Below are 57,671 nucleotides of genomic sequence, written 5' to 3' on the forward strand. Positions count from 1 at the left end.
AGAGCTTTACAACTGGTATGATGTTACATTCAACCAAGATGCCTTTGAATTGAGTACCTATAAGTATGACAAAGGTGACATAACAAAGGTTTCTAATATTTTAGAAAAATTTGAAGCCAATGTAAAAACTGCACAAGAAGCTATTGAGAAATCGGATGAATCTCAATATATGAATGTGTGGTCTATGACAATGAATAAAGAAAAAACTGCTTTTCCATCAATGCCAAAAATTCAAGTTATCAGAAGCCTTTTATATAATCATTTGTATCATCATAGAGGCGAACTTATCTCACATTTAAGAGCCACCGGAAATATAGTACCTTCTTTGTACGGGCCAAATTTTGAAGAGTCACAACAAATACCAGGATAAAAATAATTCCAATAACAAATAATTTAAACAATTTAAAAAGTAGAATAATGAAAGAATTTATGATGATTTTCAGAAGCGAAATCAACGAATCGTTTGGACCTTCACCAGAACAAATGCAATCAAGCATTCAACATTGGATGGATTGGATGGGTGGTATTGCTGCACAAGGAAAAATGGCAAGTGGAAACCGTTTGAGTTTTGAAGGAAAAACTTTGAAGCCTAATAATGTAATTGCTGATGGTCCTTATGCAGAAGTAAAAGAAATTATTGGAGGTTACGTAGTTGTAAAAGCTACTAACATTGATGAAGCCATGAAATTGGCAGAAGGTTGTCCTATTCTTAACCATGGAGGACACGTTGAAGTCAGAAGTGTAATCTCAATTAACAGCTAATTTGAACGAGAAAGAATTAATTCCACAACTTTTTAAGACAGAGTACAGAAAAATAATTTCAGTACTCTGTAAGTTGTTTGGCATTGTTCATATTGAAATTGCAGAGGATATTACAAACGATACTTTTTTATTGGCTTCTGAAACTTGGGGATTAAAAGGGATTCCCGAAAATCCAACGGCTTGGCTTTATACTGTTGCTAAAAACAGAACCAAAGACTATTTCAAACGACATAAAATAGTTGAAGAAAAAATTATCCCTTCCCTTAAACTGAATCAAAACCAAAGTGAAGAAATAGAAGTTGATTTATCTCTTAAAAATATAACTGACAGCCAATTGCAAATGATTTTCACAATTTGCAATCCAATAATTCCAGCAGAAGCACAAATTGGTTTAGCATTAAGAATCCTTTGTGGTTTTGGCATTGACGAAATTGCAGAGGCATTTTTGACCAATAAAGAAACCATCAACAAACGATTATTTAGAGCCAAAGAAAAATTACGAACAGAAAATATTAAAATTGAATTACCCACTGAAAACGATATTAATACAAGATTAGAAACTGTACTAACAACATTATACTTGCTTTTTAATGAAGGTTATCATTCAAGCACACAGAAAACTCATTTGCGAAAAGAATTGTGTTTGGAAGCAATGCGTTTAAATTATTTTTTGATAGAAAATGAAACTACAAACAAACCCATCGTAAACGCTTTAATGGCGCTAATGTGCTTTCACTCTTCACGTTTTGAAGCAAGAACCAATCAAATAGGCGAACCAATTTTGTATGACCAACAAGACAAAAATTTATGGAACGAAGAACTCATAGCAAAAGGAAATTTTTATTTAATACAAAGTGCCCAAGGTAATGAGTTAAGCAAATATCATTTAGAGGCAAACATTGCCTATTGGCATAGTAGCAAAATTGAAAACACAAAAAAGTGGGACAATATTTTACAAGCCTATAATCAACTTTTGTTAATTGAATATTCACCAATAACAGCACTAAACAGAACTTATGCGTTGGCACAAGTAAAGGGTAAAGAAACTGCAATTATAGAGGCAGAAAAATTAAATCTAGCAGACAATCATTTTTATTTCTCATTATTAGGAAATTTATACACAGACATTGACAATATGAAAGCAATTAAAAATTTTGAAATTGCATTAAATTTGGCAATGACAAATGCAGACAAATCAACAATCACTAAAAATTTGTACGACTTGAAAGCGAAAAAAAACAACAGCTAACACGCGTCAAAAGCAATCGCTGGTTTTCGGTTCATTGTTCGTTTTATTTTCCTATTTTCGTTTTATCCTAGTGGAGAAAACTCGGTCGCCATGCCGCGACTGCTTCTGGCGCGGGAACGTTATGTGTGATTCCAAAAAACCGTGTCTAAAATTTGGAGAATTACCAATTTTTGGTAACTTAGCAGAAAATTAAAATTATGGGACGCAATACTTCAATATCGTTAGGCAATCATTTTGAAAGTTTTATTGAACATACAATTAGTGATGGAAGATTCACTAATGCTAGTGAAGTTATAAGAGCTGGGCTTCGCTTATTAGAAGAAGAAGAAAATCGAGTTATAGCATTAAGAAAAGCCATAAAAGAAGGGATTGATAGCGGAATTGCTAAAGATTTTGAACCCAAAAAGTTTTTGGAATCTTTAAAAGCTAGAAAAAAATAATGGCAAAATTTCATTTTACAAATAGAGCTCTTGAAGATTTAATGGAAATCTGGGATTATACTATCGAGGAATGGTCAGAAAACCAAGCGGAAAAATATTATAATCTAATTATGGCATCATGCATGGATTTGGCAAGCAATCCGCAACTTGGAAAGTCATATGATATTCTTTCGCTAAATGTCCTAGGTTATAAATGTGGTGAGCATATAATTTTCTATCGTGAAATTTTTAAAAATGAAATTGAGATTGAAAGAGTATTGCATGGAATGATGGACTTGAAGAATAAAATCTAGAGGAACCACACATAACAGCGTTCAAAACTCATTGCTGGTTTTCGCTTAGTTATGCGCCTTTTTTACTATTTTCGTTTTCGTTAGTGGAGAAAACTTGGTTGCCAAGCCGTAACGAGCTCTGCTCGCAAAACGTTGTGAGCAATTTTAAACCAAGTATAAACTTAAAACCAAAATATCATGAAAAATTTATTAAAAACCACATTGTATGTTTCCGTTTTTGCATTAGCTGGAATTTTTTTTCAAATTAGCTGCTCAAATGACAGTAATGATAGAAGTTCTTTAGTTACTGTAAAATTGATTTATACAAGACAAACCTCTGGAAATCAACCTCAAATTTGGACTTCAAATTATGATGGTACAAACCAAGTACAAATCCCAATTAATTTTCCTGCTGATGTCGCACCAAGCACGATGAATGATAATAGATCATCTGTAAAGGTTTCTCCAGATGGACAAAAAATCTTTTTTGTAGGATTCAACAGCACCACTCAATTAACATGTATTTGCAGTTGTAATATTGATGGGAGTAATTTTCAACAAATTATTACACCTCCAGCTTTTGAAACAATGGAGTTGGGGGGCTTAAATTAGAAAAACTGCTCACAACATGCCTCAAAAGCAATCGCTGGTTTTCGGTTCATTGTTCATTTCTTTTTCCTATTTTCGTTTTCTGCTAATGCAGAAAACTCGGTCAACAAGCCGCGACTGTTTCTGGCGCGGGAACGTTGGTAGTAATTTTAAAGAAAAAAACAGACACTAAAATATGAGAAAAACGGAATGCAATAATTGTAATGATAAAAATAAACCCATAAATGAAACAGTTAATGTTGATGAAAAAGTTTATTGCTCAACGTGTTTTGAAACAAGTTTTCCAGAGCAAAAAGGTTTAGAAGGAAAAAAAATAGAAAAGAAATTTGATCCAACAATTTGTGCTTCTTGCCAAAAAGACTTTGAAAATCAAGAATTGAAATTAATTGGAGTTTATCCTCATTGTAATGAATGTGAGATTAAAATTAAAAATAAAATTTTCCCGATTTGGGTAAAAGGTTTTTTTGCGGGTGTAATTTTTATTGTAATTTTTTCTTTTTTTTGGAATTGGAAGTATTTTGATGCTTTTAACAAAATTAAAAAATCAAATGAGTTATTTCAGAAAGGTGATTATTCCAATGCTACAAATCTAATGAATAGTGCTAGTATCGAAGTTCCCGAAGTGGAAGATTTAAAAACTTTGAAAACATATTATAAAGGAGTAGAATATTTAACTAAAGATAAAAATGATGAAGCATTAAAAGAATTTAATATTTGTAAGAACAAAGTTCCTCAAGATTATAATATTAACGTTTTGATTCTTCAAGCAAAAATTGGTTCTTGTTTCAATAAAAAAGATTACAATGGTTTTTTATTGGCTTCAAAAGAAAATTTTAAAATTGACTCAACATCTTCGATGTCATTTTCATCTGTTGCATCCGCTTACGCCTGTATTTACGCAGACAAAGGTGATTTGAATGCAAAAAAACTTGCTTTAGAAAATATTGAAAAAGCAAAATTAATTGATAACAAAAGTACGGAATCTAAATTTTATTACAATTTTTTAGATTACCGAATTACTACACGTCAAATTATAACTAGAGAAGAATTTATTAAAAAATATCCAAACGGTTGGACTAAAAATTAAAATTATGTTTTTTATACCTGGCGAATTAATTTCAATCCTAACATTTCCTGGCATTATTGTACATGAATTTGCACATATGCTTTTTTGTCGAATTAGAAAAGTTGCAGTATTTGATGCTTGCTATTTTAGAGTTGGAAATCCCGCAGGTTTTGTAGTTCATGAAAATACAAGTAATTTCACTTCAACTTTTTTAATTTCAATGGGACCATTTTTTGTAAATACAATTTTGTGTTTACTTATTTGTCTTCCTGCATATATGCCTATAAAGTTTTTCAATATTGAACATCCATTATCATATTTTCTAATTTGGCTTGGAGTTTCGATTGGTATGCATGCCATTCCATCAAATCAAGATGCTAAAAATGTATTTAACCAAGCAAAGGAAAAAATAAAAGATAAAAATATTTTAGCAATAGTTTCATTTCCAATAGTTGGATTAATTTATGTTTTTAACATATTGCGCTTTATTTGGGCAGATGTGATTTATGGAGTTGCAATAGGAATTGGAATACCATCATTAATTTTTGGTTAAAAAAAACTACTGCCAACACATGCTAAAACTCATGGCTAGGTTTTCGGTAAATTGTTCGTTTCTTTTTCCTATTTTCGTTTTTTCTAATGGAGAAAACTCGGTCGCCAAACCGCGACTGCGTCTGACACAGAAACCTTGGGTGAGATGCTGTGAGAACACATAAACATAAGAATCGAAATTAAATGTTGGAAGTTTTAAAAAAGCATATCATTAATAGACTTGGAAATGACATTGACAATTTAGATCTAGTCCTTTCTAAATTTATTCCTATTGAAACCAAACGCAATGAACAGCTTTTACTACAAGGAGAATATTGCAAGTATGTTTATTTTATTGCAAAAGGAAGTTTGCAAGTATACATTTATGATAAAGAATCAAACGAAACTACAAGAGATATTGTCTTAGAAAATAATTGGTGTTCAGAACTTATAAGTTTTGGAAATGGAAAACCTGCAAACGAAAATATCAGAACTATCGAGCCATGTTTCCTTTTAGCAATTGATCGACAAAACTTTCAATTAATGTTAACAACAGTTCCGCAATTTGACAAAGTATATAAACAACTTCTTGAAACTTCATACGCAAACTCAGTTTATAGAATAAATACTTTTGTTTCTTTAACTGCTCTAGAAAGAATAAAATGGCTAATGGAGAATCGACCGAATCTCATGACACGATTTTCGAGCAAATTAATTGCTTCCTATCTAGGGATCAATAAAGATGTATTTAGTCGCCTTAAAAGCAAGTTATAAATAATAGACTTTTGTCATCGTTCACCAAAATTTGATTGTAGAAATTTGTCTCATTACTAACAATCAAAATTTAAAACATGAAAGAGTATCTATTATTATTTAGAAATGCTAGTGCTGAAAATGGTTATTTATCAACTTCTCAAGATATGGTTGAAGACATGCCTAAATGGCAATCTTGGGTTGGCAGCATTGCAATGCAAGGCAAATTAATCCATACAGCACCAATGGAGTATGAAGGAATTGTTATAGACAATTCGAACAAACTACAAAACCCTTATAAAGAAACAAACAGTGTTTTAGTTTCTGGATTTCTAATTTGCAAATCTGAACTTTTGGAAGAAGTTGAAGAATGGAGCAAGACTTGTCCAATTCTCAAATATCCAAACAGTTCTGTAGAAATTAGACCACTTATACCCTTTCCAACTAATTAAAACATACAGTTATGGACAAAATTTTAAATCTTGGAAGATATATTTTTCCAGTTTCGTTTTTACTTTACGTTGGTTTACATTTAGGCAAACCAGATGTTGGAGCTTCTTTCGTGCCTGACTATATTCCGTTTCCTTACTTTTGGAATTACTTTACTTTGGTCTGTATTCTACTTTTTATTGTAAGTACCGTAATTGGTAAATATGATAAATTAGCCTATTCATTAATGGCTTTGTATGTAATTCTAATGGCTTTTCTGGTTCACCTACCAAGAGCAATGGGACAAGAATTAGGTGCAGAAAATATGACAGCAAATTTGGCAAGGGAAAAAGAATTAGAAATGGTAAATTTTTTCAGAAACATAATGGTAACTGGTGCATTGTTAGCGTTTGCAAAATTTATTGCCAAAGACAACAGAATAATTGGTTAAGGAAAACAATCGAGTATAATTAAGCTGGAATAGTAATGTTCCAGCTTTTCTATTTTAAATACTAAAGCACCATCACCCAACAGCCAACAAGCACACTTGCTGAATTTTCGGTTTCGGGAACGCTTATTTCCTTAACTTCGTTTTTCAGTAAATTGTTCGTTTCTTTTTCCTATTTTCGTTTTTTCTAATGGAGAAAACTCGGTTCCGAAGCCGCGACTGCTTCTGGCAGCGAAACGTTATGTGTTATCCTATTTGACAGCACTTTAGAAATGAAGAATTAAAATGACAATAGAAGAGCTTTTAATTGACAAAACAAAAAAGGTAAAAGAGAAAACCGAAACAATCAGCAATTGGTTATTGGATGGTTCAATGCCAACTGATGAACTTATTGCTTTTGCCGAAAAATCTAAAGATTCCGAAAAGGCAACTTGTATTGAAGCAATCGAATATGCAACAAAGATAAACTCAAAAATAGCTGATGAAAATGTATTTTCTTTTGTCATAAAAATGCTAACTGAAAAAGCGCCAAGAATAAAATGGGAAAGTGCAAAAGTAATTGGAAATATTGCTCACTTATTTCCTGAAAAACTTAGTAAAGCAATAGACAACTTAATTATAAATTCTGAATATGATGGAACTGTTGTTCGTTGGGCTACTGCTTTTGCGCTTGGAGAAATATTAAAATTAAAAACAAAACATAATAAAGATTTATTGACGACGATTGAAGCGATATGTAATCGAGAGCAAGAAAATGGAGTAAAGAAAAAATATCTTGATGCAATTAAAAAAGCGAACAAATAATTAAGTCAAGAAAATAAGGCAACACATAACAGCGTGCAAAACTCATTGCTAGGTTTCGGTAAGTTGTTCGTTTCTTTTTCCTATTTTCGTTTTCTCCATGTGGAAAAAAATCGGAGAATTAAAAAAATAAATAAAACATTAATATTTAGCAATATGAATTTCTTTAAAAAATTATTTTCATCAAAAAACGTAGAAAAGTTAAGTGAAACCGATTCTCAAATAAATAACGAGGAAAAAATTCAAGTAGAAAATACTTTAAAAAAAGAGAATGAGGTGAATGAAATTTACACCGAAGAATATTTTGCGAAAAGATATACAGAAAACAATCTAAAGGAAAATTCGATGCTTGATGGGAGTTTAAAAATGATTGAAAGCTATTTTTTAGACAACAATATTGAACCTAAAATTAAAAACCAAATAAATCACCCCAATAATTTAGACCAAACTATAAGCGAAGGGCTAGGATTTCATATGTATTGTAATTCATTTCAGTTTGATGATAATGCTACGATAATGGTTTTAGCTATGGCAATGAGCGATTTTTATGTGAGCAACTTAGAATTCAAATTATATAATGATAATGAACCCGAATTTCCTTTGAGAACAATGACTTTAAAGTATAATAAAGATGGTGCCGTTTTATCATTATATCCTTATGAATATTCATTAAAAGTTCTTGAAAATAATGCAACATTTACCGAACTTTTTGATAAAATTAAAAACCATTTAGACTCTATGCCAAATGTTGAAACTATTCTAAAAAATTATGGTGAAAATTTGAAAGAATAATAAAATGAAAGAGCAACTAGATAAGGTTTTAAACAATCCAAAAAATTTCACTTTAATAAAATTTTTGAAACTTAACGAAGATCAAAATTTAGTTCAATCTTTTAGAACTTGGGCAGATTCGTATTACGGATATAATGAAGGTGGTTGTATTTTATTTGAAAATTATGGAGAATTTATTCCCGAAGAAAATAAATTTTCATTAAGTAGTCATAGTGTAATGTTAAACACTAATACAGGAGAAATTTTCGCATTTAATACAGGACGGTTTTCAATTTTTTTTAAATGCAATTTTATTAAATCGGGGACAGAAGACACAAACGATTTAAAGCAAGGATATACTTTTGATTGTATAACAGATATAACTGAACTAGGTGACAATTGGTGCTTTATGGATGAATTTGACAATCAAAAAGATGAGTTGAAATGGAGTTTTGAACTAACTAAAGAATAACAACGAACAGCTAACAGGCCTCAAAAGCAATCGCTCCTACCCTGTTCATTGTCAGCTTTTTTCCTGTTTTCGTTTCGCTAAAGTGGAAAGAATTCTTTCCATTAGTTGCAACAGCGCCTATTCGAAAAAAGTTATGGGCAAGTCTTAGGAGTGCATCGTCCTAAAATAGGTTGACAAAAAATCAACAACTATTTACAAGATAACATGAAAGAAAAGATGCATCGATTTTTGTTGCAATCATGCTCCTAAAACGAATATAAATGAAAGAATTGTAATACTCGCTAAGGAAGGTATTTGAAAACCACTACACAATTATATCTGCATTTGAAATCACTTCAATAACATCTCTCACTACTATAGCACTGGCTTCAGAACGCCCTGCGTGAATAAAATCTTTTATGGATAGCTGAATTAAATGTTTATAAATTAAATCTGAAAAAGGCGTATTTTGTGCGGTTACAAAACTAACAGACCTCATTTCTTCAACAACAGCAATATATGCTTTGCCAACATTCATTTTGTCAGTTTCATTCAAAAGTTGTGTAAGCAATGCTATTAGTTTTAATGGCTTTTCGGTTTTCATGATTGGAAGTTTATGACAAACGTATGAAAAAAGTGTAAGCTGACAAAAGGTTGGATGCTTTCATAACATTTACTGTGCTACAAGAATGGTTTTGTCAAGCGATTTTTATAAGAAAACAGTACCAAACCCACTTTGGTTTTAATGCCAAATCGTTCGAATAATGAACTGCGATAAGTTTCGATTGTTTTGACAGAAATACCCATAATTTGACTCATTTTATCATACGTATATTCCTTTTCATCACAAACTAAAGTCAAAAACTCTAGTTCCCGATCGGAAAGAACCACTGTACTTCTTACCTCTTCTACTGTCGGTTGATGATTTTTGATTCTTCGCAATATCTCGGAAATATTGCTATAACCTTGCGCAACAATAGTATCAACAGCGTATTTCAATTCTTGAGCGGTGCAGTTTTTATTCAAAAAACCTCTAGCTCCAAGACGGTATGCTTCATTAATAATATTTTCATCAAAGTGTTGGGTAAGCAGTAAAACTTTGTATTCATCCGGTAATTTTTCTAACAATGCCAATACTTCTAACCCATTCTTATTGGGCATCGAATAGTCTAAAACATACAATTGTGGTGGAGACGACAAAGGCAGCGTATTCAAGAATTCCTCGCCATCCTCAAATTCATGAGTTACCTCGTAATTTCCCATGCGATGTAATAATTCTCTTAACCCTTGTCGAACAATTTTGTGATCGTCAATAATCGCAATAGTAGTAGTTCCCATAATTTATGCTGTTCTTTTTTCGGTTAAAATCAAAGTTGTTCCTTCTCCAATATTTGAAATAATTTCTAAATTATAGCCTATCAAAGAAGCGCGATCAACCATACTGATTAATCCCAATGTATTTTTGGAGTTTGAATTTCTATCAAATCCTTTTCCATCATCGGTGACGGTCATCTTAAAGAAAGGAGCAATTTCAATCGCTATATCAACGTGTGTTGCTTTGGCATGCTTGAGAATATTATTCATCATTTCTTGAAATATTCTGTATACGACTATTTGCTCCTGTGAACTGAATACTTTTTTCTCGATGTTATTGCACGTATAATTAATTTGCAACGCTTTCGTTTTCTTCATTCGCTCCAACTCAGACTCGATGGTTAGCAACAAATCATGATGCAATAGCAATTGATTGTTCAGCGAATGGCTGATCCCTCGTATAGAATTTGATAATTGAGATACTGATTCTGAAATCGGTAGTAAAGTTGTTGCCAATTCAGGCACGTCCAATTTCAAATGCTCTAATTGAAAATTGATAAATGTCAATTGTTGTCCCGCGTCATCATGCAAATCTTGCGAGATATTTTTTAGAACCTGCTCTTGGGTTTCAATAATCGTCGTATTTAATATTTTTTGAAAATCTATATCTTTCTGATAGATAAGGCTCGTATATTTTTTTACTTTATGAATGTAGAGTTTGATCAATAATCCACAAAAAAGGATGATTAAGCTGACCAATAGAAAAACGACGATGATTCCAAAAGCAATCTCAAAATTCATACAACCTATTTTTTTCTCTATAAATATAGATATTTAATAATGAATAGTAAACCACATTCACAACTATAATAATGATTCTATACAATTCTATGGTTCCAAAAAAAACAGTCGAAATTACCGCCCTACTTCTAAATCCAAACATAAATGTCAATCCAATAAAAAATAATACTGGGCTCATTAACAATATAAATTGATTGGAAAAGAAAAAAGGAAAATTCTCTTGTTTCAATTGATAAAAACTCTCTATGAGAAATAAAATTAAATACATAAAGGCTCCTAAAATAAAACTGTAACAATTGAAAAGCGTTAATCCTTCTATAAAAAACAAATCACAAAAACTAAAAGTGATAAATACAATCAACAATCCTGTGACTATTTTTGGAAACCTAACAGATTTTTTCAAAATTAACAACCATAAAGTAGAATGAATAATTGTAGTAATTGTAATATTTAATTTGCTTGTCAAAAAATAAACTTCACAAAGAAAACAAATCGTTTCATTAAGCACGAAAGCACTTAGAATAAGTAATACATACCTATGTGTTTCTTGTTTCCATTTGAGGGCAAAAAAAGCATGCAAAAAAGTAGAAAAAAGAAGTATATAAATAACACTCAACTGAAGTAAATATTCTCTTATCATCTAAATATTTATGAATGAGATTATAGAGGCTTAGCACCCATATCATAATAAACAAACATGCCACTTTGGTCCTTAAATCGAATAACAACTTTTGATTCGTCTTTCACCGTTGCTGTTACAAACTCAAGGTTTGTTGTTTCGCTAAACTGATACTTTATTCCGACACTTCTGAACAGAGGAACGGAATAAGTAGTAACTGTTTCACTGTATTTGGGAACCATAAGCACCTTTGTTACATTATTTATAGAATCCAATTCAAAACCGACATACTTTTCGTAAACCGTAGTTCCTATTAAAGTTTGAAAAGCTCTCCAACTCATAGTGTAAGGATTTGCACTCGTAGGTACACTAACATCAGTGGCTAATACTTCATGCTCTGTTTCCCGAGGATATAATATTGAATCGCAAACCAAACTTCCCTGTTTTACTAGCCAATCTGCTTTCTCTTGGTTGGTTTTCAATTTATCGTAATCCAAGAGCGTAATGCAATCAGTAGCTTTCAATAACGGCAATGGAGCTGTTGTTTCTTGATTCTTCTTACATCCTTGCAAAGCTAAAATAACAACTAATAATCCAATAATTCTTTTCATAAAAATAGTTTTAAAATGATTCGTTAATGATTGCATAAAGATTATAAAAAAAAATAGAATAACCCTTAGGGTTTCCCCTAGGGAAAACCCTAGGGGAAAAATTTCAATTACCTAGGGTTTCCCCTAGCTGTCAAACCACAATGACTTGCTAATTTTAACAAAAGTTTTAATCCTTTACCAATGGAACTCTTCTGCAATAATTGTGATGTTGTTTTTTCCTTACTCATTAGTGGTATTTTGGGTGCTATTGGACAGGCACTTCGCATTTGGATTGGATTGTATAAACTTAACTTAAACAAAAACCCCTTGGTAGACACTGTGGATTTATCCAATCCCAGTAACAAACTAGGGGGTATTTTTATCGGATTGCTTGTTGGTATCATACTCACATTGCTCACGGACAGTCTTTTTAATTCTTTCTCTCTCGAACGAATTATTGCACTAATTGCTTCTGGCTACGCAATAACAGATTTAATAGAAAACGTAAGTACCATTATTGTTAGAAAACAAAAATCACAGCCAAAACATATCAACCAACAACTTTCTTCTGCGCCTATTCAACGCCATTCACTTACTTCATAGAAGAATACCTCTCCGCCTAAAATGTAATACTACTGAAAAGACATGAGTCTTTTACGAAGGTTAAATCGCTTTGCCCCCCACGAATTGTAACTTAAAAACGTTTAAAAAAGACAATGCCACACCAACTTACAATCCAAGCAACTGATTTACAAAAGATGATCAAGCAATTACAATTAGTCGAAGAAAAACAAAACTTATTCACCATCGAAGGTTTACTTCCTTCTCAATTCTTACGCTACGCCGTCCAACCCAATAATGAAAAAGAAAACCCTAAAAAAAGAGTCAAAACGATTCTATTGCATCTAACGGGCGATTACCAAACCCTCGGAGAGCAGTTATCGGACAAACTCGATCTTAAGACGCATTTACTATTCACAGAATCACAATACACGCTACTTTATTTAAAATTAAACGCCTTACTCAAACACTATCAGCCTGAAAAAAAAATCAGCATCGAAGAAATCAAAGATTGCCAATCAGTGGCTGATTGCGTGATATTGTTCGAAAAAAAAATATAAAAGCAAAAGGCGAAAAGCCCTAAATTTCCTCTTGCTCTCAGATAATTGATCCTATTGTTCACTTAAAAGCAACATTATCATGTCAAGACAAGACGTTCTCAACAAAGCACAAACACAAGAAGGCACGGCCGAATCTCCACCAAACAGCAACAAAACACCATACGGATTGTGGTACGAACCATCTTTAAACGGACAAAAATGGTGTGCTATGTTTGTCAGTTGGGTATTTCATCACGCTGGACATCCGCTAGGAAACATTCAGACCAAAAATGGTATTCACCATTGCCAATCCGCTCACAATTATTACAAAGAAAAAGGAAGGCTCACCGCTAATCCAGAACCCGGAGATATCGTTATTTACGATTGGGAAGGCAACGGACATGCCGATCATATTGGAATTTTTATTCGCTGGACAACTCCAGACAAAACAGCTATTGAAGCCTATGAAGGAAACACTTCTACAATCAATGATAGTGATGGTGGTCGGGTGATGAAACGAACACGTTCTCGCAACCTCATCAAATCGTTTATCAATCCTGGCGTATATCCAGAATTGGCTGTTACACCGGTAGCGCTTGTTTTAAGCAAAGGCGCTAGAGGATCTGAGGTTACACAAATTCAAAAATACCTTTACGAGATTGGGTATACCATCGAAATTGACGGCTGGTTCGGCAACCAAACCGAAACCTTACTCAAAGAATATCAATCCCAAAATGCTATGTCTGTTACAGGAATTGCCGACGCAATGACCATCGGTGCTTTGCAAGAAGATGCCAATCAAATGGCATTTGCCAAATCTAAGTTTGTCACCGGCAGCTATCTTCGTCGAGGTAACGCAGGCTTTATGGTAACAGAAGTACAACGAGCGTTGGTCGCCAAAATACCATTTCTAAAACTTACGGTAACCGGCAGTTTTGATGCCGAAACTTTACGAGCAGTAAAAACCTTTCAACTACAAAACAGCTTGGATCCGGATGGAATTGTAGGTCCCAAAACTTTTGGGAAGTTGCTTGTTATTTAGAACCTGATTTATTGCAACTATAACAATTACTTTTTAGAAACATTTCAATGCTATCAAACAACTAAACGATGAAAAATCAATTTATAAAATTCCCAGTAAAAGAAGTACATTTTGATTCCGAAAAAGCTGTAACAACTTATTTCATAGGATCTGATGTTAGAGATGTAAGCAATTATGAAAAAATTGCTCTTGATAATTCTAATGAATATTATCAATTTGTTTACGACGATAACACCAATTGGTTTGCAGATGCGGAAACAATCCATGAATTATTTCCTAGTATCAAAAAAGAGCATCGAGATAGTGAAACCCCTTTTGAAATTCCAATTTATTTAGAAACTTCAGCCGAGAACAGAGGATTAATTGGGAAGATTATATTGAAGGTTATTCGGGTATTTACGAAATCTGCAGAAGATCGTTTGGTAAAAGACATTGCTATTGATTTAGAAAATAAACATTTAAATTCAAGAGAAGGGCTTAATCAATTGAATAGTCAATTTGAATTGGTTGATTTCAATCCAGATACACATCCCATCGATAAACCGTATTTGCTTTTTATTCACGGAACCAATTCCGATACGGTGGGTGCTTTTAGTGCTTTGCAAACCAATGACACTTTCGCAAAAATGGTGGCCATTTACGGACCCAATATACTTGCCTTCCAACATCGTACTCTTACTCAAAGCCCTTTATCGAATGCCGTTGCCTTAGTTAAGAGTATGCCTGATGGCGCTACGTTACATGTGATCAGTCATTCTCGTGGTGGCTTGGTTGGAGACATCCTTAACAAATATGTATCTAATAATGGTAATCCTCAAAAAGGTTTTTTAAAAGAAGAACTAGAGCTCTTAAAAAAGGAAAACCGGACGGATGATTTACAACAAATACAGCAATTGGATGCCTTGTTTAGCAACAAAAAAATCTACCTAGAGAAATTCGTTCGAGTAGCTTCGCCTTCTGCAGGAACGCTACTCGCATCAGAACGCATTGATCATCTTATCAATATCTTGTTTAATATGCTGGGCGATAAAGTAAATGTAATTGCCGATTTGACACACGAATTGATTAGTTCCGTATTAAATGAAAAAAACAACATCACTGTCTTACCTGGTTTGGAGGCAATGAACCCACAATCGCCTTTTATAAAAGTTCTTAATAATAGAAATGAGCAATCGGCTGTTGACGGAAAATCTTTGATGGTCATCTCAGGCAATGGCAAACTTAGTGTCAATTTTCATGGGCTATTGGTGATTCTTGGGAAATTATTCTATATGCAACGAAATGATTTGGTGGTCAATACCGATTCGATGTATTTAGGCGTAAGAAGAAAAAGCGACATTCAATACTTTTTTGACGAAGCTAGCTCTGTTGACCACATTCATTACTTTGTTAATAGTAGTACACAAATAGCTTTATTGAATGCTTTAAAAACACCAACTGGTGAAATTATTCCCGGCTATAAAAGCGTCCCTCAATTAGAAGTTCCTTCTAGCGATCGTGGTGTTTTCGGATTGGATAGCGGCGAGCTATTCCCCGACCCAGTACTGCCTTCCGGCAAAAAACCAATTGTCATCTTACTGCCAGGCATCATGGGATCTAATATTTATAGCGATGAAGACAATCGCTTATGGTTGAATTATTGGAAAATTATTGGCGGTGGTTTGCATAAAATGCCCGATTTAAATCTCCAAAAATCAAAAGCAAAATCCGTAATAAAAACATCCTATGCCAAATTATACCACCAACTATCATTTACTTATGATGTCATTGTGTTCCCATTTGATTGGAGACAACCGATGGATGTTTGTGCCAGTCAACTCAATGACAAAATTATAGCACTACAAAAATTCAATAAACCCATCAAAATTATCGGACATTCGATGGGCGGTGTTTTGGTGCGAGATTTTATAGCCTATCATCCGCAAACTTGGCAAAGCTTGAATGCGAGTCCGAGTTTTAAACTTATCTTTTTAGGGACACCACTAAAAGGTTCCCATCGAATATTGGCTGTGTTGTTTGGCAAAGACAGTATCATCAATAAATTAGGCACTTTAGATATCACACATACCAAAAAAGAATTGATTGAGTTCTTTACCCAATTGCCCGGTATCTTGGCATTATTACCATTGACAGAAACCGCGAATGAAGATTATTCCGATATCGCCATTTGGAAAAAAATGCGAGCCGCCTTAGGAGATTTGACTTGGCCACTGCCTGATAAAAAAGATGCAAATGCGGTAAGTTTTTTAGATGGATTTAAAAAATACCGTACTAAAATAAATCAATTGGTGCAGCAGAATGGCATCGATTATACGAACATGATTTATATCGCAGGTCAAGATGCGGCAACACCTTGTGCCTATACCATAGAGAATGGAAACCTATTCTTTGAATACACCAAAGAAGGCGATCATAGCGTCACTTGGGAATTAGGAATTCCGAAAACACTGCAAGAAAAAAACCAAGTCTATTACACCAACATCACCCATGGAGATTTGGCTAATGCTCCAACTTTGTTTGCGGGCATCGAAGAATTGCTTTCAAAAGGAACTACTTCCAAGTTATCACAAATAAAACCAGCGTTTAGAGAAAGTGCTGCAACATTTCGAATGACGGAACATTTTGATTTTGATTTTTCCGAAAACGGATTGCAAAATACCATTTTAGGTGTGGGCTCGGTTAAAGAAATTACAACAAACGAAAACCCAATTGCGGTCACAATCAGCCATGGTGATTTATCCTACGCAACCTTCCCTGTCTTGGCTGGGCATTTTAAAAACGATGCCATTCTTTTAGCGGAAAAAGTTATTGATGCTAATCTAAATTTTATCCTCAGAAACAAACAAAGAATCGGCTCCTATCCTGGCGATATTGGTACGAATGAAATTGTCAACCACAATACGCCGTTTTTTAAAGGCGCTATCATTGTAGGTTTAGGAGAACCCGGCAAATTGACATCCCATTTATTAGCGAAAACAGTCGAAATAGGCGTTTCCGATTACTTACTGAGTCTTTGCAATGCTGATAATTGTCCTGACAGTGTTGGTATTTCTACGCTATTAATAGGCAGTGGTTATGGTGGATTATCGATTCAAAATTCGACCAATGCTATTATTGAAGGCATTAATAAGGCCAATAAAAATATCGCTTCTTTAAATGGGAAGCGCCCGTGCAGGATAGCCAACCTTGAATTTATAGAGCAAGACGAATCTAGCGCCATCAACTGCCTTTTTGCAGCTAGAAAAATTGAAATCTCAAAAAACGAAAGCTACAATATTGTTTTACAGAAAAGAACCATCAAAAAATTATTTGGTGCTAAGAAAAAATTGCGTTTAGAAAACACAGAAGATTGGTGGAATAGAATTACCATTAAAACGCAAGAAACCATAATCAATGGAAAAAAACTAAAACGCTTAAACTTCAATGCCAGCACTAAAGACGCTCGTGCTGAAGAGAACGAATTGTTTTCAAGTACCGCATTGATTGATGCTTTTATCAAAGAAATTTCGGTCGGAAATAATTGGTCCGAGCAACATGCCAAAACCCTTTTTGAACTAATGATTCCAAATGATTTTAAAGATCAATTAAAACGAAAAGGTTCTATATCGTGGGTTTTAGACAAAGAAAGTGCTGCTTATCCTTGGGAATTATTGCAAGATAATTCAATGAATGCGAAACCACTTTGCATTGATGCCGGCATGATCCGACAGCTTGTTACCAAAAATTACCGACAACAAATAAATAGCGTTACGATTGAAAAAGCATTAATCATTGCAGACCCATTATTAAATTCAAATAAAATTAATCAATTGGCTGGTGCAGCACGCGAAGGAACTGCAGTTGAAAGCCTCATGGATTTTAGAAATTATGCTTTTAAATCCTTAATTAATAGTTCGGCTAATGAGATAGTCGCTGCTTTATTTTCGGAGTCATATAAAATAATTCATTTGGCAGGTCACGGCATATATGATGCTGAAAATCCCGAAAGAACGGGAATGGTTATCGGAGACGAAATATTTCTAACGCCTTCACAAATCAAGCAAATGACCAACGTTCCTGAATTGGTTTTTGTGAATTGTTGTCACCTAGGCAAAATAGATGCTGCTGACGATCAGTTATACGAACAACGTTATCAATTGGCAGCGAACATCGGCACACAATTGATAGAAATTGGTGTAAAAGCGGTCATTGTGGCGGGTTGGCAAGTAGATGACTTGGCGGCAGAGAAATTTGCAAAAATATTTTATGACCAAATGTTCGATGGTGTATCGTTCGGAAATGCGGTTAAGAAAGCGCGTTTAGAAATTTTTGATGCCACGGATGCTAAAAACAATACTTGGGGAGCATATCAATGCTACGGAGATCCGTATTACAGACTAGACCAACGTCAATCTAAAATTACAAAAGAAGAAAAGACGTATATCATTGAAGAAGAAGTCGCTATCGATTTAGAGAATTTACTCAACAGCTTAGATGTTAGAGGCTGTAAAGAAGACGATGTGCTAGAGCGATTGAAAATGATTACCGATGGTAGGATTAAAGCGGGAATTTCGAGTCCAAGATTGACCGAATTAGAAGCTTTTATCTATTATGAATTGGGATTGTATAAACAAGCGCACGATAAGTTTGTAGCGCTCAAAAACAATGAAGATGCTCAATTTTCGGTAGTTGCTTTAGAAAAGTATTGCAGCAACAAAGCGTATTTGTGTTATGAAACGTATTTGACCAATCATGATGCTGTAACAGCTCTTAAAGGATTTAAAGAAATTGTAAATTACTTCGACCTTTTATGTCAAATCAATGACACTTCTGAGCGAAAATGCCTTTTGGGCAGCACTTACAAAAGAATTGGATTTGTTTCTAAAACTAGCTCCAAAAAAACAGAAGCTTATCAAGAAGCAGTTGATCTTTACAAAAAAGCATTTGACAGTAGTCATAAATCATATCCACTGAATAATTACTTGATTTTTCAAACGATTCTTGATTTAGACAAACCCACGAAACAATGGCATATCACTGCTTATGAAAAAGCAACGCACAGCACTTTCTTACTCAATAAAATTCGGGAATTAAACGATTCCGAAATCAATATGGATTATTGGGAAAAAGCCGATTATACTTATGGTGAACTAGCACTCTTATTTTTAGATTCTAAACGAGCGAAAGATGAGATGGTTTGGGAGAAACTGTTTCAATCTTATAGAGAAACACGTGAAAAATACGGGTCGATTGGAAAGAAAAAAGCAGAAATATCTAATTTGGTTTTGATACTGGACGCTTTGGATATACTGAAAAAAGATGCTTCAGGAGCTATAGCTAACAAGCACGGACAGCAGATTAAAACTAAAATTGAACAGTTGTTATTGTACATCAATATTTAATTGCTCTAGTATAAAAAGTTTCAAAAAACATAGTCAACTAAAAACAATTAAAACACACCAATATGACCGTAGATATTGAAAATGCCTATAAGACTATTGCCAGACAAATCAACTCACCTGTTGGGCAATGTGTTTTAATTTTAGGTCCAGAATTAATCATCAATAAAGAAGGTATCGGATACAAAACCTTCTTTAGAGATATCATACCTAAAGACAGCAAATATTTTGACTCAGAAAACCTATTCTATTTTAATGGCTCTGATAATTATACTATAATCGATGAAGTAATCAACTATTATAAAGAAGTTGGAGATCCAGCATTGATGGAGATGATTTCTAGAATAAAATTTCCATTAATTATCAACGTAAATCCAGATAAAGCAATCAATAAAATTTACGCCAATAAAGGCATCCCGTTTTCAGAAGGCTATTTCACAAAAGACTCTAAAACGGAATTTAATACTAAAATTCCAATTCCCTCCAAAGACATGCCCGTGATTTATAATATTTTCGGGTCTTTAGATGTAGAACAATCCTTGATACTGACACACAAAAGACTCTATCAAACCATCGAATATTTATTACCTAAGAAATCCTTACCTGATAATATCGAATTGTTTCTCAACGAAACTGCCAATAGTTTTATTTTTTTAGGATTTAAATTCGATTCTTGGCAATACCAACTGTTATGTCATAAGCTGATTATCAATACATCAGACGATTCAAAAACCAACATCAGTTCTCCAAATATTATTGAAAATGAAAATGTTTCAATTATTATGAACAACTCTTTTAAAATGAAATTCACATCGGAAAATCCGATGCAGTGCATACACAATATTATTGAATACTGTGAAGAAAAAAACTCTGAGAGTTTGCGACCTAAAAACCCAAATGGTACTTACAGCACTTTTATTTCCTATGCTCGAAAAGATGAGACCAATCCGGATCGAGAGAATGTGGTAGATCTCATTGAAAAAAAGTTTAACGAATACAATCAAAACGATTTGTTTCAACTATTTAGAGATAGAAATGATTTAAAATATGGAGATAGCATTAGTTCTTTTATGACGCATATTGGAATCGGGAAATCAGTGATTAGAATCATTAGCCATAAATATTTGACTTCTATTTATTGCATGATTGAAGCCTATCGAATGCATATTTATAACGATAAGGATCGAAGAATTTTCACCATTATCATGAATGATGCAGAAATTCACGCAGAAGATAGCATCCAAAAATATAAAGCCTATTGGCTTGATAAATGCCAAACAATCCTAAAAGATCCTACCAAGTTGGCAAGTGGTAATTACGATGATTATGTGAGTATCTATCGTTTTATAGACACTTTTATTGACGAGTTGAAAGATCAAATCTATCTTGATCTAGCGTATGTCGACATCTACAAAAAGGAAGAGGCTACTGAACCCGTCGAATGGAGCATCAATGAAACTAAAAAAGACGATTTCGAAAAATTTATAAACGGGGTGTTTACTAAAATGCAAGAGCAATAATCATGGGAACAACAGCTAATTATCGGTATCCAGGAATCAATTATTTCACCAAAAAAGACAAGGCTATTTTTTGTGGAAGACAAGAAGATACGAATACGCTTTATACCCAAGTCATGCTCAGTAGAACATTAGTTCTACATGCCGATTCTGGAGCAGGAAAGAGTTCGCTCATTCAAGCGGGGTTTTTACCACTTTTAGACGAAAGACAAAACGAATCTTTCAAACTAGATACAAACCTTGTTAAATATTTTCCCATAACCATACGGTTTGATTTTTTAAAAAAAACAACGGAAAATGAAAACAAACAAAGTACGATCAATAAGGAAGCTTTAATCGAAGATACTCTTGCCAAAATTAAACTCGAATTCCCACAGCTAAATACCATTCATTTACCTTATACCGATGCAATCAATACCGATTCTTTGTGGTGCATTGGAAAAAAAATGGCTACAGAAAAATTAAAGCCACTATTGATTTTCGATCAATTTGAAGAGCTACAAGCCTATCCAATAGAAACCATTACACATTTTAAAAAAGAACTAGCAGAGTTTTTGGGTTCCGAAATGCCAAAGTCCATTTATGATGCCATCAAGCAAACAGCTACTGAAATGAGTAGCCGAGGGAACACAACGGATGATGAAAAAAAGAAATTAAATGACAACATTGCATTTTTTGAAAAACCATTAGATGCCAAAGTAATCTTTGTGTTAAGGGAAGATCGATTAGGCACGATGAGTTTGTTGTCTGATTATTTTCCGAACATCCTTAAAAATGATTTTCTACTAAATCCTTTATCCTTCGAGAATGCCTGCGTTGCTCTGACAGAACCTGCCATGGCAATTGGTGATTTCGAATCGCCACAATTTATCTTCGAATCTAAGGAATTGGTGACGAAATTAGTGACCGAAATTGCCGACAATCAAACCAGGTTGGTCGATCCTATACAAATTCAAATTGTGGCTACAAAAATTGAACGGAATTGTATGACGAAAGCTGCCTTACATCCGAACACAGATGGCAAACCATATGTAGTAACGCAAGAAGATATTCCGAATTTGAGTGATATTATTAATGAATTTTACAACAATTGTTGGACTACATTAAAAGATAAATTAGAGCTTTCTGATGCAGAATTCGAAAGTAAAAGAAACAAAATCACTAGTACTTTGGTGATTAATGACCGGAGAGATTTGGTGAATTCCGGTTGGATTATCGACAACCAAACCAGCAATATCGACCAAAAAATAGTCGACGAGCTTCTGGCTACTGGCTTGCTAAGAGTGGTGCCATATGGCAAAGTAAAATATTACCAACTCTGTCACGATCGCTTTATAAAACCCGTTGTGGAAGACCAGCAAAAGTATGAGTTGATTAAGAAAGACAAAGAAACAGAAAAGCTCAAAAAGGACTTGGAAAGTGAGCGAAAAAGAGCCGATAAAATGAAAGAGCTCTATAGAAAAATAAAGATAAAAAATAAAATTACCATAGCCGTTGTATGTATTTTTTTAATAATCAGTTATTATTATTCTAAGACTATATTAGATGCTAAAGCAGAATTGATAATCCTAAAAAAGAAAGAGGTTACAATATCAAAATCGTTAGCACTAGATTATATTGCAAAAGCGGATAATCTTATTGAAGAAAAAAGATATCCCATTGCCAAAAGTTACTTACTTGAAGCTAAAAAATTTCTAACTGTTTACAAAAATGATTCTTTAAATAAATCAATTAATAGCAAATTAAGAGAGATTGAAAATCAAAAAAAATAAATCATGAAAAATATAGTATACTTCATTTTACTACTCAGTATAACAGCTTTTTCTCAAACAAACAAAGTCAATATTAAAAACTTTAATGACTTAATTGATGAAGGGAATTTTAATTATAATAAAAAACTTTATAGCGAAGCGAATAAAATCTATAAGTATGCGAAAACTTTTGCTATTGATATGCACTTAGGGCAAAAAAAAATTGATGAAGCTGAAAAAAAAAGAGTAGAATCTCAAAATAAAATTGATGAACCTAAAAACAAACCAGAACTTGAAAGAAAAAAGCCAATTCCTACGACGCAGGTTATCAAGCCAATTCCTATTAAAAATCTTTCATCTTCAAAAAAATATTCAAATCTTTTAGAAGAAGCTAAAATAGTCTATAATGATTACGCTCAAGAGCTTATTGAAAAAAATAAATTCGATGAAGCTAAAGAATTATATGAAAAAATTCTTAAGTACGACCCAAATAATGCAGTGACAACACTTAATCTTTTTAGTTTAAATAGTACCTTGGATCAATTAAAACAAAAACAAACAAAACTTGATCAAAAGAAAATAGAACAAAAACAATTTGAGGAGCTCTATGAAAAAGTAAATGATATTTCTCAGTTACTTACTTATTTAAATTTTAGTTTGGAAAACAAAGAGGAAGAGACTTCGAAAACAATTGCTCAAAAAATACTTAAGATTGAAGATTCTCCAAAAATGAGAGATAGTATTTCAAGTTCGTATTTCAATATTACAGGTAATAGTCATTTTAAAGAATTTTTCCTATCTAATACTGCTAAAATAAAAGAATATCGTGACTTCTATTTATATGAAAAGATTGTTTCAAAAACTAACTATCTTAAAAGTTTTGAATACTACTCTAATCTAGTTGAATTAGATTTAGAATATTTAAAAACAAACCCTGAAAATTTATTGGTAATACAATTCCAAACATCTCAACATTATAATAATAAAGGTTGGTATAGTATGTTGTGCAAAAAGTTTGATAATTTATTGGATTATTTTAATGCAAGCCTCAAATATAGAAGTGCCAACATAGTAGCTGAAGGCAACATACCACACGCCTATTTGTTTACCAATCAGATCGAAAAAGCCAAAGAACTCTATTTAAGCCTGAAAGACCAAGGTTTCGAAAAATTTAGTCAATATAAAACTTTTAAGGAAGCCTTTCTAGCCGATTTCAATACTTTTAGAGAAGCAGGCATTAAAAATAATGATATGGATAAAATACAAAAGTTATTAGAGCAATAATCATAGTGTGAAATTTTAAAACTAAAAATCATGAAACTAACATTCATCCTTTGGCTCACATTTGCAATCTTTGCTACCGCAATGGGTCAAGTAACTGAGGTAGTTCCAGCTGTAGCGACTGACACAGTCAAAACAGTCCAAAATACTGTAAGCCCTTTAACTAAAAAAAACAGAGCAGCACCTAGCGAGGCAAAATATACATTCCTCAATGGGCTCAATTTTGACTTCAACAGCAATGATAAAACGAGCTATGTTGGGCATTTCAATATTTATGTACCAGCAACAGAAACTAACAATTGGGCTATCAATACGGGCATTATGAAAATTACCTATATGCCAAAAGACAGTCTGGTTGAGACCAAAATTGAAAACGTCCTGATCAATCCATTGGATGTTATCGATGGTGTTGGAGATCAATACAAAAGGCAATTCAACCGACACAGTGCGCAAACCAATGCCTCGTCATTTAGTTTGTATGTGCAGCCGATGTATCGCTTTAAAACCCTTGGAACGGCTCAAATATATGTTCATGGTCACTTAGAGTTATTAATGTCTAAATACGAAACCAAAACTAAAATCAAAACGATACAAACCGAAGAAGTTACTATAGCAGCAGGAGATCCTATTCCTGCTGAAGCAGATTTGATTCGTTTTTTACCTTCACAAACTACCAAAACGGTCAATTTGAATACAGGCAATATAGGTGCTGGTGTGACGTTCGATTTTAATTTTAGAGACAATTGCGTTTTATTTTTTCAAGCAACAACAGGCATTGCTCTTAATCATGCAGACAATTTCCCGACCATTGATGATGAAGGCAATTATACGATAGCAACCAGTGGTAAATCGCAAAAATTTTACTTGGTAAGAACTTATTTTCAATACTTTACTTCTACCGCAACGCAATTGGTAATTGGAACTGACATCAGAGGCTATTTCCCAAAACAAACACCGTATACTTCGGTTTATATTGGGATCAATTTAGGACTAGACAAAATCTTTAGCATGTAAACCATTAATACGAACTCATAAAAAACCAACATCATGATTACGGGAAAAAAAGGAATTTTAATTATCGAAGAATTTGAAGGTTTCGAACCAAAAATGTACAAAGACGCTGTCGGATTACCAACCATTGGCTACGGAACATTGATTGATACCAAAGAAGAACAATGGCTAAAAACCGCTATCATTACGAAGGATCAAGCGGAAGTTTTACTAAGAAGAGAACTCGGTATGATTGAACGCAATCTCAACGTGATGTTGAAAAAAACCATTACTCAAAACCAATTTGATGCTTTAGTGTCCTTTGCTTACAATTTAGGTATTGCCAATTTGAGAAGCTCTACCCTACTCAAAAAAGTCAATAGAAACCCTGCCGACACCACAATTCGTGACGAGTTTATGAAATGGGTTCATGCAGGTGGTAAAGTGCTCAAAGGATTACAAACCAGAAGAAAAGCGGAAGCTGATTTGTATTTTAAGAAGTAGGTTGTGAAATCTAAAATAATTAGAGATAATTATTATCAAAGTGGGTTGCGCTTTTACATTCTTTTCGAAACAAATTCAAGTTCTTTATTTCACTAAAAAGTGATTAAAGTGGCTTTAATAGCCTCTTTCAATTTTGACTCTACATTGGTTTCATCAGCAAAATCTGCCCATTTTTTTACTGCATCACTAGTTTGTTGGATAATTTCATTGGCTTTTTTGATATTCATCGATTTGGCAACGGTCAATAAATCTGCTTTCGTGATGGCATTTCTTTTACCGTTTATACTTAATGCATGTTGGCTTACCCATTCGCTTCCAGGCCTGTAGGCATAACAGATGTCGTAAGCGGGTGCTAGTTCCCAATCCTTGTCCTTTCTTAGTCGAAAAGCAAAGTTTTTAGTATGATCATCACAGTTGCGCGCCATGACATTAAAAACCATCCTACGAAACATTTGTTCGGCTTGAGGGTATGGAAGTCTCAATAATCGCATGGTTTGGAACAGTTGCTCGTAACTATAGCTATTTACGTTATTGAAGTCAAAATGCTGCATCGCACAAAAGGTTTGAATGTGGTATTTAATATCGCCATCTTCTCTATCAAAACGTTGCGTCATAAAGTGTGCTCTGCCGTTTTCTTCCAATAATCGACATTCGGTCATTTCAATGTTGCAGGCTTTTGCCATTAGGTAGTACGCCATTTCTACACGACCGTATCCTATTGAAGCTCCAAATTGACTATCGCTTACACCATCTAATTTTATCAACCAATGATCGAATCCCTTTGGTGCTTTGGCTTGCCCCGATTTGATAACTCCTGTTTTTTCATTATAAGCAATAATGGCTTTTGGTCTGGCACCACCAGCAGAAGTACCTATTTTTAGAATATCCAATAATGCTTTTTGTTCGTCGTCATTTAAGTTGGCTTCAAACTCTTGTCGGTTGTTGACTACTTCCTGCGTTATTTTAACCAAATTGTCCATTTCGATCGTGAAAGCGGTTTGATTGGATTTGAATTGTATGGGTTCAAATTCCAATGCTCCCATACCTCGTGTTCCAATAAAGCATAATAACTCGACGGGATTCAAACTGTTTTCGGGGCGACCGTTTTGTGCTAACCAAGCGTTTATTAATTGATTTCCATATTTATCGGGAAGTACATCGGCGAGTAATCCCGGTAATCCTTTGAAAGTGGCACTTCTAACTAAATCCGGAAAGGAAAAAATTTGGTTGGCTTGATGCAACGGCATTTTTAATGGAGCCAATTCCCATTGTTTTGCTACGAATTTTGGGTCGTATTCAAAACTAGCAGTTTGGGTATTGGTATCCCACGCTACTGCACCCACGCGTTCGTCCCAAAGATTAATAAAAGCGGTTGTAATCATTACCAGTCGGAATTGCTGTCGTTAGTATTGCCTTTGTTTCGAGCTCTTTGTCTTTTGTTTTGTTCTAATTTAGCCAATTGCAATGGACTTATTTGTTCCTGCACTTTGAATACTTCCATGATATGAAGTAAGTTCAAAACTCTGAGGACTTGCAGTAGCGATTGCAATGTGATTTTCTGCCCTTTTTCAATTTGGGTTATCGTAGAGCGATTGATTCCGGCTTCAGTAGCCAGTTGCTGTTGGGTTTTGTTTTGTAACAAACGATGGTGTTTTACAAAAGCACCAATATTTTCTACTAGTGCCCCATCACTCATCGATAGCCAACTATTGCTTGAAATATCCATCACAAACTGTTTTATTAGCGCTTAATGCTGATTATTTCCAACAAAAATATGGAATAAAATTATAATATGATATTTTTTTGAAGTTTTTATTGCTCTTTGATTTTCCAAAAGTCAGCATTACAAAGATAATCTCCTTTGGTTTGGGAGATGTGGGTTACTTTAATTCAATACTTCTATAAAAACTCGTAGGTCTTTAAAATCAATTAAGCCCTAATCTACTAAAATTAAATCTTTGTATTCCGGTATTGCAACAATAAGAAAAAAATCAGATAATCTAATCGTTTTGGTTCTCTAAGCATATGTTTTATTCTCCACATTTGGTTTCCCTCCAACGATGTTGAGCAACAGCATTATCAGCCCAAGAAAATAGATGTCCACTCTTACTACAACATGCACATTTTAGGATATGATTGAGCAAATTACAAGGAGAAGAATGATCAAAAGGAGTCGAACTTGATTTATTATTAGCGTCATACAAAGTATCAAGTGGACTAAACGATTTTATTTTATAATATTGTGCCACATGAAGATAAATGAGAGTCGCATCAATTCGCGAGTGCCCAAGCAAATCTTTAATACTAATGATATCAAGCCCATCTTCTAGTAAGTGTGTTGCAAACGTATGTCTTAAGGTATGAACAGACATACTTTTAATAATTCTAGCTTGGTTTGCAGCTTGTCGTACTGCCCATCGAATCCCACGATTTGAATAACGGCTATCAAAATCGCCACCGGCACGCCCATTTGGACGCCCATTAAATAGCCATAGCTCAGGATTCTCCAAGAGAAGATACTCTTTAATCAAATTAACTAAAATAATACTTAAAGGAACATATCTGTCTTTTTTGCCTTTCCCTTGACGTACATGCAATACCATCCGGTCAAAATCAATATCTGGAATTGTAATATTTCGTGCTTCAAAACATCGAAGTCCGCATCCATACAATAATCCAATCAAGACACGGTGTTTTAAAAGCTTTGGCGCAACAAGTAGTCGCCTAACCTCTTCTTTACTTAGGACTACTGGAAGTTTTTTCTCTCTTTTAATCGATGGAAGTGCAATATACTTCTCATTAAGACCTTCCATCCGATAAGCAAATCTCAGACTGAAAACGGTAAATTTGAAATACGAATCTGAAGCCGAACTATAGTTTTGCTGCAGGTAATAAAGATATTCATCGATTTGTTCTGACTCGACTTTTGTAGGAAGCACATCAAAATGGATTGCAACTTGGGCGAGATGCCTGGCATAACCGCTGAGTGTGCTTTTGCTTTTTCCTAATAAAGAAATCTTCTGTTCTAACTTCTGATAAAATTCTGAAAAGCCAGCTACCTCATCGCAGGCTGTTTGAATGGTATTTTTTTTTTTGCATGTTTAATATTTTTTGACGGCAAATTAAGCTTATTATATTCTCTACATCCAAATTAAATATGGAGAAATTAATTAAGGTATTTGAGCAACATCTATTAGAAATTCTATCAAATGGTTCGAAGATAGATCAAGTTCGAGTACAAAATGACTCAAAAAAATTGACACCCGTACGTTTACATGGAAATTTCTGAGAATGGGGTAATTGCATATCCCCTTTTTTAAAAAAACTCATAGGGTAACGAAACTATGCGTTTCTATGTGTTTTTTGATAATTTCGCAAAAAAGAAAAACCCTTTAAACACTAATGTTTAAAGGGTTTTGAGCTTTTATGTTTCTTTTGAAACATGCTTTCCGCGGAGAAAGAGGCGCTTGAACCCTTTTGTGACGTCAGTGTTTGTTGGTGTTCCCGAGGTTTTAAATTAGTGGGGTAACGTATGGGTAACCGATTTTTTTATAGTATAAAATACTATGGTGAATTTAGGAAAAAAAATGATGCGGTTGGAGTTTTGAGAGAGTTTTTTCATATTAAATTCCCAATTAAAAGTCGTAAATATTTAAATCAATACATCTGCTTCAAATCAAAGTTTGAAATTAAAGGTTATAAATTGAATAGTAATTTACTTAACCTCAAAAGACAGGACTAAAAATTTAAACTATTCGGCGAGCTACTTTATGGTTCCAATTTACAAAGCCGTTTCTGTTTTTTTGTCTAATTGTTTTTTCAATCACGGGTACCAATAGTCCGTAAAACTTTCACTTTCCATCGTCAATTTTTCTATCGAGTTTTTCTCAAATGTGCTAAACATATCCTTGTCCGTTTATGACGCTTTAATGTCAATTCGGCAATATCCTCGTGCCCTAAATTTGCCCTATCAAACTACAGTTTTATTCAAAACAAAAAAATAGGAAGCATGAGCATTATAAAATTTTATACATCTTTTCAGGAATACTACAAAGTTCAAAAACGAAACATGAATGTACTTTGCATCATTAATTTCAATACTATAAAAATGAATAAAATTATTTTGCTCTTGTTATTGATATCCTATAGCGGATACTCCCAAATAGCTGTTGGAGATGGCATTCCATCTTTCGAATTGCAAGATACTACCAATCAAATTTTTGAAGTTTCCAGTATTACTAATAAATACATACTAGTCGATTTTTGGGCATCGTGGTGTGCGCCTTGCCGGGCAGCAAATAAAAAATTGATTGCAATAAGGAATGGGTTTTCTATTGATGACTTAATGGTCATCGGGGTATCAATTGATACTGATAAAAACAAATGGTTAAAAGCCATTGAGAAAGATAAAATCAATTACATACAACTCAATGATCCCAATGGTTTTGATTCGCCTACAGCACTAAAATTTGGTTTTGATCAGCTTCCTGCATCTTATCTCTTCGATAAGAACGGAAAACTAATTGCCATCAACCCCACTTTCGAAATGATAAGTAACCAATTAAATTTAAAATAAAAATGAAAACAAAAGTTCTTTTAGCGATGCTGCTATTTACAGTAAGCATTGCTTCTTATTCACAAATTTCTAAGGTAGAAATTGTGGCAACAGGATTAACCTGCTCGATGTGCTCAAACGCAATCAACAAGCAATTGAAAGCACTGGCAGAAGTAGAAAAAGTTACGACCGACTTAAACACCAATACGTTTACAGTCGAATTAAAAAAAGGAAGTAAAATCTCTCCGCTCAGATTAAAGCAAAGTGTCGAAAAAGCCGGATTTTATGTAGGCTCGATGACTCTTACGATTACACTTGATAAACCGAATTTAGATGATAATCTGAGTACCGCCATAAATGACGACACCTACGTTTTTGTTGATGCTGACTCAAAAACTTTATCAGAAGTCATTACAGCAAAAGTGCTTGACAAAGGTTTTGTGACGCCAAAAGAGTACAAAAAATTGTCGAAATCAATGAGTAAATACCCAACGTATGATGCTGGAAATGCCAATACGTTTCATTTAAAACTAACCTAAGATGGTACGATTAATTATCCTATTGATGATGTTTCTTGCACAGCAGCTCAAGGCACAGGAATTATTTGTGGTTACAGAACCAGCAAGTAATGTTCCGGCAGGATCTGTGGGATTCAAACTTGGACAATCGCGAATGAAAGAAAAATTCGAAGCAGGATTTAACTATCATATGATGCCCGAAATTACTTGGGGAATCAACAAAAACGTAATGGTGCGTGCCTCCGGTTTTATAAGTAATAGAAACAGTAACAATAAAGAATTAAAAACTGAAGGCGGTTCCATCTATGCCAAATATCGTTTTTTATCAACAGATGATTTTCACAGTCATTTCAGGATGGCTGCTTTTGGACGATACAGTTTGAACAATGCCGACATTCATCAGGAGGAAATTGAAACCATGGGTCATAATTCAGGATATGAAGTTGGGCTGGTGGCGACAAAGTTGATAAAGAAAGTAGCAATCAGTAGTTCCGTTAGCCTGGAGAAAGCCAAAGATAACAAACCGGATTATCCGTTTCCTGATTCACAAAGCAATATGGCATTGGATTATACTCTGTCCTTCGGAAAATTGATGTATCCTTCAAAATATTCTGATTTCAAACAAACCAATATCAACCTAATGCTCGAATTAGCCGGGCAAACACTCAATGAAAACCAAAGGTCTTTTTTAGATGTAATACCCTCAATACAGTTTATTATTCAAAGTCAGGCAAGAATTGATATTGGATACAAACAGCAAATATACAGTTCCATGTTACGATCTGCACCTAATGGAATCTACCTGAATTTGCAGTATACATTCTTTAATTTAAAGAGAAACAAATAAAATAATTATAAAAAACAGTAAAATGAAAACAATATTTTTTTGGATTGCAATAACAGTTATTAGCCTAACATCGTTCAAGGGTCACAGCAACAATACGAATACGAAACGCACTACCACAGTTTTAACTCAAAATCAATTTGCAACGGGTGAAATAATTAGATTGTTTTATACTGCAAATTTAAGTCAGAAACTATTTGTACAAAAGACAACTAAACGTCAAAAGTGGACATGTATTTAGAACATCATTTTACCACCAAACAAAAAAAGATGCTTGTTATTTAAAACAAACACCCCTTTTATTGAATAATAATTAACCCGAAATTTTATTGCTTTTATTTTTTTACCACTAAATCCATTCCGCATTTAGGGCATTTTCCGGGTTTGTCGCTTATAACTTCTGGGTGCATTGGGCATGTATAAGTCATAGCCATGGTGTGTTTTTTTGTTTTCATTTTTTTGCTTTTAGTCATCATTGAGCATTTGTCCATTTTACCATTCATATCCATGCAGTCGCCTTCTTTCATTGTCATTTTCTTTCCGTCTTTCATCACGCATTCACCATTGACCATGCAAGTTGTACCATTTTTCATTGTCATGTCTTTGTCCATAGGCATTGTTTTTCCATCTTTCATGACCATCATTTTACCGTCTTTCATCATGCAACAATCTTTCATCATTGCTTTTTTAGTTTTGGTTTGTGCGCTGGTGTTACTTGTTGTAAGTGATGCTGCTATGAATAGCATTACAGTAAATAGCTTCGCCATCATTTTTGTGTTTTTCATAATATTAAATTTAAGTTTGTTCAGTTGCGCTGTTACCCGCTCTTCAGATTGCTGTTGCCCAGAAATGTTATTGTATAAACGATTCTATACTAAAGGTGACTTGACTAATTCAATAAAGCATTACGCTATTCTTGCTAATAGTTGCATAATTCGCACTTGCTATTTAGTAATTCAGTTTTGCCCCGATTCCAAATCCCATATCACTGTCATAATGGGTTCTGACACTTAAGTTTCTTTTGATTATATACCTTGCATCGAACATATATTCTTTGTCAGTATTCACCATGAATCCCATTCTAAGACGTTTTGAAATAGGAATATCTTCTCTCATTAATTGAAAGCGTATTTTACCATCCATAAAGAATTCAGATTGAAATATAACTAACATAGGCAAAGTGTAATCTACACCAACAGTAAGCATTGACCTATCATCTTTGTAGTTGGATTGGCCAAATAGATTTCTTTCTTGTTCATCTATACCCATCTTTCTGTATCTCCAATCAAAACCGACGAAAGGCATTAGCCATTGCATTTTTCCAATATACCTGCCTATATGCGTTTCCGTTTCATAACCATGCATATCACTATATCCTAATCGCCACTCAGTACCAATACTCCAACGGGTATTGCCGACCATAAAAGCACCATCATTTCCATTATTGGCAAAATCATTTTCAACCATAATATGAAACTTCCTGTCATCAGCAAACAATTTGCGTTGTGCTAATTTTGGGTTTGGAATTTCGGGATTTGCGGCTTGGTTTTCATAGGTAAAAACTCTTCCCATTCCTGCCATCATGTGGTATAGAATATGGCAGTGAAAGAACCAATCTCCCTCAACATTGGCGTTGAACTCAAGAGTATCGGTTTCCATTGGCATGATATCCACAATGTTTTTTAGTGGCGCATAATCGCCCTGACCGTTGAGTACTCTGAAATCGTGACCGTGTAAGTGCATTGGGTGCCGCATCATAGAGCCGTTGTGCAAAATCATTCTAATATTTTCGCCTTTCTTGATTAAGATTTTATCGGTTTCTGAAACTACTTTGTTGTCTAAACTCCAAACGTAGCGGTTCATATTTCCTGAAAGCTCAAATTTTAATTCTTTAACTGGTGCATTTTTTGGAAGCGTAGTTTTGATTGGTGATTTCAGCATGGCGTAATTCAACGTAACTATATCTGAAAGTTTATTGCTGTCATAATCGCTTTCAGTTCCGCCTGACAAACCAACAGGCATTTTTATATCTCTCATATTATCACCTTTCTTCGCTTTGGTTTCGCCTGTAATTTCTGGATACATTACTACGTTCATGTCCATTTGGTTTAAGGACATCTGCATGCCCATATCGTCTAAATCGCCGTTCATTTTCATCATGCCGTTCATCATTTTCATACCTTCAAAATATTTGAGTTTTGGTAAAGGAGAAACTAATTGTTTGATACCTCCGCCGATATATATTGAGGTTGAGTTTGTTCTGTCTTCGGGAGTTGCTAAAAGTTCATAGCCTGTTTTATCCGTCGGAATGGTCACAATAATATCATAGGTTTCGGAAACCGCTACTATTAGCCTATCTACCTCAACCGGCTCTACATCGTTTCCATCATTGGCAACTACGGTAATTTTTCCGCCTGCATACGTTAACCAAAAATAAGTTGATGCTCCGCCGTTTGAAATTCGTAAACGCACTTTATCGCCGCCTTTAAACTGTGATAATTGACTTTCGTTTTTACCGTTGATTAGAAATTTTTCATAATACACATCGCTAACATCCATTGCGTTCATTCGTTTCCACTCGTTGGCTACTTTGGTTTTGAAATAGCCTTGTCGTATAGCTTCTGCATAACTTTGAGTTGTTCCTTTTTTGATAGCAAACCAATCGGTGGCATTGTGCAGCATTCGGTGTACGTTCTCGGGTTTTATGTCGGTCCATTCACTGAGAATAATAGGAACGGTTGGTAAATCATCAATTCCTTTTCTGAAAGTTGGATCATCCGTTTTTTTATTCATAATGAACGAGCCATACATGCCGATTTGTTCCTGTAACCCCGAGTGACTGTGATACCAATGTGTACCGTGTTGGATTATTGGAAATTTGTATAAATAGGTAGTGTGTGGTTTAATCGGCATTTGAGTAAGATTGGGTACACCGTCTTCTTTATTGGGTAAAAACAAACCGTGCCAGTGCATGGTGGTTTCTTGCTCTAGTTCGTTATGTACATATATTTCAGCACTATCTCCCTCGGTAAAAGTTAAGGTCGGCATTGGAATTTGTCCGTTTACAGCAATAGCGTGTTTTTCTTTTCCGGAAAAATTTACAATCGTATCGCGAACATATAAATCGTAACGAACCGTTTTTTGCGCTGATGCCGTTATGGCAAGAAGTATTACTATAAATGAGAAATTTATTTTCATAATTTGATTTTTATAGCTTTAAATTTCTTAGTCTCAATGCATTTACAATTACTGAAACCGAGCTAAAACTCATTGCTAAAGCCGCAATCATTGGCGACAATAAAATTCCAAAAAAGGGATATAAAACTCCCGCTGCAATTGGAACCCCTAAGACATTATAGAAAAACGCGAAAAATAAATTCTGCTTAATGTTTCTCATAACCGCATGGCTTAAATTCTTGGCTTTTACGATGCCTTGCAAATCGCCTTTTACCAAAGTTATTTTGGCACTTTCAATGGCTACGTCTGTTCCTGTTCCCATTGCTATTCCAATGTCGGCTTGTGCTAGTGCCGGAGCATCATTTATGCCGTCTCCTGCCATCGCTACAATTTTGCCTTCGGATTGTAATCGTTTAATTTCTTTGAGTTTGTCTTCGGGTAAACAACCTGCTTTATAGGAAGATAGGTTTAATTCATCAGCAACTGCTTTGGCTGTATTGACATTATCACCAGTAAGCATAATTACTTCTACACCTTGACGCATTAGTTCTTTTATAGCTTCCTTACTCGATATTTTTATAGCATCAGTAATCGATACGAAACCAACTGCAACGCCATCAACAGCAATATAAGAAACTGTTTTTCCTAGTTTTTGTTCGGCAATGATTTTATTTTCTATATCGTCAGAAACTGTTGCTTTGACTTGTTCCATTAGTTTTTTATTGCCCAATGCTACTTTTTTATTGGTCACCGTTCCTGTAACTCCTTTTCCGGCAACGGCTTCAAAATCCTTAACTTCAATTAATGAAATGGCTTTTGATTTAGTATAATTGACCACTGCCTGTGCTAATGGATGTTCGCTGTATTGGTTTAAGGATGCAATGCTTTTTAATAAATCATCATCGTTGTTATTGGACGAATAGATTTTTTCTACTGATGGTTTTCCTTCGGTGATGGTTCCTGTTTTATCTGTTATTAGTACATTAACCTTATTCATATTCTCTAAAGCTTCAGCATTTTTTATCAGCACTCCTGATTGTGCGCCTTTACCAACACCCACCATTACCGACATTGGCGTTGCCAAACCTAAAGCACAAGGACATGCAATTATTAATACTGCAATGGCATTTATAAAACCGTAAACCAATGCTGGTTCCGGACCAAACTTTGCCCAAATGAAAAAGGTAATTACAGAAATGATTACTACAATTGGCACAAAATATTTAGCGATGCTATCGGCCAATTTTTGAATTGGTGCTCTTGAACGACTAGCGTCATTTACCATTTGAACAATTTGAGAAAGCAAGGTTTCCGAACCCACTTTTTCTGCGACCATCACAAATGATTTATTACCGTTAATAGTTCCGGCAATTACATTATCGTCTTTCTTTTTATCGACAGGAATTGGTTCACCCGTAATCATGGCTTCGTCAATACTACTTTCGCCATCGGTTATTTTTCCATCTACAGGAATTTTGTCTCCAGGTTTTACTCGTAGTAAATCGCCTTTTTTGATGTCATGGATGGAAATTACTTTGTCGCTTCCATCTATCACCAAAGTAGCTTCGGTTGGTGCGAGTTTTAATAATTCTTTGATTGCTCCACTGGTTTGACTGTGCGCTCTTGCTTCGAGTAATTGCCCTAATAAAACTAAAGTTAAAATAACTGTTGTGGCTTCGAAGTATAGTAAAACTGTTCCGTGTTCAGTTTTAAATTCACTTGGAAAAATATCCGGGAAAAACATGCCGACTAAACTGAATAGAAATGCCACACCTGTTCCAATTCCAATAAGGGTAAACATATTCAAATTCCATGTAATGATTGATTTCCATGATCGGACAAAGAATATCCAACAGGCATAAAAAACAACAGGAAGTGATAGTATTAGTTGTACCCAATTCCATTTTGAGGCATCCATTATTTGAAGTAACGGATTGTTATGCGCCATTTCTATCATTGCGATAGCGAAAATAGGAACTGTAAATACGACCGCTATTTTCATTTTCTTGACTAAATCCTTATAGGTCTTTTGGTCTTCAGTATCACTTGGATTCATCGGTACTAAATCCATTCCGCATATAGGACAAGAACCCGGAGTTTCGCTAATTACTTCAGGGTGCATTGGACAAGTATATAATGTTTTGCTAACCGTCAAATCAGGTGCTTTAACTAAATCCATTCCACACACAGGGCAATCTCCTGCTTTATCATACACCTTTTCTCCTTCACAATGCATTGGACAATAGTATTTGCCTTTTTCACTATTGGGTGTTTTCTTTTTATCATCATTTGAATGAGTGGCGCTAGCGGGTTTTGCTATTGGTTCAATTATTGTGTTTTTACCATTGCTCATTTCTATTGAATATTTTCCAGCAGCTTTTAAAACTTCTTGTAATTGAACCGTTGGAATGTGTTTTTGCATCGTTATAGTTGCGATGGGTGGGTTTAATGAAACTTTTGCTTCCACGCCATCAATAGCATTCAATGTTTTTTCGACTTTAGTGCGACAACCATCACAAGTCATTCCAGTAATATTGTAAGTATGTATCATCTTTTTGTTATTTTAATACAAATTTCCAGTTTAACACTTTTTTGGAGTTGCACAATTTTGGGTTTGATTTGCAAGATTTATAAATCCTCTATTTGTCTTCGTTTGAGGGATTTTAAGTTTTTGAAATAGGTTGGTGAAAAGCCAGTTATTTTTTTGAATTGGTTGCTTAAATGTGAAACGCTACTGTAATTTAAAGAATAAGCAATTTCGCTTAGTGACAGTTCATCATAAATAATTAACTCTTTTACTTTTTCAATTTTTTGATTGATGAAATACTTTTCGATAGTAGTATTTTCGACTTCTGAAAACAGATTACTCAACGTGTTATAATCTTGATGCAATTCTTGAGAAATATAATCGGATAAGTTCGTTTTCAAATCGTTGTTTTTATTCTGAACCAAATCAATAATGAGTGTTTTAATCTTATCGATAGTTTTACTTTTTTTATCATCAATTAAATCAAAGCCAATTGCACGAAGCTTTTTCAGTAGTTCTTTTTTTTGGTTTTCCTGAATGTCATTTTTTATTTCGACTTCGCCTAATTCGACTGCAATGGGGTTAATTCCCAAATTTTCAAATACAGACTTCACAACCATTTTACAGCGATTACAAACCATATTTTTGATGTAGAGTTTCATAGTAAAATTTTTTTTGTTTAAATAATATAAACTAACCTTGCTAAATGAATAACAAAGTTATTTTATGGTTTCTATTGTTTTACCACAAGTCAACATTTGAGAACCGTAGTAAGGATTTTTGATTGCATTTTCTTTACTTAACCAATCAGCTCCTTTTCCATCATTTGCCATTGGGCAATGTTGGTAATAGGTTGGTGTTTCTTGTTTTGAAACTTTGATTAGGTCATAGATGTTTTTTGATAAATCCATAAAATGGTCACGTTGATGTTTGATGTCTTTTGTATCAGCAATATGTTTCGAATGCTCTTTTAAATCATTTAAGACTTTCATCCATACCATGTGAACCTCCATTTCTAATTTATCCATTTTTACGTTATTTAAAGCTGTTAATAGTGTTTTAGCTTTTACAGAAGCACTATTGCCATCAGTCTTTACTAAAGCATCTTTTAGTTCAAAATAGCTATCAAATACTAGTTGCAGTTGGTTTGTCTTTTGCGTTTCTGTTACAGTTACGGTGTTTGACATTTCCATTTTAGGTGCTTCGCTTTTAACTGCTACTTTTGCTTCACGATCATATTGGCAACAGCCGGGAAGATTTGAATAGGCTTTATCAGGCGCAAGGAACTTTTCGCTATCATATCCTGCCAAGGCAATACGTTTTAGTATTTCATCTTGATTGGTTTTGTTTTTATCGTAAGTCAGGGTTGCTATTTTAGTATCGACATTCCAATCTACTGCAGCTACTTTATTGATAGTACCTGCCTTTTCTATGGCTGTTTCACACATGCCACAGTTTCCGAATATTTTAACTGTGTCGGTTGTGGTATTTTTGATTTGAGCATTTGATGTTACTATTGATAGCAATAGTACTGTTACCATTACTGTTTTTTTTACTGAGTTCATTATATGTAAATTTTAAAATTAATTTATTAATCTGTTACAAAGCATAGCATTGAAAAGCTCTTCTTCAACAATTAAGGTTAATGGAGAAATAAGATTTTAAGCAAATTTGCTTATTGAGTTGACGCAATTATGGCTGTCGAAATGGGGTTTTAGCTTATTTTTGGTATTACCCAAAGGGAATAGAAACCAGAAGAAATGAAGGTTTCGGTACTAGAAAACTTTTGTTTTTCAGAAGAAAGATTCAAGCTATTGTTTTTTAAAATAAATTCAGATGCAAGAGTAAAACCATTACTGGTCGATGGACAGGCGCATTTTGAATGACCACATTTTCCGCCACAACCGTTATGATTTTTTGTTTTAGAATGACTGTCATTACCACAACAACTGTCTTTGTCCTGGTTTGATGAAGTTTCTTTTTTACAAGAATGTTTTTCAATACTACTTCCACAGGAATCTCCACAGGCAAAAGTATTGTTTGGCATCAGTAAGAAACCAAATATAACCAATACTATGATGTGAACTTTTTTCATTTGTTAAAAACAAGTTTGTCAAAATTAACTAAAGCTTGTTAGAATTTTAACAAACTTTAGTTAATATTTTTAGGATTATGATGATTGCTTCGCCAGTTCGCTGACGCTCGGGTGAAACTTAATTATAATCCAAAAGCAATTTTGTTATATTTTCGAACTTGTGTCCGTACTGTTCCTTAATTCTTTGCAGGCACTTGTTAATGATGTATTGATTTTCAGTTTGATTGTACTTGATAACAGGAATACCTTTAAACATTTCATTGTCTGCATCTGAAAGCTTATCGGGCGACAGAATGTGAAGCTCATCCAGTTCCTTTTCTTTTAAAGTGCTGGTAGGAATTATGGTGAGTCCGTATTTTGAAGTTACCGGAAGACCGTTTGCCGCAATTGTTTCCAATGATGATGGAAATGTTCTATGATATGTATCTATGACGGCAGCCAACATCATTTCATTACACCCTTCCTGTAATAATACCCCAACTTTCTTATTCTTCCTGAAGATTAATTTATTTGCGATAGTAAACTTATGACTCGTTTTAACTTCTATACTTTTATGTTCTAATTTGATTTCATTTTGAGGATAATGTATGTCACGCATTATTTTTTGAAAGGTTTCTTTTCCGAACGTTTCATTGATAATGGTTAAGCTCCCTTCTACAGCATTTGAAACACCGGCAGTGCTGTACAAATTATCAGTTTTGGTTACCGAAACATTTTGAATCCAGTGTGGGTTTTTGAAAAACGCTTTACTTTCCTCAAATTGAGAAGCATGCGTGGTGAGTGGTTTGCCATCATATAAACCGGTAGCTGCCCCTACTAACGAACCGGCACAAACCGAAAGTATTTTAGAATTGTTACGCGACTTATCCTTAATCCAAGTAATCATTGGCGACTTTGCATCCGCAAAAACTTTGATCATTGCAGGTATCACAACCACATCCGGTTGAATGCCCAGGGAATCTAATTCTTTAAAGGTGGTATTTGGATAAATAAACAAGCCTTTAAGTAGCACAATCGGCTGTTTCTTTTCAGCTACTACATAAACGTTGGCTTTCTCTGTAGCGTTAAAGAGATAATAAGGTGCCATCAAGTCGAAAATTTCAGTCCCTTCATTGTTGGCAATAATTACAATTGTCTTTTTGGATTTGTCATACGCTGTGGGTTTTAAATCGTGTTTTACTGCGCCTTTATAAACAGGTATGCTTGCAAATTCCCGATAAGGTTTGCACGCTGTATACAGCAGGCACGAAATCATCATTACTGGCACTAGAGCCCAAAATCTTTTTTTAATTTTCATTTTTTCTAATTTTTGTTTTTGTTATTTTTTAAAATGAGTAAACTATTGTTTCACATTGTAAATCTAAAGCAGCCAATAACTTCGAGTCTGACAAAAGCACGTCAGAATCGGACATTCGCTAATTTTTAAAATAAAAAAAACCGCACTGTGAAGGGCGGTTTATGATTTTGATTGATGGTGAAACTATTCTGATTTGGTGTTTTAATACAAGTTCATGAAAGACTTATTGAGGCTCTTAAAATCTAAAGGAAATACTTCATTGGTGATGTTGCTCTCAATAATTTGATTGTCTTCACAAATGATTCTTTCGATATCAGAAACGGTGTTTTCTTCCATGTCGCTTTCGATGATTTTGTTGTTCTCTGCAATGACTTCTTCTATTGTTTTTATATAATTTGTAATCAGTATAATTGTATCTGATTCAGTCGTTAAGGCTGGTTTTTTTAATGGGTTATCTTGTGATTCAGACACTAATTTTAATTTAGCCTGTTCATTGGCTAGATCATTTGCAAAAACCGGATTGCTGATCATCGATACTATGATTCCAAAATGAATCAATATTAATTTACTCAGTCTTTTAAAATTGTTTTTTTGTTGTTTGTGACCCGAGCCTGAAAGGCGAACTGACGTAGTAGTTGTTTTCATGATTAATTATTTTTTTAATTGTTGTTTACTATTTGAATGTATTGTTTTACACTGCAAATATAGGTTGACCTTTTTACGGGGAACTGACAACAAAACGTCAAAATCGGACATTTACAAATTTGATTATTAGCTATTTAAAATAAAAAAACCGCTTTTCCTAAGCGGTTTTTTTGGAAAGCTATTATTTGATTTTCATACCTAACAGTACTCTTGCAATTTTGTATGGTTTTACTAAAAACACATATAAGCCAATTGAAATGACAAACGAAACTAAAGTTAAAAAGAGGTATTTAGAAATAATGCTTTCTTGTACTTGCACTATGTAGTAGGCAATAATAACTATGATCGTTTGATGCAAGATGTAAAACGGGTAAATGGCTTCATTGGCAAGTTGCAGGAACTTGTTATTAAAGTTCAGGTATTGCTTTGCATACCCCAAAAATGTAATTACCCAAATCCAGGCGCTTACTACCACTAATGCAAAAAACAGAAGATTGCTTACAGTCATACCCCAATCTGGCTCTATGTTATTCCAACGAAAGTAATTGATGAGGATGGTACTGAAAAATGCTATTTTTAAGTTTCGGCGTCGATGGTCTTCTATGTGTTTCCAGAACACAGGATTGGTACCGATAAAGCAACCAAATATAAAATACAGAAAATATTTTGTAAACCCCGCCCAATCACCCACAAAAGCATGTGTTTCGTTGGGAAACCAAAAATACAAGAAACTGGCAGCAAAGAGTATCCAGCCAAACCCATACATACCGTATCTATTAGTAGAATATGCCGCACTGTTTAGTATCCTTTTTCCTTTTTCAGACTTCAAAAAGAGCACTATAGGAACAGCCATTATGGAATAAACGAAAAGATAGGCTATAAACCATAAGTGGTGCCAACTTAAATTGCCTTCTGGATATACGCCCGTTGTAAAAATAGAGGGGTAAAATTCAAAAAAAGAAGTGTATTTTTCACCTTTGAAAATTCTTTCGTAGTACACTTGTGGAGGCACAATAATCAGCATGCCGAAAATTAAGGGCACCAATAGTCTTTTTGTTCTTTGCCAAACATATTGCCTTACTGACTGCTGATTGAGTACAAAAATAGTTCCTATACCTGAAATAAAAAATAAGATCGGCATCCGCCATCTTGATAAGAAGTAATTGCATTCTAAAAATAGATTACTGGTTTCTTTATTCTTAATGTGCCAATCCCATTCGGCAACAAATGGCATGGCGCAATGAAACAAGTGTAACAGTAATATTGCTATCACTCTTAGCCAATCGAGGTCGTATCGCCTTTCTTTCATAATATATTTAGTTTAATTTATTGAATTGAATATGTGGATCCTCTAAAATTACAAGGACAAAATGGTTTAAATCAAAAAGGGTTTTAACTTATAAGTTACTTATTAACAGCTTGGTTTTTTAGAATCCGTTGCAGTTGGCGTGCCGATTTAAAGCCACATTGTGAAGCAATATATTCGATAGTATATTCGGGATTATTTACCAATGTTTTTGCAAATTCTACCCTGAGCAGGGTTAGGTATTCATTGATGGTTGTTCCCGTTTTTTCCTTAAAAACACGGCTAAGATTTCGAGGACTCATGGCAACAAGATCCGCTAATTCTTCCACACTGTTATCTGCAGATAAATTATTGATCATATGATCCTGAACTTCATGTATTTTTGGATTGATGTGGTTTCTGTAGTCAAGATAAATGCTTTGTTGGGTATGGTTGTCGTTCCGTCTGTAATACACTACCAAACCTCTGGAAACTTTATGCGTAAAGAAAGCGCCTTTTAGTTCTTCGAGTATTGATAGCGCCAAATCGATACCCGAACTGATTCCAGCGCTAGTATAGATGTTGTTGCTCTTTTTAAAAAGTATATCGGTCAGCACTTTAGCTTTTGGAAATTTTAGTTGTAATTCTTCTATTCTTCTCCAATGGGTTGTGCACTCGGTATCATTCAATAAACCGGCATGAGCCAATGCAAAAGCCCCATTACAAACTGAACAAACCAGCACTTTTTTGACTGATTGTTCTTTTAACCAATTGAAAAAATCTTTTTCTGCCCTGAATGCGATGCTATCAACATAATCAAAGCTCATTCCTGGCATAAAGATGTAATCACCTTCCTTTAAATTAGCTTCGGTATAGTGTGCTATTTTTCCAAACGGCAGTCCAGAATTACTAATAGTTTCAGTGGTGTAGGCGTAAAATTCGAGTGTTGCTTCTAAGCCATAATATTGTGCTTCAGTGAATACTTGTAGTGGTCCCGCAAGATCTAAAATCTCAACAGCCGGGGGAATTATAAATGCTATTTTTTTCATAGATATACTTTTAGATTAAAGTGTAAAAGTAATTGCACACATGTTTTGCTTTAGGACAATTTTGCGTCAGAAACTGACATTTTAGCTCCCGTTCTTAAATGACATTAAATATATAAATTATACTATTCCAATACTTGACAATTATATCCTATTTGTTGCATAAATGACAATACGTATTTGCTTTTCGATTTGTTGGCTCCTTCGATTCGTAGGATTTTGTCACAATCTTCCAAGTCAAAATTAATTTTGGAATTTAATAATTTCATTTCAAGATTGCTGACTATTAGCTCTGCATCCTTTTGAAATTGAACATTGGTTTTGAATACTTCTATCATTTTTCTGAATTGAGTTGTTCCTGACTTACTTTTTTCTGTTTTATGATGATCAGATAAATCCCAACGGTAAAATCAATGGATAAACAAAACCAATCATAATGCGGGGGAATTAATGCTGCGTTTTGCCAAAGGTGATAACTGATATCCCATAGACCATGTAGAAAATAACCTGCGGCTAAAATGTATAAGCTTTTGGTAAGTCCGTAGTAAGCGATCATCACAAAGATAATGGCCTGAATTGATGCGACAATCAACGTAGGCGTATCTGTCCATGTAAAGCCAACATATAGAAAGCCAATACCTGCCAATGTTAGCGCATAGATTTTATCTTTTTCAAATTGTCTTAAAAGTTCAAATATTATTATTTGTAATAATCCTCCAGAAATTCCAATAAGTGCTGCTGTCATTTTTTGTGTTTTTTAGATATAGTATTAGTTTTAAAAAATGCTTTTGTTTTTTGTCGATACAAAGATATGCTGGCATTGAAGTCAATTAAGTGACGAGTGTGCGTCATATTAGGACAACAAATAATAGGACTATAACAGCTATTGCTTAATCATCCAATTTTGTCAACGATTTGGATAGATACCGATAGATTACGAACTTAGTAAAGAAGCAAGTCCACTTTTAATACAACATGTACATTCTCTGATATGATTGCTCAAAACACAAGAATCCGAATGATGTTTGCGGCGATTACTTTTAATATTCACCGCAAAAAAGCGGTAATTAACTAAAATAATTGCCGTAAGTATTGTGCATAAGGTAATTAAGTGTTATTTTTGCCGCAAATATGCGGTGATTATGTATATACATCAGAGAAAGGACTGGCCTAAATTTACATGGAATGCGGAAGTCATAAGTACCCAATTGGGCGCAGTAAGGCATCGGCAAGGCAGAATATTGGGCCAAATGCAAGGACTAGGTTTCAGACTTCAGGAAGAAACTATGCTAAAAACGCTGACGATGGACGTCATCAAATCAAGTGAGATTGAAGGAGAATTACTGAATCCAGAGCAAGTACGTTCCTCAATTGCCCGCAGGCTCGGCATAGAAATAGCAGGAACAGTACCCGCAGAGCGACATGTTGAAGGCATCGTAGAAATGATGCTCGATGCTACTCAAAAATTTAACACATTACTTACAGAGGAGCGTCTTTATGACTGGCATGCGGCGCTGTTCCCGACTGGGCGCAGCGGTATGTTTAAGATAAAAGTTGGCGTCTGGCGCGACGGCGGCATGCAGGTTACTTCAGGAGCTATGGGAAAGGAGACGGTTCATTTTGATGCACCTGATTTTGAAAAAATTCCTAAAGAAATGAAAAGTTTCCTTAAATGGATGGAAACTGAACGCAACTTAGACCCCGTACTAAAAGCGGCAGTTGCTCATTTGTGGTTTGTGACAATACATCCATTTGATGACGGTAATGGTCGTATTGCACGCGCCATAGCCGATTTGCAACTTGCCAGAGCTGATGAAAGCACACAGCGGTTTTACTCGATGTCGGCACAAATACAAGCCGAGCGCAACGCTTACTATGATATCTTGGAAACCACACAGAAAGGCGACCTTGATATTACACCTTGGCTAGAATGGTTTCTTGATACGTTGATGCGATCTATGGACCAAACTGACGAGACGATAGCCATGACACTCGCGCGAACCAAGTTTTGGGAAACCCACCGCCATACAGACCTTAATGCGCGGCAACATAAAGTATTGGGATTATTACTCGAAGACTTTTTCGGCAAACTTCATGTTTCTAAGTATGCGAAAATAACCAAAACCTCCTCCGATACAGCACTACGCGATCTAAAGGATCTTATGGCAAAAGGCATACTTGAACAACAAGGCAGTGGACGCAGTACTTTTTATCAGCTCAGATAAAATCAGTTATTGCTACGCGATTAAGTTTAGCTTTGGTTAAATATGAATGTAAAACTACTGTAATGAGGCTCCCGAACCTTTTAGTTTTTACTAGAGTTTAGTGGAGTTTTTGAGGCTTTAATTTGTAGGTGTAATGGATGGGGAACTGACTTATTTAATATCTAAAGTATTAAAAATGACAGTTAATATTGGGAGTGATGGTTTCGTGTGCAATGATACCGAGGCTAAGGAATGTAAATACTAATGTCCCAGGCATCTGAAGATTCTCGTCGACAGGATTTAAATCAAAGTATCCGAATAAAAGCGGTATCAATATTCGTTGATAATGACGGATCGAAAGCATATGTTTTTAGTTTACGAAAGGGAGGCTCGTTGGAGCGGAGATTTTAAGGCCATTTTTTTTTTATACATGCCTTTTTTAAATTACTTTCCTTCTAATCAATTCCCAAATATGAAATTTTAAACATAAAAAAACCGCTCCATTTCTGGAGCGGTTTTCTATTATTAAAGACAATCTACTTATCTTTTGATCACGCGAAGTGTTTTCACGTTGTCACCTTGAGTTACAATGATGTTGTAAACACCAGATGGGTAACGAGATCCGATTTCAAAGTTAGTGATGTTATCAACACTAGCCTCACGGGATTCAACCTCACGACCTAACATATCATAAACTCTTACGCCTACTTGACCTTCACCAGAGGTGTTAAGATCTAGTTTGAAAGTATCTGCATAAGGGTTTGGATACGCTTTAACTTCATAGATATCTAAAGCTGAAGCAGTGTTTCTGCTTGCTCCAGGTGTTGTTGTGATGGTACACAATACTGTTCCTTGAACATAGCTCGAGTTGTACAATACATCCACACGGATCGTGTAAGCTGTATTAGCAAGCACTGTCCCTAAGTTACGTAAAGAAAATCTAGGGTTAGGCGTAGCAAACTCGCGAGTCTGAGCTCCATCGGTTACAACGAATTTGTATCCTTGAGCACCAATAACTTGTTGAGCAAAGATAGTAGTCCAGAATGAACTAATTGAACTTCCACAACTTGGCGCGATCACTCTTGATGTAGCTGGAGTAGCTGGAGTAGTGATCGAACAAGCCGGTCCGTATTCTGAATCTGGACGGAAATTACCTCCAAAGGCCAACAATACGTCTACCGTGTAAGTAGTTCCGAATTGGATTCCTGCAATGCTAGTCAAACTGAAACGGTTCACTGAAGTAGTCACTGTTCCTAAAACCGTAGCGCCATTTCTTACTCTGAATCTGTATCCTGAAGCACTTGGTACTTGAGTAGCAAAAATAGTGTTAGAGATATCGCTCAAAGTAGAACCACAAGATGGGTTAGAGATGTTCGTTGTGTTTGGAACCAGTGGTGTAGTCACCGAACAAGCTGATCCGTAAGCTCTGAAATGTCCACCATGCTTAACTGAAACCTCAACAGTGTAAGTAGTAGCGTAAGTCGCTCCACCTGCCAAGCTTGTTAAAGCGAAGCTGCTTGTTGTAGAATCAAAAGTTCTTACTTGAGCTCCGTTAGTCACTCTGAAACGGTATCCTTGGATAGGTCCTGTTAGAGTAAGGAAGTTAGTAAGTTGGTAAGCAAACAATGTTTGTGACAAGTTAGCAAGGGTTACATTACAGCTACCTGTTAAAAGGTAAGATAAAGGTGTTACCTCATCGGTAGTACCATCACAGTTGTCATCAATACCATTTCCTAATACTTCAGAAGCATTTGGGTTTACTGACGCTACTGTATCATTACAATCTGTTCCGTTGTTTACTGCCACATAACCTGCTGGTGTAGTAGCTCCGTAACAAACTGATGTTGCTGGGAAACCATTGTTGTATCCATCATTATCAGCATCTACAAAGAAACTACCTGTTCTCCATCTCAATGGATCTGTCGGAGCACAGTCAGTATTGTTTACAACCCCACAAGCTACTGCAGTAGTTGATCCAAATCCGTCATTATCAGAATCACTGTATTGAATTTGATTATCATTACAATCACCTCCAATTGAGACATAATTAACACCAGGAGAATTGCAAGCAGAAACCAATGTGGCGGTATCGCCAAAAGTATCGCCATCATTATCTACGTACCAATTTAATGGGGTACATAAAGTGACGTTTAATGTATAATCTTCTGATTGACCGTATTGACCTCCAGTACAAGGATTGTCAACGCTACCAGTATCTGCGGAATATAATTTTTTAATTCTCATTCGAGTCGAACCTGATAAAGCAGCACTTGGAACCAAAATATTAGTAACTGCTTGAACCGCATCAATTCCAGTAGAATTAATAATAGAACCTGCATTAAATGTTTCACCGCTATCAGCAAAATCGCCATCTTGGTTCCAGTCAATAAATACCCGGAAATTATTTGTAAAATTTCCTGCGGTATTTCCTTTAAGGGTCATAGTATAACTATTTCCAGTTATAACATTACCAGCAATTGAAATGAAGTTTTCTAGAGCCGGTGAGGCATTTACAATGTTAGTAGAAGTGTTAGCTATAGCTGCAAAATTAACAGAAGTGATCGGCTCGACATCTGTACTGTAAGTAACACTTGAACAATAAGGCGCAAATGGATCTGCTTGAGTGGTAAAACTCCACTCTCCGCAACCAATAGCGTCACCACCAATTGTAGACGTAGGAACTATTCTCCAATAATAGGTTGTACTGAAAGCAGGTGCTGAAGCATTAAAAGTTAAACTTGCTGTGGTAGTAACCAAAGTTAATGAACCAGAAGTTGTTCCAAAATATACTTTATAAGCTGTTGGAGCAGGTCCAGAAGTCGGAGCCGTCCACGATAGCGCGACTGTTCCATTTACAATATTGGTTGCTGCATTAGCAGGAGCACCAATTACTGCACACTGTGTAGGATTTGGATTAACAGTCAACACACCACTGACACTAGAGGTACCATCCCAAAAATTGAAAGGATTTCCGCCATAAACGAAAGGACCACCATTTAATCTGAAACGTGAAGCGTAATAGTAGGTACCAACAGCTAAAGATGAGCCAATAGTTGCTTGGTATTCATCATTGTTATTTCCATCCGTTTCAACATTAAAAGTTGCAGGAACCCATGTGGTCCAGGTATTTGGATTTGAATTACTACCCGCCGGACTAATACCAATCCAAGCCTCAATGCCTGGCGCTTGTCCTGAGGTTGTATCGGTCAAACCGCCCTCAAATACTCGCGCATAAACTGTAGCAGAATTACCTGCTAATATCGTTGTAGCTGCTGGAAATTGCAAATTCACATAATCAGGAGTATCAGTAGGCATAGCTAAAACATTCACAATAAAATCAAGTGTTACACCAAATGTTCCTGAATAACAAGGATTAGGAGTAGCTTGACCAGCATCAGCTGTTCCAATTCTCATTTTATGAGCACCAACAGGTGCTGATAATGGCATAGTAAAAGAGGCATTTAACGTCGTTGGATTTGCAGCAGTAGAAACACCTGTATAAACTTTTTCACCAGAATCTAAGAAATCACCATCATCATTAAAGTCGATCCAAACATGAGAATCATAGGTAAATCCGGTAGCAAAAGTAATTTGAACATTTGAGCTCCCATTTTGTACAAATGATACGGGAGAGGCACTATTATCTTGGTAGGTAACATCCGGAATAGTAAAATTAGTAGCCCCTAATACAACTGCAGTAATCCCTAATCCGTCATTACTTGATGGTACAGAAGTACAATAAGTAATAGTCGATCCTGTAGCAAATGATTGTTCAAGACAACCAATGGCGTCACCGTTGGCATTTTTCGCAACTATTTTCCAGAAGTAAGTAGTATTGGCTGCCATAGTAGCCGGTGTGTATGTCAAACCTGTTGTATTGTTTACTAAAGGTGGATTGGTAGAAGTGCCAAAATAAACATCATAACTTGTTGGACTACCAGTAGCTGCTGACCATGTGAAAGATGAATTTCTAATCACATTGGTAGCTGCATTTGCTGGAACTAAAGCTGTTGCACAATTCGGTGGTAAAACAGGTATTAATTCAACAATAAAATTATCGATAAAAAAATCAATATCCGCAGCACCATTAGCAGCACCTTCAAAAGCACGGAAGGCGAACTGAACGGTTTGTCCGTTGTAAGCTGATAGATCGGCCTCGTCTATTTGACCCAAATTTGAAGGTACACTTGAGGCATTATAAGTTTTTAGTATTTGCCAGTTGGTATTGGTTGTAGAAACCAAAAGCTCCACAAAATCGTCTGCTTCCCATGGTGTCGTTAATGCTGTGGTTGCACCAAATTGAGTTGCTCCTACACTATACTTCACTCTATAACCAGTAGCTGGAATAGTATAAAATGGTGAAATCAACCATTCTGAACCAGATGCAGTATCAATATTCATTTTTGCAGCACCGGTAGTACCAACATTTAAGAAACCATCAACGACCCAGTCACTAACTGTAGCACTGCCAATGGTTGTTGGTCCAGCGGTTAAATCACCTAAATCACCTTCTCTCCAACAAGTGGAAGGTAAATAAGAAGCAAAATCAAATGTACTAGGGAATGCGGTAATAGCTGAACAGAGTGTTGTAAAAGAGGAAACTGTTGAATTCGCACTAAAGCCTCCTAAAGGACAAACCTGTCGAACATATACAGAATATCCAGTAGCACTCGCTAATCCGCTTAGAGCGAATGGTGATGTTGCAACGCTAGAAGCAATCGTTCCACCAATGCCATTAGTAGCGCCAGTACCAGGGGTAAAACCAGTTAGTCCGTATTCAACAATATAATTACCACTACCTGTCCAAGTAACATTTGCCGAATTAGCCGTGACGGTATTTGTGACTACCGCGGTTGCACTAGTACAAATCGTAGCTTGACCAGCCGTCAAAGCAGCTGAATAAAATGGTTCGCCAGTACAATTATCATTATAAGAAAAAACATGATAAAAATACTGTGTTCCAGCAGTTAAGCCACTATCAGTAAATGATAATGCGTTACTTGCTAATCTAACATTAGTACCTACTCCAAAAACAGCTGAACCAACAGTATAAACCGTACCATTTGCTGGCGCTGGCGGGGTTGCACTTGTGCTTCTTACTACTAAGTATTTACTTGGAGCAGGAGAAGCCGCTGTAAACGAGCCGCTCAATGAGGTGGTTGTGATAGCACTAAATGATAACGCCGATGCTAAATTTGGAGTTGTACAAGCTGCAAGTGCTGCTGGTGTCCATATAAAAGTTTGCCCCGATGCTGGAAAAATAGTTGAAGAAAATACACACTTATCAGTATTACTTGCACCCTGTGTGGTTGCAGTCCAATCAGCTGCTGTTGTTCTCGATTTAAAATCAGCAGTAGTGGTCCTAATTCCGATTGGAACATTACTCGCCGCAGCAGAAGCCGTCATTTGACCAAATACTAAGGAAACAACATTAGACGTTTCATATAATACATATTGGAAATCAAAATTATCAGTGGTATTTCCAAATCTTCTTGATCCAATTGTAGTTATGATATAAACACGACTAGGTGCTGAGCCAGAAACTGAGGCATAAATACCTGTTCGCGGCGTATAAGTCGTTAGGGTTCCGGTTGATGAAGAATTAATACTCAATGTTACGGTATTTGTTCCTACAGCAGTTATTATAGCACCCGTAGTAATACCAGTTCCATCAATTCGCATTCCTACTCTTAAACCAGCAACCGAAGACACAGCCGTCAATACATTTGAACCTGTGGTTCTAGTAGCAGTAAATGTAGATCCAGTTCTTATTTGCTGATCTAAATTGAAACCGGCTACACCATTGTTTGTCGACGTTCCACTTAAGTAAACACCAGAAGCATCTGATGAACTTACATATGCTGAACCAGATGCATTACCTGACAATGTACTACCAAATACCATAAATCCATTGGAAGAAATAGATACAGTACCATAATCTGTTCCTGCAAATCTAAATGTAAACGGTAGTGTCATAGTTGCCACATTATCATCAAATGCTGTAGTAAAAATACTTGCTGGACTAGTAGAAGCAGTACCTGCCGTTCCTACCAAACCAGTTGTTGGTGCAGAAAAGGTTCCCGAACTTTGGGAAAACGTGTAATTTGAAACTTGTGCAAACGCATCATTCCCAATAAATAAAAAGGAAAATAAGGCAAAAACACCAAGCCAAGCACGTACAAAAGACAATCTCAATTGTCGCTTTGTAAGGTTGTAATTTGAATTCATAGCTATATTATTTTTATAATTAATGCATAAAGTTACGCACAAAGAATACAATGTAACAACGCTAATAAATCAAATCGTTGAAAGGCATAAATACCTAGATTAAAAACAAATCTTTTCTGTGCTATAAAAAATTAACGATTTCGAAAAATACGACTCAACTGCTCAAAGTCCCCTGAATTTGGGCCAACTTTACAACACACTACCAACAAAAAAACCACTTCGTTTCCAAAGCAGTTTAATGATTAATTAATCATTGAAATTATCTTTTAACAACTCTTACCATTTTCACATTACTTCCTTGATTGAAAATAATGTTGTATGCTCCAGAAGGATATTTTGAACCGATTTCTAAGTTAGTGATCGCAACAACAGATGCCTGACGTGCTTCAACCTCACGGCCTCAAATGTCATATACTCTCACGCCTACTTGATCCTCGCTGGTTGTGTTTACATTCAATTTGAATGTGTCAGCATAAGGGTTTGGATAAGCGTTCACTTCATAGATAGCTAAAGCATGCGAGGGGAGCTTCGGGAAGTTAAAGCGAAAATGAATTCTTAATTTGCCGGAAAGCCAATAATAGAGGGTTGGTAATTCGGATAAGCAAAATCTAAAGGTTGATTCTTAGAATCGACATGCATTTATATCTTCCTGTTTTATTAAAATTGGCATCCTTTGATCACCTTCTGTTTCTTTGTGGTTGTGGATGAATTTCATTTGAGGATTGGCCTGAGTGGTGACGATGCTGTAAGTGTTCCAAATTTTCCCATTTTTATCTTGCCAGTTATTGTAGATTCCTGCTAAGCAGCATATTTCAGCCTGTTGTGAATTAATTTGGTATTTCGTTTTGGATTTACCAGCTGGGTCACTCCAATGATAATCGTAATAAGCAGATACAATTACTAGACAACGCTTGTTTACCGAAGGCGCGAATGATGGTTTTTCTTCCAAAGTTTCCACTCTTGCGTTTAGGGTACTTTTCCTGAAATCTTTATCACGATTAGTGGGTAGCAATCCCAGAGTGAAATTGGTGGTGATGACCTCGGGTTTGTTATCCAGTAGTATCGGTAAGTTAGGGTAGCTAAATCCATTGATGAAATTGGACGTGAATACGTTTTCTTTATGATCAATGTTCTTGTTGAAGAAATCAGTGATTTCTATTGCTAATTTACTTTCTGGACGTAGTAGCACATGGCATTGGTTTTTGCAAAATTATGAAAATGGCTGTGTGATTTGTTTCCTCGGATATGACTTAGAGGAACTGTTAAACAACGATTGCTTTCCATTTGACAAATACCAAGCTTATAACAATATATTGGATTGATCTGGGCTTACTCTTGTTCAAGAGCAAAGAGAGGCATATTAAATTAAGTCAATTTTGATCTCCCCGCTTTTATTGTATTTTAGGGCTTTGGAAACCACCTCATTGCCATAAAAGCGGATAATTTCCTTTTTCTCTATTTCGTTACCCCGCTCAAATATTCGTTTAATAATAGCTTTTTTTTGTTTTTGCCAATCCAACTTTTCCATTTTTGTGTCCCAAAAAAGGATGGATCTAATGATAGCCAAATTGGGATGCGTACTATTTTGTTTCTTTTTCTGCTGCTCAATATCGTAGTAAACCTGCAGAATCATGAAGAACCCTTCTTCAATGCCTAGTAATTGTTCAATCTTCAATGCAAGAGCAATGTTCATATCGCGCTTGCCTTTGGTGATGGTTGATAAGGTTTGCGGATACTCCTGAATTTGGAGCGCAAAGTTCCCTTTTCATATTTGGCGTTTTTCGAGTTCACGCTCTAATACAAAACCAGGATGAATCCCTTTTAGTATGGTTATTTGAGTTTCCATAATACAAAAATAAACAAATTTGTTTTCATAATCATGTTAAATTTATAAAATACTATTAGCGTAATTTAATGAGCACTATTAGTTTTTAGCTTTAACTTTGATTCCTTGCACGGATACTTCGTCTATGCTGCCATGGTATTAGGCTCCGGAACCTTTTTAATTTTGGTAGTGTTTAGTGGAATTTTTGATGCTTTAATTTGTTGGGGTAATGGATGGGGAACAAAAAACACAAATATGGTAACCCGTAAATATAATTAAGCAAATTGTTATACTTTGCTTAGCGATAAGCTTCAAAAGATGATACAATAAAAATAGATCTAAATATTATGATAAATCTAAAATCGCTCGGTATAGGAATAATTATGATGATAAGCGTAACTGTATCATCACAAGAGTTGTTAATTTTTGGTGGTAAAAATCACGATATCTTTTTAGGTTGCTTGAACTGTACAAAATATGACCAAAAATCTATTTGGAATCAATATGGAGATTTTGGGAACAAATACAATTCAAATTGTATATGGAATCAATATGGCGATTATGGAAACAAATATAGTGACACTTCGCCGTTGAACAATTATGCATCTTATCCACCAGTTTTGGTAGATTCTGACGGAAATTTCTATGGATATTTTACAGCAAATAAATACAAAGAAAAGGCTACAAGTTCAAAACTTGCATTTCTTATAATAGATAATTATGAGGAAATAATTGATGATGTAGGCGATGCATACGATAAAATATTCAACTAGACTGTGCGTCTAGCACCGGAACACTTTTTCGAAGTGGCTTTATTATTACTTTAATTCTCAACCATTGTTATCCACTCAGTAATAGTTGCTATGATTTGCTTTTGCCAATCTTTGCAACTTTCTATAACATCAATCGAAATCACAGCACAATGCTTTTCTGTTATTTCACCTTCAGAAGTTAAATATTGTCCTTTTTTGCTATGCTCTTTTTTCCCAGGATAAACCAATGCTACTTTTTGAGCATTGAAATATTGATGATACACATACATTTGTCTTAAGTCATCTGGTGACGGATTACATCCGTTTAAGTTCTTCCATTTCGTATCTAAGACAATTTTGATATCCGCTTTAGTTTGAATAAATATATCAGGTTTCATAGAAGCTCTTCTACCTCCTTGTGGCTTCCAAAAGTATTTTGAAGTCTGAGCTTTAACTTTTGCAAAATGTTCTCTATTTTTCCTCAAGCTAACATAAATAAACTGTTCCCATAACAGGTTCATGTCGAACATTAAAGCCAATACATGATTTCTTCCTTTGCTAACATCCGGATGGTATTGGAGCAGCAATAATTTAGCAATCTCGATGGCTTTCGAATAGTGTTGATTCTTCCTGTTGAAAACTAGTTTTTCAAAAGTAGCTTCCGTAACTTTTATATCAGGCATTTCAGGAAAGTGCAATAGCAAAGCACCGATCCTGCTGTGCAAAGATTGGTTGGTATTAATTTGTTTTAACAGCTTTATGGCTTTGTAAAGAATAAAATGCAAAGTATGTTCTACATCATAGGTAGTGTGCCTAACATAAAAACGTTCTTTGTGGGTTAAGTTGTATTGTATGTGTTTGCTGAACTGCAAACTGCCTTTAAGCGCAGTAACATTGCATTCTTTTTTTCTATATTTTTTAATTAAACCAGTGTGAAGTAGATATTCTATTTCCTTGACATACATTTCAAAATACAAATCTAAAACCGTATTGGGTTTTATTTTTAAATGACTGGAACTGCTTGATTTAATGTCAAAACTTCTCACAGCTTGCAACATCCCAATCAACAGGTCGCGCCACTTTTTATCTTCTTTTTCAGAATGTGGATTTCTATCTGCTTTGGGTAAAACCTCAATTAATGTGCTACCGACTTGTAGCACTCCAACATGTTCGTTAAACTGCACGCCATTGTATACCAATTTAAAAAAAGGTACGCCATTACCATGATAACGCTCCAATGCTTTGAATTGATCTTCGGTGATTTTTTTTTCACCTCTGTCAAAACGAAGTATTTCGTGTTCAAATACGACTATATTTTCTTTTGGTTTGGTCAACTTACTTATTCATTAACTTTTGGAGCGCTGCTTTAAAAGCATCATTGTCTTTTTGGTGATCCTGAATTGAATACAAATCTTTTACATCATAATCATTTTTAGAATCTGAATTGGAAGCAAAAAATTTATCATCGTCTTTCCACTCATCGTAACTTACAAAACCTTCTCCCAATACTAACATCATTTTACCATAGTCACCAAAGAAATATTCCTGCAATAATGGAATTATGTTCTTGTAAAATGACTCTATGATAGTGTCTTCATTTTTGTTTAAAAAATAAGAGTGTCCTATCGCATGGTCATAATTTAATAATCGAACAATCCTCTTATTGATAGTTTCCAAGATGTCTTTTAAAAAATAACCATACACCTCACCTTCTAGTCCTTTTAAATCATAACGTGGTGGCATTTCTTCAAAGCAAAAACGTCTTCTTAAAGCTGAGTCTAACGCTTCAACACTGCGATCAGCGGTGTTCATCGTACCGATGATATAGAGATTTGGTGGTACGCTAAACTTTTCTTTGCTATAGGGTAAAGTTATTTCTAATGCTTCATCTTTTCCCAAGCGTTTATCTTCTTCTATTAGCGTGATAAGTTCTCCGAAGATTTGCGAAACATTACCTCGGTTAATTTCATCTATGATAAGTATGACTGGTTCAGCATTTTTGCCAAATTCCTTAATTGCATTTTTGTAAACACCTGCGTTGAACTTCCTTATTATTTCATCTACTTCATAACTATCTACTTCATTATTTTCGTCTAAAAAATCAGTTTCAGGTATTAATGTTTTTTCGAAATCTTTCTCAAATTCTTTCAATCCCTTGAAAACAGCATAAAACTCAGTGATTCTTGGAGTTATTTCTACAGTTTCTTTTACTTGTTTTAAATTTTTTATTTCATCGATAGAACTAAATTTATCATATAACTTTTGAAGATTTTCTTTTGTTAGTGGGGCAGGTTTCTTTTTTGCGGTGGAGTTTTTTGCCCTTGCTCTGATTGAATCATTTTTATTAACATCCAGCACAATCACATCTTTACCAGTAAGTGTCTTATATATTGGGGGGTTTTGTTCATTTATTAATTTCCAAATATTGTCAATGAAAGCATCATGCAAATCATCAAAACTATATTTTTCAATTTTGGTTTTAGATTGTTGATATTTCTTATAGCATAAATATGCAGCATTTGCACAAGCAATTTTGAACAACCCATCTTTAATTTCATAATTCAGTGCTTCTTCGTTCTCATCTGATAATACAGGTTTGATGCCTTCAATAAAATCCTCATAAGACATGCTTTGATGAAAAGTTGCAAATGAGATTTGATTATTTAAAACTAATCTTTCATATTCCTCTTTTACTAAAAATCTTTTTTGGGTTGAATCGAAAGTTGGATTTATTATAGAAATTGCTTTATTAATAGAATTATATGTCTTTCCAGTTCCTGGCGGGCCGTATAATATTTGATTTAATGGGTGTGTCATATTAATTAGACTGTTTGGTTTATCGGTTTCCTCTGACTTTTCCTCTGCTGCAGATGAAAATAATCGTGTCATAAAATAAGGCTCAAAAAGTAACTTATTTGCATCTGTTAATTCTTCTCGTTTTATTTCAATACACGTGCTATTGTTATTTGGTGTCCACCATTTGTTTGCGCCTGTATATTGTGATTTATTCTTAGACGTGGCTACAATTTCAAAATCTCTCGCTAACCATCCCTCATCGCCATAGTCATTGTAGTCAGGTGGTGTTGAAGAGCTGGTTATTCTACCAATAAGTTTCATCCTATCGTTACCATTTCCCTGAGTTAGATAAAAATAATCTCCAATATTGATTTTATTTTCAAAAATATCACCTTGACTTATAGTGGA

The 57,671-nt window shown here is 34.9% G+C and carries 51 protein-coding genes and 2 pseudogenes (1 of these 53 running past the window's edge); 28 read left to right on the forward strand and 25 right to left on the reverse strand.

Annotated elements, in window-relative coordinates; genetic code table 11:
• The 14 genes from RMO03_RS03405 to RMO03_RS03470 form a co-directional block, all read left to right on the forward strand.
• A partial coding sequence (locus RMO03_RS03405; RefSeq protein WP_309640682.1) for a DinB family protein occupies positions 1-370 on the forward strand: 370 nt, incomplete at its 5' end.
• A 47-nt stretch (positions 371-417) separates the two neighbouring features.
• Positions 418-762 carry a YciI family protein gene (locus tag RMO03_RS03410; protein WP_309640683.1) on the forward strand — a complete coding sequence of 115 codons (345 nt, stop codon included), beginning with the start codon at positions 418-420 and terminating at the stop codon, positions 760-762.
• Position 763: 1 nt separating this feature from the next.
• Complete coding sequence (locus RMO03_RS03415; RefSeq protein ID WP_309640684.1) at positions 764-2,011, forward strand: sigma-70 family RNA polymerase sigma factor; 1,248 nt, start codon at positions 764-766, stop codon at positions 2,009-2,011.
• Between the two features lie 197 nt (positions 2,012-2,208).
• A complete protein-coding gene (locus RMO03_RS03420; protein WP_309640685.1) occupies positions 2,209-2,451 on the forward strand; it encodes a type II toxin-antitoxin system ParD family antitoxin in 243 nt (80 codons plus the stop codon).
• Positions 2,451-2,744: a type II toxin-antitoxin system RelE/ParE family toxin gene (locus tag RMO03_RS03425; RefSeq protein WP_309640686.1), complete on the forward strand. Its 294-nt coding sequence runs from the start codon at positions 2,451-2,453 to the stop codon at positions 2,742-2,744. Before RMO03_RS03420 ends, RMO03_RS03425 begins: the two co-directional genes overlap by 1 nt.
• Before the next feature lie 177 nt (positions 2,745-2,921).
• On the forward strand, positions 2,922-3,335 hold the full coding sequence (locus RMO03_RS03430) for a hypothetical protein (RefSeq protein WP_309640687.1): 414 nt from the start codon (positions 2,922-2,924) through the stop codon (positions 3,333-3,335).
• 172 nt (positions 3,336-3,507) lie between these two features.
• Positions 3,508-4,419, forward strand: a complete 912-nt coding sequence (locus RMO03_RS03435; RefSeq protein ID WP_309640688.1) for a hypothetical protein — start codon at positions 3,508-3,510, stop codon at positions 4,417-4,419.
• A gap of 4 nt (positions 4,420-4,423) precedes the next feature.
• Complete coding sequence (locus RMO03_RS03440) at positions 4,424-4,951, forward strand: metalloprotease family protein (RefSeq protein WP_309640689.1); 528 nt, start codon at positions 4,424-4,426, stop codon at positions 4,949-4,951.
• Between the two features lie 182 nt (positions 4,952-5,133).
• The gene (locus tag RMO03_RS03445) at positions 5,134-5,703 is read left to right on the forward strand and encodes a Crp/Fnr family transcriptional regulator (protein ID WP_309640690.1); all 570 of its coding nucleotides are present in this window, start codon (positions 5,134-5,136) and stop codon (positions 5,701-5,703) included.
• A gap of 77 nt (positions 5,704-5,780) precedes the next feature.
• Positions 5,781-6,134, forward strand: coding sequence for a hypothetical protein (locus tag RMO03_RS03450; RefSeq protein ID WP_309640691.1), 354 nt, complete (start codon positions 5,781-5,783; stop codon positions 6,132-6,134).
• Between the two features lie 11 nt (positions 6,135-6,145).
• Positions 6,146-6,562, forward strand: coding sequence for a hypothetical protein (locus RMO03_RS03455; protein WP_309640692.1), 417 nt, complete (start codon positions 6,146-6,148; stop codon positions 6,560-6,562).
• Between the two features lie 282 nt (positions 6,563-6,844).
• Entirely contained in the window at positions 6,845-7,363 is a 519-nt protein-coding gene (locus RMO03_RS03460; RefSeq protein WP_309640693.1) for a HEAT repeat domain-containing protein, read from the forward strand.
• Between the two features lie 153 nt (positions 7,364-7,516).
• On the forward strand, positions 7,517-8,152 hold the full coding sequence (locus RMO03_RS03465; RefSeq protein WP_309640694.1) for a hypothetical protein: 636 nt from the start codon (positions 7,517-7,519) through the stop codon (positions 8,150-8,152).
• Between the two features lie 4 nt (positions 8,153-8,156).
• Positions 8,157-8,603, forward strand: a complete 447-nt coding sequence (locus tag RMO03_RS03470; RefSeq protein WP_309640695.1) for a hypothetical protein — start codon at positions 8,157-8,159, stop codon at positions 8,601-8,603.
• A 304-nt stretch (positions 8,604-8,907) separates the two neighbouring features.
• Here the strand turns inward: RMO03_RS03470 and RMO03_RS03475 are convergent, their stop codons facing one another.
• From RMO03_RS03475 to RMO03_RS03490, 4 genes are all read right to left on the reverse strand, one after another.
• Positions 8,908-9,186 carry a hypothetical protein gene (locus RMO03_RS03475; protein ID WP_309640696.1) on the reverse strand — a complete coding sequence of 93 codons (279 nt, stop codon included), beginning with the start codon at positions 9,184-9,186 and terminating at the stop codon, positions 8,908-8,910.
• Positions 9,187-9,263: 77 nt separating this feature from the next.
• Complete coding sequence (locus RMO03_RS03480; protein ID WP_309640697.1) at positions 9,264-9,920, reverse strand: response regulator transcription factor; 657 nt, start codon at positions 9,918-9,920, stop codon at positions 9,264-9,266.
• 3 nt (positions 9,921-9,923) lie between these two features.
• A complete protein-coding gene (locus tag RMO03_RS03485; protein WP_309640698.1) occupies positions 9,924-10,697 on the reverse strand; it encodes a histidine kinase in 774 nt (257 codons plus the stop codon).
• Positions 10,698-11,357: 660 nt separating this feature from the next.
• Entirely contained in the window at positions 11,358-11,927 is a 570-nt protein-coding gene (locus RMO03_RS03490) for a hypothetical protein (RefSeq protein WP_309640699.1), read from the reverse strand.
• A 180-nt stretch (positions 11,928-12,107) separates the two neighbouring features.
• On the opposite strand from RMO03_RS03490, the gene RMO03_RS03495 reads away from it, so the two are divergent.
• From RMO03_RS03495 to RMO03_RS03535, 9 genes are all read left to right on the forward strand, one after another.
• Positions 12,108-12,509 (forward strand): hypothetical protein, encoded by a 402-nt coding sequence (locus RMO03_RS03495; RefSeq protein ID WP_309640700.1) that lies wholly within the window; start codon positions 12,108-12,110, stop codon positions 12,507-12,509.
• Between the two features lie 113 nt (positions 12,510-12,622).
• A complete protein-coding gene (locus RMO03_RS03500) occupies positions 12,623-13,027 on the forward strand; it encodes a hypothetical protein (protein WP_309640701.1) in 405 nt (134 codons plus the stop codon).
• Positions 13,028-13,106: 79 nt separating this feature from the next.
• Positions 13,107-14,048: a peptidoglycan-binding protein gene (locus RMO03_RS03505; protein ID WP_309640702.1), complete on the forward strand. Its 942-nt coding sequence runs from the start codon at positions 13,107-13,109 to the stop codon at positions 14,046-14,048.
• Between the two features lie 68 nt (positions 14,049-14,116).
• Complete coding sequence (locus RMO03_RS03510; RefSeq protein WP_309640703.1) at positions 14,117-19,429, forward strand: CHAT domain-containing protein; 5,313 nt, start codon at positions 14,117-14,119, stop codon at positions 19,427-19,429.
• A gap of 62 nt (positions 19,430-19,491) precedes the next feature.
• A complete protein-coding gene (locus RMO03_RS03515) occupies positions 19,492-20,946 on the forward strand; it encodes a toll/interleukin-1 receptor domain-containing protein (protein ID WP_309640704.1) in 1,455 nt (484 codons plus the stop codon).
• Between the two features lie 2 nt (positions 20,947-20,948).
• Positions 20,949-22,715, forward strand: coding sequence for a hypothetical protein (locus RMO03_RS03520; protein WP_309640705.1), 1,767 nt, complete (start codon positions 20,949-20,951; stop codon positions 22,713-22,715).
• A gap of 3 nt (positions 22,716-22,718) precedes the next feature.
• Positions 22,719-23,978 carry a hypothetical protein gene (locus RMO03_RS03525; RefSeq protein ID WP_309640706.1) on the forward strand — a complete coding sequence of 420 codons (1,260 nt, stop codon included), beginning with the start codon at positions 22,719-22,721 and terminating at the stop codon, positions 23,976-23,978.
• A 30-nt stretch (positions 23,979-24,008) separates the two neighbouring features.
• Positions 24,009-24,989 (forward strand): hypothetical protein, encoded by a 981-nt coding sequence (locus RMO03_RS03530; protein ID WP_309640707.1) that lies wholly within the window; start codon positions 24,009-24,011, stop codon positions 24,987-24,989.
• 33 nt (positions 24,990-25,022) lie between these two features.
• Positions 25,023-25,469 carry a lysozyme gene (locus RMO03_RS03535; protein ID WP_309640708.1) on the forward strand — a complete coding sequence of 149 codons (447 nt, stop codon included), beginning with the start codon at positions 25,023-25,025 and terminating at the stop codon, positions 25,467-25,469.
• Positions 25,470-25,561: 92 nt separating this feature from the next.
• Here the strand turns inward: RMO03_RS03535 and RMO03_RS03540 are convergent, their stop codons facing one another.
• From RMO03_RS03540 to RMO03_RS03550, 3 genes are all read right to left on the reverse strand, one after another.
• Positions 25,562-26,851, reverse strand: a complete 1,290-nt coding sequence (locus tag RMO03_RS03540) for a type II toxin-antitoxin system HipA family toxin (protein ID WP_309640709.1) — start codon at positions 26,849-26,851, stop codon at positions 25,562-25,564.
• Positions 26,851-27,195 carry a helix-turn-helix transcriptional regulator gene (locus RMO03_RS03545; protein WP_309640710.1) on the reverse strand — a complete coding sequence of 115 codons (345 nt, stop codon included), beginning with the start codon at positions 27,193-27,195 and terminating at the stop codon, positions 26,851-26,853. Before RMO03_RS03545 ends, RMO03_RS03540 begins: the two co-directional genes overlap by 1 nt.
• Before the next feature lie 304 nt (positions 27,196-27,499).
• Positions 27,500-28,408 (reverse strand): tyrosine-type recombinase/integrase, encoded by a 909-nt coding sequence (locus RMO03_RS03550; RefSeq protein ID WP_309640711.1) that lies wholly within the window; start codon positions 28,406-28,408, stop codon positions 27,500-27,502.
• Between the two features lie 1,070 nt (positions 28,409-29,478).
• On the opposite strand from RMO03_RS03550, the gene RMO03_RS03555 reads away from it, so the two are divergent.
• The 3 genes from RMO03_RS03555 to RMO03_RS03565 are packed head-to-tail and all read left to right on the forward strand — an operon-like array spanning position 29,479 to position 31,389.
• Positions 29,479-30,045 carry a TlpA disulfide reductase family protein gene (locus RMO03_RS03555; protein ID WP_309640712.1) on the forward strand — a complete coding sequence of 189 codons (567 nt, stop codon included), beginning with the start codon at positions 29,479-29,481 and terminating at the stop codon, positions 30,043-30,045.
• Between the two features lie 2 nt (positions 30,046-30,047).
• Positions 30,048-30,563 (forward strand): heavy metal-associated domain-containing protein, encoded by a 516-nt coding sequence (locus RMO03_RS03560; protein WP_309640713.1) that lies wholly within the window; start codon positions 30,048-30,050, stop codon positions 30,561-30,563.
• Position 30,564: 1 nt separating this feature from the next.
• Positions 30,565-31,389, forward strand: a complete 825-nt coding sequence (locus RMO03_RS03565) for a hypothetical protein (protein ID WP_309640714.1) — start codon at positions 30,565-30,567, stop codon at positions 31,387-31,389.
• Positions 31,390-31,724: 335 nt separating this feature from the next.
• Here the strand turns inward: RMO03_RS03565 and RMO03_RS14105 are convergent.
• From RMO03_RS14105 to RMO03_RS03625, 13 genes and pseudogenes are all read right to left on the reverse strand, one after another.
• Positions 31,725-31,811 (reverse strand): annotated as a pseudogene (locus RMO03_RS14105) (heavy metal-binding domain-containing protein); the annotation flags it as partial.
• 75 nt (positions 31,812-31,886) lie between these two features.
• Positions 31,887-32,171: pseudogene (locus RMO03_RS14110) on the reverse strand (DUF6799 domain-containing protein); the annotation flags it as partial.
• Positions 32,172-32,334: 163 nt separating this feature from the next.
• A complete protein-coding gene (locus RMO03_RS03575) occupies positions 32,335-34,584 on the reverse strand; it encodes a multicopper oxidase domain-containing protein (RefSeq protein ID WP_309640716.1) in 2,250 nt (749 codons plus the stop codon).
• Positions 34,585-34,594: 10 nt separating this feature from the next.
• Positions 34,595-37,114, reverse strand: a complete 2,520-nt coding sequence (locus tag RMO03_RS03580) for a heavy metal translocating P-type ATPase (RefSeq protein WP_309640717.1) — start codon at positions 37,112-37,114, stop codon at positions 34,595-34,597.
• Positions 37,115-37,191: 77 nt separating this feature from the next.
• A complete protein-coding gene (locus RMO03_RS03585) occupies positions 37,192-37,752 on the reverse strand; it encodes an AraC family transcriptional regulator (RefSeq protein ID WP_309640718.1) in 561 nt (186 codons plus the stop codon).
• 57 nt (positions 37,753-37,809) lie between these two features.
• Positions 37,810-38,655, reverse strand: a complete 846-nt coding sequence (locus tag RMO03_RS03590; protein ID WP_309640719.1) for a DUF3347 domain-containing protein — start codon at positions 38,653-38,655, stop codon at positions 37,810-37,812.
• Positions 38,656-38,804: 149 nt separating this feature from the next.
• Entirely contained in the window at positions 38,805-39,185 is a 381-nt protein-coding gene (locus tag RMO03_RS03595) for a hypothetical protein (RefSeq protein WP_309640720.1), read from the reverse strand.
• A gap of 118 nt (positions 39,186-39,303) precedes the next feature.
• Positions 39,304-40,482 carry a DJ-1/PfpI family protein gene (locus RMO03_RS03600; RefSeq protein ID WP_309640721.1) on the reverse strand — a complete coding sequence of 393 codons (1,179 nt, stop codon included), beginning with the start codon at positions 40,480-40,482 and terminating at the stop codon, positions 39,304-39,306.
• A 201-nt stretch (positions 40,483-40,683) separates the two neighbouring features.
• Complete coding sequence (locus tag RMO03_RS03605; RefSeq protein WP_309640722.1) at positions 40,684-41,127, reverse strand: hypothetical protein; 444 nt, start codon at positions 41,125-41,127, stop codon at positions 40,684-40,686.
• A gap of 181 nt (positions 41,128-41,308) precedes the next feature.
• Positions 41,309-42,436, reverse strand: coding sequence for an acyltransferase (locus tag RMO03_RS03610; protein ID WP_309640723.1), 1,128 nt, complete (start codon positions 42,434-42,436; stop codon positions 41,309-41,311).
• Between the two features lie 95 nt (positions 42,437-42,531).
• Positions 42,532-43,461 (reverse strand): AraC family transcriptional regulator, encoded by a 930-nt coding sequence (locus RMO03_RS03615; RefSeq protein ID WP_309640724.1) that lies wholly within the window; start codon positions 43,459-43,461, stop codon positions 42,532-42,534.
• Positions 43,462-43,583: 122 nt separating this feature from the next.
• Complete coding sequence (locus RMO03_RS03620; protein WP_309640725.1) at positions 43,584-43,796, reverse strand: hypothetical protein; 213 nt, start codon at positions 43,794-43,796, stop codon at positions 43,584-43,586.
• Complete coding sequence (locus tag RMO03_RS03625) at positions 43,793-44,203, reverse strand: DUF6010 family protein (RefSeq protein WP_309640726.1); 411 nt, start codon at positions 44,201-44,203, stop codon at positions 43,793-43,795. The genes RMO03_RS03620 and RMO03_RS03625 overlap by 4 nt, the downstream gene beginning before the upstream one ends.
• Before the next feature lie 397 nt (positions 44,204-44,600).
• On the opposite strand from RMO03_RS03625, the gene RMO03_RS03630 reads away from it, so the two are divergent.
• A complete protein-coding gene (locus RMO03_RS03630; RefSeq protein ID WP_309640727.1) occupies positions 44,601-45,683 on the forward strand; it encodes a Fic family protein in 1,083 nt (360 codons plus the stop codon).
• A 519-nt stretch (positions 45,684-46,202) separates the two neighbouring features.
• On the opposite strand, the gene RMO03_RS03635 is transcribed toward RMO03_RS03630, so the two are convergent.
• From RMO03_RS03635 to RMO03_RS03645, 3 genes are all read right to left on the reverse strand, one after another.
• Positions 46,203-51,890: a GEVED domain-containing protein gene (locus RMO03_RS03635; protein WP_309640728.1), complete on the reverse strand. Its 5,688-nt coding sequence runs from the start codon at positions 51,888-51,890 to the stop codon at positions 46,203-46,205.
• Between the two features lie 622 nt (positions 51,891-52,512).
• Entirely contained in the window at positions 52,513-53,079 is a 567-nt protein-coding gene (locus RMO03_RS03640) for an SOS response-associated peptidase family protein (protein WP_309640729.1), read from the reverse strand.
• A gap of 171 nt (positions 53,080-53,250) precedes the next feature.
• Positions 53,251-53,583 carry a DUF6922 domain-containing protein gene (locus RMO03_RS03645; RefSeq protein WP_309640730.1) on the reverse strand — a complete coding sequence of 111 codons (333 nt, stop codon included), beginning with the start codon at positions 53,581-53,583 and terminating at the stop codon, positions 53,251-53,253.
• 479 nt (positions 53,584-54,062) lie between these two features.
• Here RMO03_RS03645 and RMO03_RS03650 point away from each other — a divergent pair, with 479 nt between their 5' ends.
• Positions 54,063-54,488: a hypothetical protein gene (locus tag RMO03_RS03650; RefSeq protein WP_309640731.1), complete on the forward strand. Its 426-nt coding sequence runs from the start codon at positions 54,063-54,065 to the stop codon at positions 54,486-54,488.
• A gap of 50 nt (positions 54,489-54,538) precedes the next feature.
• On the opposite strand, the gene RMO03_RS03655 is transcribed toward RMO03_RS03650, so the two are convergent.
• A complete protein-coding gene (locus RMO03_RS03655; protein WP_309640732.1) occupies positions 54,539-55,801 on the reverse strand; it encodes a 5-methylcytosine restriction system specificity protein McrC in 1,263 nt (420 codons plus the stop codon).
• A 1-nt stretch (position 55,802) separates the two neighbouring features.
• Positions 55,803-57,671, reverse strand: the 3' portion of a protein-coding gene (locus tag RMO03_RS03660; RefSeq protein WP_309640733.1) for an AAA family ATPase. Its footprint extends 1,029 nt past the window's final position; 1,869 of the gene's 2,898 nt are visible here — the last part of the coding sequence; its start codon lies off the right edge, out of view — the gene reads right to left on this strand; its stop codon occupies positions 55,803-55,805.

Origin of the sequence: Flavobacterium sp. (assembly GCF_031411595.1) — a bacterium.
GTDB lineage: Bacteria > Bacteroidota > Bacteroidia > Flavobacteriales > Flavobacteriaceae > Flavobacterium.

Bases quoted from the DNA above. Each gene is read 5' to 3' on its own strand.
- RMO03_RS03410 (WP_309640683.1), top strand. From the start codon at position 418: ATGAAAGAATTTATGATGATTTTCAGAAGCGAAATCAACGAATCGTTT.
- RMO03_RS03420 (WP_309640685.1), top strand. From the start codon at position 2,209: ATGGGACGCAATACTTCAATATCGTTAGGCAATCATTTTGAAAGTTTT.
- RMO03_RS03425 (WP_309640686.1), top strand. From the start codon at position 2,451: ATGGCAAAATTTCATTTTACAAATAGAGCTCTTGAAGATTTAATGGAA.
- RMO03_RS03430 (WP_309640687.1), top strand. From the start codon at position 2,922: ATGAAAAATTTATTAAAAACCACATTGTATGTTTCCGTTTTTGCATTA.
- RMO03_RS03435 (WP_309640688.1), top strand. From the start codon at position 3,508: ATGAGAAAAACGGAATGCAATAATTGTAATGATAAAAATAAACCCATA.
- RMO03_RS03440 (WP_309640689.1), top strand. From the start codon at position 4,424: ATGTTTTTTATACCTGGCGAATTAATTTCAATCCTAACATTTCCTGGC.
- RMO03_RS03445 (WP_309640690.1), top strand. From the start codon at position 5,134: ATGTTGGAAGTTTTAAAAAAGCATATCATTAATAGACTTGGAAATGAC.
- RMO03_RS03450 (WP_309640691.1), top strand. From the start codon at position 5,781: ATGAAAGAGTATCTATTATTATTTAGAAATGCTAGTGCTGAAAATGGT.
- RMO03_RS03455 (WP_309640692.1), top strand. From the start codon at position 6,146: ATGGACAAAATTTTAAATCTTGGAAGATATATTTTTCCAGTTTCGTTT.
- RMO03_RS03460 (WP_309640693.1), top strand. From the start codon at position 6,845: ATGACAATAGAAGAGCTTTTAATTGACAAAACAAAAAAGGTAAAAGAG.
- RMO03_RS03465 (WP_309640694.1), top strand. From the start codon at position 7,517: ATGAATTTCTTTAAAAAATTATTTTCATCAAAAAACGTAGAAAAGTTA.
- RMO03_RS03470 (WP_309640695.1), top strand. From the start codon at position 8,157: ATGAAAGAGCAACTAGATAAGGTTTTAAACAATCCAAAAAATTTCACT.
- RMO03_RS03475 (WP_309640696.1), bottom strand. From the start codon at position 9,186: ATGAAAACCGAAAAGCCATTAAAACTAATAGCATTGCTTACACAACTT.
- RMO03_RS03480 (WP_309640697.1), bottom strand. From the start codon at position 9,920: ATGGGAACTACTACTATTGCGATTATTGACGATCACAAAATTGTTCGA.
- RMO03_RS03485 (WP_309640698.1), bottom strand. From the start codon at position 10,697: ATGAATTTTGAGATTGCTTTTGGAATCATCGTCGTTTTTCTATTGGTC.
- RMO03_RS03490 (WP_309640699.1), bottom strand. From the start codon at position 11,927: ATGAAAAGAATTATTGGATTATTAGTTGTTATTTTAGCTTTGCAAGGA.
- RMO03_RS03495 (WP_309640700.1), top strand. From the start codon at position 12,108: ATGGAACTCTTCTGCAATAATTGTGATGTTGTTTTTTCCTTACTCATT.
- RMO03_RS03500 (WP_309640701.1), top strand. From the start codon at position 12,623: ATGCCACACCAACTTACAATCCAAGCAACTGATTTACAAAAGATGATC.
- RMO03_RS03505 (WP_309640702.1), top strand. From the start codon at position 13,107: ATGTCAAGACAAGACGTTCTCAACAAAGCACAAACACAAGAAGGCACG.
- RMO03_RS03510 (WP_309640703.1), top strand. From the start codon at position 14,117: ATGAAAAATCAATTTATAAAATTCCCAGTAAAAGAAGTACATTTTGAT.
- RMO03_RS03515 (WP_309640704.1), top strand. From the start codon at position 19,492: ATGACCGTAGATATTGAAAATGCCTATAAGACTATTGCCAGACAAATC.
- RMO03_RS03520 (WP_309640705.1), top strand. From the start codon at position 20,949: ATGGGAACAACAGCTAATTATCGGTATCCAGGAATCAATTATTTCACC.
- RMO03_RS03525 (WP_309640706.1), top strand. From the start codon at position 22,719: ATGAAAAATATAGTATACTTCATTTTACTACTCAGTATAACAGCTTTT.
- RMO03_RS03530 (WP_309640707.1), top strand. From the start codon at position 24,009: ATGAAACTAACATTCATCCTTTGGCTCACATTTGCAATCTTTGCTACC.
- RMO03_RS03535 (WP_309640708.1), top strand. From the start codon at position 25,023: ATGATTACGGGAAAAAAAGGAATTTTAATTATCGAAGAATTTGAAGGT.
- RMO03_RS03540 (WP_309640709.1), bottom strand. From the start codon at position 26,851: ATGATTACAACCGCTTTTATTAATCTTTGGGACGAACGCGTGGGTGCA.
- RMO03_RS03545 (WP_309640710.1), bottom strand. From the start codon at position 27,195: ATGGATATTTCAAGCAATAGTTGGCTATCGATGAGTGATGGGGCACTA.
- RMO03_RS03555 (WP_309640712.1), top strand. From the start codon at position 29,479: ATGAGCATTATAAAATTTTATACATCTTTTCAGGAATACTACAAAGTT.
- RMO03_RS03560 (WP_309640713.1), top strand. From the start codon at position 30,048: ATGAAAACAAAAGTTCTTTTAGCGATGCTGCTATTTACAGTAAGCATT.
- RMO03_RS03565 (WP_309640714.1), top strand. From the start codon at position 30,565: ATGGTACGATTAATTATCCTATTGATGATGTTTCTTGCACAGCAGCTC.
- RMO03_RS03575 (WP_309640716.1), bottom strand. From the start codon at position 34,584: ATGAAAATAAATTTCTCATTTATAGTAATACTTCTTGCCATAACGGCA.
- RMO03_RS03580 (WP_309640717.1), bottom strand. From the start codon at position 37,114: ATGATACATACTTACAATATTACTGGAATGACTTGTGATGGTTGTCGC.
- RMO03_RS03585 (WP_309640718.1), bottom strand. From the start codon at position 37,752: ATGAAACTCTACATCAAAAATATGGTTTGTAATCGCTGTAAAATGGTT.
- RMO03_RS03590 (WP_309640719.1), bottom strand. From the start codon at position 38,655: ATGAACTCAGTAAAAAAAACAGTAATGGTAACAGTACTATTGCTATCA.
- RMO03_RS03595 (WP_309640720.1), bottom strand. From the start codon at position 39,185: ATGAAAAAAGTTCACATCATAGTATTGGTTATATTTGGTTTCTTACTG.
- RMO03_RS03600 (WP_309640721.1), bottom strand. From the start codon at position 40,482: ATGAAAATTAAAAAAAGATTTTGGGCTCTAGTGCCAGTAATGATGATT.
- RMO03_RS03605 (WP_309640722.1), bottom strand. From the start codon at position 41,127: ATGAAAACAACTACTACGTCAGTTCGCCTTTCAGGCTCGGGTCACAAA.
- RMO03_RS03610 (WP_309640723.1), bottom strand. From the start codon at position 42,436: ATGAAAGAAAGGCGATACGACCTCGATTGGCTAAGAGTGATAGCAATA.
- RMO03_RS03615 (WP_309640724.1), bottom strand. From the start codon at position 43,461: ATGAAAAAAATAGCATTTATAATTCCCCCGGCTGTTGAGATTTTAGAT.
- RMO03_RS03620 (WP_309640725.1), bottom strand. From the start codon at position 43,796: ATGATAGAAGTATTCAAAACCAATGTTCAATTTCAAAAGGATGCAGAG.
- RMO03_RS03625 (WP_309640726.1), bottom strand. From the start codon at position 44,203: ATGACAGCAGCACTTATTGGAATTTCTGGAGGATTATTACAAATAATA.
- RMO03_RS03630 (WP_309640727.1), top strand. From the start codon at position 44,601: ATGTATATACATCAGAGAAAGGACTGGCCTAAATTTACATGGAATGCG.
- RMO03_RS03635 (WP_309640728.1), bottom strand. From the start codon at position 51,890: ATGAATTCAAATTACAACCTTACAAAGCGACAATTGAGATTGTCTTTT.
- RMO03_RS03645 (WP_309640730.1), bottom strand. From the start codon at position 53,583: ATGAACATTGCTCTTGCATTGAAGATTGAACAATTACTAGGCATTGAA.
- RMO03_RS03650 (WP_309640731.1), top strand. From the start codon at position 54,063: ATGATAAATCTAAAATCGCTCGGTATAGGAATAATTATGATGATAAGC.